This window comes from Flavobacterium sp., assembly GCF_031423415.1.
Taxonomy (GTDB): Bacteria; Bacteroidota; Bacteroidia; order Flavobacteriales; family Flavobacteriaceae; genus Flavobacterium.
Genome location: NZ_JANPFL010000140.1, coordinates 1 through 40,610, shown reverse-complemented (window position 1 = coordinate 40,610; position 40,610 = coordinate 1). Strand labels below are relative to the sequence as shown.

Genomic DNA, 40,610 nt, shown 5'->3' with positions numbered 1-40,610 from the left:
TAAGGATCGTATTTTTCAATGCCACTTTGATACCATTTTGAGATTACATTTAGCTGATATAAAGTATAAGCGGCGGTATCCTCAATACTCAATCCAAGCAAACCTGCCAAAAGGAATTCTTCTAAAACTTTAATAGTAACGATTCGCTCAGGAATTCCAGTCGAAATTTCGCCATTCATTTCCTCATAATCCATCCTTCCAGAATTAAACCCAGAAATGTAAGCTACACTGGTTTTTTCGCTATCCATAACCAAAAACGGATTTCGACCATTTGCAAATCCCTCTAGATAATCTTGTCGATATGACGGACTAAATATTTTTTTAGAATGCACTTAAAACTATTTTAAAAATTCATTTTACAAATTTATAAACTATGTCTAAAATAAAATATAAAAATCGTTAAAAGGAAAAAATACTCTTCAAATAACAAGTCGTGTGTAGTTTATCGATAAAAAAGAGGTGCAAAAAAAACATATACTATAATTTTGAAAAATATCTAGCCTTAATTCTCTTTATGTCTTTGATTGAGTTTTGCGCCCAAACCAAGCGTTTTTCTAAAATTTCTTCCTCGAATAAATGCCAATTAATATTTGATTCTCGCAACCGATTTGTCAAGTTTTGAATGATAATCGCTGCCGAAACCGAAATATTCAAACTTTCGGTAAAACCAACCATCGGAATTTTAATAAAACCATCGGCTTTTTCCAAAACTTCCTCTGACAATCCGTCTCTTTCCGTTCCAAAAAACAAAGCGCTAGGTTTCGAAATGTCGAAATCATCCAACAAACACTCCTTCTCATGTGGCGTTGTAGCAATAATTTGATAACCTTGATTTTTCAAAGTTTCTATACAATTGGAAACATTATCAAACGTTTTAATATCAACCCACTTTTGTGCACCCATCGCAATTTCCTTATCAATACTTTTACCATAACGCTCTTCAATCACATTCAATTCCTGAATACCAAAAACCTCGCAACTGCGCATCACTGCACTAGCATTGTGCATTTGAAAAATATCTTCGACAACAATTGTAAAATGTTTGGTTCTGTTTTCTAATACTTTCAAAAACTTAGCTTTTCTATTTTCAGTAAGAATGTTTTCTAGGAAATTGAGGTAATCAAGGTCAATCATAATGCGGAATTATTTTTGGTAAAAATACTAAAAAAGAGTAGTTTTATTTCCAATAAAAGATTGTATAAAAACAAAAATAAAACCGCAAATTCGCAAATTAATTATCTTAAATTTAATTTTATCGTTTGTGAATTTGCGGTAAAATCATTTAAAATCTATGAAAAAGAAACTAGTCGTCTTAACCGGAGCGGGGATTTCCGCCGAAAGCGGAATTAAAACTTTTCGCGATGCCGATGGACTTTGGGAAGGTCATAATGTGATGGATGTAGCAACGCCCGAAGGTTGGCAAAGAAATCCCGAATTAGTACTCGCTTTTTACAATCAAAGACGTAAGCAATTGCACGAGGTATTACCCAATCTTGGACATCAACTATTGGCAGAATTAGAAAAGGAATTCGAAGTTGATATCATTACTCAAAACGTAGATAATTTACATGAAAAAGCCGGAAGTTCGAATGTGCTTCATCTTCACGGGGAATTGTTGAAAGTAAGAAGTACAGTAAACAGAAACTACATTTTGGACTGGGAAAACGACTTAAATTCTAGCGATGTTGATGATAAAGGAAACCCATTACGACCGCATATCGTTTGGTTTGGAGAAGAAGTTCCCGCTTTGGAAGAAGCGGTATTCCTTGTCGAAAAAGCCGATATTTTAATTATTATTGGAACCTCGCTTCAGGTTTATCCGGCAGCAGGATTGATGAATTTTGCCAAACCAACCATTCCTGTTTATTACATTGACCCAAAACCAGCACAAATTTACGACTTACCAAATGACATCAAAATTATTGCTGCAACAGGCTCGGAAGGGATGAAAATCGTACGAAAAGAACTAAAAAAATTACAATAGCAATTTCAATGGCAATGGCAATTTCAAAAATCAATTTAATCCAAAAAACTGAATACTAAAGACTGAATACTGAACACTATTGCTTATTTTTGCGCTTTATAAAAAGCCAACAACAATGACTACATTAAACGAATTAAACGCCGTATCGCCAATAGACGGAAGATACAGAAGCAAAACAAGTTCACTTTCTAAATTTTTCTCCGAAGAAGCTTTAATCAAATACCGCGTATTGGTAGAAATTGAATACTTTATTGCGCTTTGCGAAATTCCTTTACCTCAACTTGCAGCCGTAAACCCGCATGTGTTCGAAAGTTTACGCAACATTTATAAAAACTTTTCTACTGAAGATGCCCTTTGGATCAAAGAAACCGAAAAAGTGACCAACCACGATGTAAAAGCAGTGGAATATTTTATCAAGGACTCTTTCGAAAAATTAGGATTGTCACAATACAAAGAGTTTATTCACTTTGGATTAACTTCTCAAGACATCAACAATACTGCGATTCCGCTTTCGACAAAAGACGCTTTCGAAAAAGTCTATATGCCGTCATTAATCTCTTTGACATCAAAATTGAAAAATTTAAGCATGGAATGGGCGGCTGTTCCAATGCTAGCAAGAACTCACGGACAACCGGCTTCACCAACCCGTTTGGGCAAAGAAATTGGTGTTTTTGTAGAACGTCTAGAGGAACAAATGCGTTTGTTGTTCAACATTCCTTTTGCAGCAAAATTTGGTGGTGCAACCGGCAATTACAACGCCCATCATGTTGCCTATCCACAAATTGATTGGAGAAAATTTGGTGGTACTTTCGTGGAAGAAAATCTAGGTTTGCATCACTCCTTCCCTACTACGCAAATTGAACATTACGATCATTTTGCGGCTTTTTTTGATGCGTTGAAAAGAATAAATTCCATCATTATTGATTTGGACAGAGATATTTGGACCTATGTTTCGATGGAATATTTCAAGCAAAAAATCAAGGCAGGAGAAATTGGTTCTTCGGCGATGCCACACAAAGTAAACCCGATTGATTTTGAAAATTCAGAAGGAAATTTGGGTATTGCGAATGCTATTTTCGAACATCTTTCGGCAAAATTACCAGTTTCAAGATTGCAACGCGATTTGACCGATAGTACTGTATTGAGAAATATTGGCGTGCCAATAGGTCACACATTAATCGCTTTTGAAGCTACTTTGAAAGGCTTGAACAAACTCCTTTTGAATGAACCAAAATTCCACGAAGATTTAGATAAAAACTGGGCTGTTGTTGCCGAAGCAATTCAAACCATCTTGCGTCGTGAAGCCTATCCAAATCCTTATGAAGCCTTGAAAGGGTTGACTAGAACCAATGAAGCCATTACAAAAGATTCGATTCACGAATTTATCGAGACACTTGATGTTTCATCAGAAATTAAAGCTGAATTAATGCAAATTACACCTAGTAATTTCTTGGGGATTTAATAAAAAGACACTCTTAAAAAAAGTACAAAGCAATTATGAAGAATTCTATTCTAAAAACAATGTTGCTTTGTACTTTTTTTATTTTATTCTCTTGCGAAAAAGACAAACCTGTAGTCAAATCGTATCGAGCTGGAGTGATTTTGTCATTTGACGATGCCTATGTAAATGAATGGTTTGCTACAAATCAAAAATTAAAAAAATATGCCTGGAAAGGCACTTTTTGCGTTTCCAAAATCAATACTTTACGCCATTACCAAATTCTAAAGCTTCAAGAATTACAAAAAGAAGGCCACGAAATTGCGGGTCATACGCTCAACCATATCAATGCTGTTGATTTTCTCCGAGTGAACACTATCGATGAATACATCAATCAGGAAATTAATCCGATGTTGATTTTAATGAACTTTTACGGTCTAAAAGTGACGTCTTTTGCCTATCCGTATGGTGGCAGAACCCGAAAATTAGACGCCGCTTTATTAGAAAAATTTAAGATCATCAGAGGAAGAGCTTTTTGCGAAGAAAAAGCGGCAAAACAAGGCTGCTACTTCAACGAATCTAATCTAGTTTTTAGCTTTAGCATTGATGATACACACAATCACTTTACTATTCCGCATCTTCTGGAATTATTAGATTATGCCAAGAAACACGACAAAATTCTGATTCTCAATAGCCACAAAACGGTTGAAAATGTAAATGGAGATTATCAAACAAAAAACGCAACTTTAGAATTAATTTGCAAATACATCAAACGCAATAATATGAAGTTTTACACCTTATCCGATTTGAATGCGTTGGAATACTAGTTTCGCTGCTTGTATTTTATTCTGACAAAGCCAGTTTGAATATTTTTTTCTTTTTGCAAAAAGGTTTTTTGTATATTACCACAATATTTGAAACGGAAAACCTAAAGTAAACGTCTATGAATACTTCAGAAAAAGTAGCCGAAGTTTCCCTTCATTTGGAGCCCTTAATCAGCGACTTAGGGCTGATTCTTATGACTGCGGGCATTGCTGTTTTGATATTCCGAAAATTAAAGCAACCATTAGTTTTAGGCTATTTGATTGCAGGATTTTTGGCAGGAAACCATTTCGATTTTTTCCCTTCGGTTAAAGAAATGAAAAGCGTAGAAGTTTGGGCAGAGATTGGAGTCATCTTCTTATTGTTCAGCCTTGGTCTAGAATTTAGTTTCAAAAAACTGATGAAAGTTGGCGGAACCGCCTCTATCACAGCGGGTATACAAATTGTTACGATGTGTGTTTTGGGTTATTCGGTAGGTCAATGGATGGATTGGTCTAAAATGGATAGTGTCTTTCTCGGCGTTATTCTTTCAATTTCATCAACCACCATTATTTTAAAATCCTTTGATGAACTAGGAGTCAAAACACAAAAATTTGCCGGAATTGTAATTGGTTCGCTAATCGTTCAAGATATCTTAGCCATTTTGATGATGGTTCTATTATCAACCATTGCGGTAAGCAATCAGTTTTCGGGAATGGACTTGTTATTATCAGTTTTGAAATTGGTGTTTTTTCTGGTGATTTGGTTTTTGGGCGGCATTTTTATCATTCCCACTGTGCTCAAAAAAACAAAACATTTATTGACCGATGAAATGCTGCTGATCATTTCATTAGCCTTATGCCTTACGATGGTTGGGCTTGCAGCCAATGTTGGATTTTCGCCCGCTTTGGGTGCTTTTATAATGGGTTCTATCATTGCTGAAACGACCCAAGCAGAACATATTGAACATTTGGTAAAACCCGTAAAAGATTTATTTGGCGCTGTATTTTTTGTTTCGGTAGGGATGCTAATTGACCCAGCTGCTTTGTATGAACACGCTCTTCCAGTGCTTATTCTTTCGTTTGTGACCATATTTGGGCAATCGATAAGTTCCACTTTGGGAGCATTATTATCGGGACAACCTTTGAAAGATGCCATCAGAACGGGAATGAGTTTATCACAAATTGGGGAATTTTCGTTTATCATTGCAACTTTAGGAGTAACACTCAAATCAACAAGTTCTTTTTTGTATCCAATTGTAGTAGCAGTTTCGGCTGTTACGGTATTTACAACGCCGTTTATGATTAAGTATTCACTGCCATTTTCGGAATATTTAGCCCAAAATTTACCACGGAAATTAACCAAACGAATCGAACGCTATTCGGCCAGTACGCAAGCGATAAAAACAGTCAGTTTATGGCAAACTGTCATCAATGCGTTTTTAATTCAAGTGGTTGTACTGGTTGTAATAATTCTGGCCATCATCTTGCTTTCCTCAAGATACATCGAACCCTTAGTTGACGATTATCCTTTTGGAAATGTTCTCGGCGCTCTGATAACATTGAGCATTATAGCACCTTTCTTGTGGGCACTTGCCTTTAGAAGAGTTGCTATTTCCGAAGTTGAACAATTGATGCACGACCGAAAATCTCGTGGCCCACTAACTATGTTGTTCTTTATTAGGATTCTACTATCCATTTTCTTAATAGTATTATTGCTGAAAGTATTCTTCTCGCCTAGAATTGCTCTAATTGCATTGGTAATTGCTATCGTAATTTATTTGATTTTCCAAAAGAGACTCCACATTCGGTATCATAAAATTGAAAATCATTTTCTGGCCAATTTAAACGGACGAGAAATTGCAAAAGCCAAAAGAAGCCGAAGCGATTTAACCCCTTGGGACGGACACATGGCTGTTTTTGATATTGCAATCGAATCGAATATCGCTGGAAAATCTTTAAAAAACTTAAAACTTAGGGAAGAATTGGGCATCAATATCGTATCCATAAAAAGAGGCGAAATCACAATTCATATTCCGAACGCCAATGAACGAATTTTTCCTGGTGATGAAGTATGCGTTATTGGAACAGACACACAAGTTCAAGAATTTAAAAAATATTTAGACCAACACGAAACCGATATTTCCCCAGAAATGAAGGAACCTGATATTGTTTTACGCCAAATTGAATTGAAAAATCACACCTTTATAGGTAAAAGCATCAAGGAATCTAAACTGCGTGAAAAAACAAAAGGAATGATTGTAGGTATTGAAAAAAGAGGCAATCGAATCTTAAATCCAGAATCCTATGTTATTCTTGAAAAAGACGATGTCCTGTGGATTGTGGGAGATAAAAAATTATTAGCTGATTTGGTTCACGATTAAGTAAAAAAGATGCAAGAAACGAATCTTGCACCTTTTTATATTTCACAGTGTAAAAAATTATCTCGAATAATTCGGAGCTTCTTTTGTAATCGTCACATTATGAGGATGACTTTCGGTAATTCCGCTAGAAGTGATGCGAACAAAACGCCCTGTGTCTTGTAAAGTTGGAACATCTTTGGCACCGCAATACCCCATTCCTGCACGAAGTCCACCAATGAATTGCTGCATACTTTCTTCTAGTTCACCTTTGTAAGGCACGCGACCCACAATTCCTTCTGGAACTAATTTCTTGACATCGTCTTCCACATCTTGGAAATAACGGTCTTTCGATCCGCCTTCCATTGCTTCTACAGAACCCATTCCGCGATAGGATTTGAATTTTCTACCTTCGAAAATAATAGTTTCTCCGGGAGATTCCATAGTTCCGGCCAAAAGTGACCCTAACATCACACAATGAGCACCTGCTGCAAGAGCTTTAGGAATGTCTCCTGTATATCGAATTCCACCATCGGCAATGACAGCAACTCCGGTTCCTTTTAAAGCTTCGGCAACTTCGAGAACGGCAGAAAACTGAGGAAAACCAACTCCTGCAATAACACGAGTGGTACAAATAGAACCCGGACCAATACCCACTTTTACACCATCGGCACCGTTTTCTACTAGAAATAATGCCGCTTCTGGAGTGGCTATATTACCTACTACAACATCAATTTTTGGAAATTTAGATTTTATTGCTGCCAACACATTAACTACACCTTGGGTATGACCGTGAGCGGTATCAATTACAATCGCATCGACACCGGCATTTATAAGTGCAGTAGCTCTTTCGAGTGCATCGGCTGTAACGCCAATGGCTGCCGCAACACACAAACGACCGTAAATATCTTTATTAGCGTTAGGTTTTTGCGTCAATTTGGTAATATCTCTAAAAGTAATTAATCCCACTAGTTTATAATCGGAATTCACCACAGGAAGTTTCTCGATTTTATAGCCTTGCAACACCACTTCTGCTTGTTCAAGAGAAGTTCCTTCGGCAACAGTAACCAAGTTTTCGCTAGTCATTACTTCTATGATAGGTCGCGCATTATTTTTTTCGAAACGCAAATCCCGATTGGTAACAATTCCTTTTAGCACTCTGTTTTCATCTACAATTGGAATACCGCCAATTCCGTATTCTTTCATTGCTTTTTTGGCATCGGCAACGATAGAATTTAAGGGTAAAGTCACAGGATCGATAATCATTCCAGATTCGGCCCGTTTTACTTTTCGAACCTTGGCAGCTTGTTGCTCGATAGACATATTCTTATGCAAAACACCAATTCCACCTTCTTGAGCCATAGCAATTGCCATTGCACTTTCGGTAACGGTATCCATAGCAGCGGATACAATGGGAACATTAAGCATTATGTTTCTAGAAAATTTTGATTTGATACTCACTTCACGAGGAAGTACATTCGAAAAATTAGGTACTAACAATACATCATCGTAAGTTAATCCTTCGCCGATAATTTTGGAGTTGTGTGCTATCATTGCAATTTGTAGTTTATGCTGAACTTGGTTCAGTATTGTAGTTAAATTGCGTGCAAATATAGTTAATCTTAAGCAAAACAACATCATACTTAGATTATAAATGATTAAATTGCCATACACATAACCTCTGGTTTTTATAAACCTTGTTTGTTCATCTTTAAGGAATGAAAAAACAATAAAAATTTTCCAATGGAAAAATCAACTCCAACATTGCAAGGACTTTCTAACCAAGAAGTGATTGAGTCAAGAAAAAAAAACGGTTCCAATTCGCTAGAACATCAGTACAAAAACCATTTCCTAGCTTCCCTAATTGAGATGATTAAAGAACCTATGTTTTTGCTACTATTATTGGCTACCAGCATTTATTTCATTACAGGAGAATACAGCAATGGTGTTTTTATGTTGGCGGCAATTGTTTTAGTTGCTACCATTTCATTGTATCAAGAATCGAAAAGTAGAAATGCTATTGAAGAACTAAAAAAATTATCACAACCCAAAAGTAAGGTCATCCGTAACGGTGAAATCATAGAAATTCCAAGTGAAGAAATTGTTTTGGGCGATTTCATTCAAACCGAGGAAGGTACTTTTATTCCAGCCGATGGTGTGATTATTCAATCGAATGATTTTTCGGTAAATGAATCTGTTTTGACGGGGGAATCATTTTCGGTTTTCAAAAATGAAAAATCCAAAAACAACCAAGTTTTTCAGGGAACGATTGCCGCTAGTGGTTTGGCGATTTGCGAAGTTACTGCCATTGGCAACCAAACCCAACTGGGGAAAATTGGGAAAAGTATAGAATCAATCGAGGAAGAAAAAACACCTTTACAACTTCAAATCGGGAATTTTGTAAAAAAATTATCCCTCGTAGGTTTGATTATTTTCATTCTTGTTTGGGCGGTGAATTATTATAATTCAAGACTAATATTAAACAGTTTACTCAAAGCGCTAACCTTGGCAATGAGCATAATCCCTGAAGAAATTCCAGTGGCATTTACCACATTTATGGCATTGGGCGCTTGGCGATTGATGAAAATGGGGATTATCGTAAAACAAACTAAAACCGTCGAAACTCTAGGTAGTGCGACCGTAATTTGCACCGACAAAACAGGAACTATTACCCAAAACAAAATGAGTTTGGCCAAATGGTATACACTTTCAGATGATACAATCAGTGGCAATGATAAAAGAAATGATAATGGCAATGGCAATAGCAATGATAATGGTAGTAATAAGCAAAAATTGAATGAACAAGAACAGGAATTACTAAGTCTATCGATGTGGGCTAGCGAACCGATACCGTTTGATGGAATGGAAATTGCACTTCACGAAGCGTATTCAAAACTGAAAATTACGGACGAAAGACCCAATTTCAAATTGATTCACGAATATCCATTGGGAGGAAAACCACCCATGATGACTCATATTTTTGAAAACCAAAAAGGAACTAGAATTATTGCTGCCAAAGGCGCGCCAGAGGCTATCATATCGTGCTCAAAACTTTCTGCAGCAGAGGTTGAAAAAATCAATACTGCTATTGAATCGATGTCGAAAGAAGGTTTTCGGGTTTTGGGAGTGGGTGTTTCCGAATTTTCAGGAAATAATTTTCCAAAAGGACAGCAGGAATTTACTTTTGTATTTAAAGGAATTGTCGCTTTTTATGATCCACCAAAAGAGAATATCAAAAAAGTTCTTGATGCTTTTTATAATGCCGGAATTCAAGTAAAAATTGTTACAGGTGACAATGCTGCAACGACCTCAACTATTGCCAAACAAATTGGATTTCAAAACCCTGAAAACACATTAAATGGCGATGAATTGATGTCTATGGATGACGCCATATTAAAAGAAAAAGTGATGGAAACGACCCTATTTACTAGAATGTTTCCTGAAGCCAAACTCAAAATTATTGAAGCTTTAAAAGCCAATAATCAAATTGTTGCTATGACAGGCGATGGAGTAAATGATGGACCAGCATTAAAATCGGCTCATATTGGAATTGCCATGGGCAAAAAAGGAACTGAAATAGCGAAACAAGCTGCCAATCTTATTCTGATTGATGATGATCTATCGAAAATGACTGACGCCATCGCAATGGGAAGAAAAATCTACATTAACCTAAAAAAAGCCATACAATACATTATTTCTATTCACATTCCAATCGTTCTGATTGTCTTTATTCCATTGGTTTTGGGATGGATTTATCCGAATATATTTTCGCCCGTACATATTATTTTTCTCGAGATCATTATGGGTCCAACTTGTTCCATCATTTATGAAAATGAACCCATGGAATCGAATTTGATGCTGCAAAAACCACGGCCCCTTACTACTACTTTTTTTAATCTAAAAGAAATAACAATTAGTATTATTCAAGGATTAGTAATAACACTTGGGCTTTTATTTGTGTATCAATATTGCATCAAAGAAAATTGCACGGAAAGCGTTACCCGGACCATAGTTTTTCTGACTTTAATTGCTTCGAATGTTTTCTTGACCTTGGCCAATCGTTCGTTCTACTATTCGATATTTACCACCATTCGATACAAAAACAACTTGGTATTGATCATCATTGGAACCACAGTTCTTTTAACTAGTTTGCTGCTTTTGGTTCCTGTATTTTCTAAATTCTTTATGTTTGAATCCATTTCGCTGGCACAAATTGGTTTGAGTATTTTGGTTGGATTTGTTTCGGTGTTTTGGATAGAAATTTACAAAGTGTTGAAGCGAAAAAAAGGTTAATGAAATGCTCTGAATAATTTTGAACTTTCATTATAAGCACTTTCAAAACTCATCGCGCTGATTGTAGTGTTTTCTTTTTTAGAAGTAAAATAGGAAACTAATTTCTCGGTAGGCATATTACCCGTTAAGACATCCTTGGCTATTGGACATCCTCCAAAACCCTGAATAGCACCATCAAAACGTCGACAACCTGAATTGTAAGCGGCGTCAATTTTTTCAAACCATTTGTCTGGTATGGTATGCAAATGAGCCCCAAATTCAATCTTTGGATATTTTGGAATCAAGTGCGAAAACAAATACTGAATCACATCTGGTGTTGAACTACCTACTGTATCCGAAAGCGAAAGGATTTTTACTCCCATATTTGATAGCTTTTCTGTCCAATCACCCACAATTTCAACATTCCAAGGATCTCCATAAGGATTTCCAAATCCCATCGAAAGATATGCAACGACCTCTTTATTGCTTTTAGCTGCTATTTCTAATATTTCTTGTAAAGTTACCAAGGATTCATTAATCGTTTTGTGCGTATTACGCATCTGGAAATTCTCGGAAATCGAAAAGGGAAATCCTAAATATTGAATGGGTTGATGCTGACTAGCCGTTATAGCGCCTTGAGTGTTGGCAATTATGGCAAGTAATTTACTTCTGGTTTGCGAAAGGTCAAGTTGTGCCAACACTTCGGCTGTGTCTTGCATTTGCGGAATGGCTTTGGGCGAAACAAAACTTCCAAAATCGATAGTGTCAAAACCCACACGAAGCAAAGACTGAATGTACGCCACTTTTCTTGCCGTAGGAATAAAAGCTTTTATTCCTTGCATCGCATCTCGAGGACATTCTATAATTTTTATTGCTTCCATAGAAATTCAAAAGTAATCAAAAATAGATTTGTATGAAATACAACTAATCAAACTAAAAATAAAAACTAGTATTTTGTCATTAGCGTTTGTCTAAATCAATTGAAAATAGTGAAACTTAAAAAAATTATTAATTTTTTTCGATTATATTTTTTTTATATTCAAAAATTATTAATTTAGCATAACAGTACAGTACAGTACATAATATGAATAAAAAGAATTTTGCATTTACCATTAACCCTGAAAGTGATGTTCCGAAGTATCAGCAATTAGTAAATTCAATTACTAATGCCATTGCTGAAAACCTCCTGTGCAAGGGCAATTTATTGCCATCGGTCAATAGTATTTGCAAAGAAAACAACCTTTCTAAAGACACTGTTTTCAAAGCTTATTCGATTTTAAAAGGACAAAGAGTTATTGAGTCGGTTCCTAACAAAGGGTATTATGTAGCGGGTGAAACTCGAAAAGTACTTTTGTTTTTAGACACGTTTAAGGCTTATAAAGAAGTTTTATATCATTCATTTATCAATAATTTGCCTGATAATTTTATAGTCGACGTACAATTTCATCATTACAATATTGACAATTTCAAGACCATAATAAATAGTAGCGTTGGCAAGTATTATAAATATGTAGTAATGAATTTTGATCATAATGAATTGGCTTCTGCGTTGACCAATATTTCAAACGATAAACTTTTGTTGATTGATTGGAATATTCATTCCAAGCCAAAGAATAATTATGTTTTTCAAGATTTTGGAAAGTCTTTTTATGAATCGTTGCTTGGTGCCGTTGAATCCTTTAAAAAATATGAGGAAATACATTTTGTTTATCCCAATTTCACCCATCATCCGATTGAAACTGTTACTTTTTTCGAAAAATTTTGTATCGATTTTAATTTCAAATATAAAATTATTACCAATCCAAAAGAGTTCAATATTAAAAAAAACATAGCTTATATAAGTGTTAGTGATCGAATTTTGGGGCAATTTTTAGAACAATGTCAAGAAAAAAATCTGGAACCTGGCAAAGATGTTGGATTTTTATCCTACAATGAAACGCCGATGAAAAAATTTATTTACAAAGGAATATCGGTGGTTTCAACTGACTTTAAAGCATTAGGATTAAAAGCCGCCGAATTTATTACAAAAGGCGAACCGATACAGTTTTACGTATCAACACAATTAACTTTAAGAGACTCATTGTAAAATAGTCCTTTTGTTCCTTAATTTTATGCACATTAAAAAATGAAAATAAAGATAGCAACCTTAGCTTACACCATTAAATTACTATTTATTTTTAGCTTACTCATTGACCCTAATAGTGCAATGGCACAAGCAGAACACAATTTAAAGATGGCTTTTGTAGTTCAAAAATATGATTATGAACTTTTTAATAAAGTAACAAACAGAAGCATTGCCAATGATTTAAATACTATACAAACCAATACAGCAACTTGGGTAGTGAATAAAATTGAAAAAGAAATTGACTCCGAAACAACCGAATTCATTGTAACATTTCATTTAACAAAAGGATTTGAAAAATCTGCTGCAACACTGGTAGAATTTCAATTTGACGATTGGAACAAAGAAAATTATGTGTTATTACCCGCCTCGGCTTATAATGGAAATCGCTTTATTTCGAGACGTATCGCTTATTCGCCTAAACTAAATGAAATTAAAGATATTGGCAAAAATAAACCTATGGTCATTTCTGATGTGCCTCGTTTGAATATTGCAAATGGTGTTTCACATATTCAAGAACGTAGTGGAAGCATGGCATCACCCTCAATTGGTTTTCATTCTATAAATTCTAAAACAGGTTTTTTCCTGACCACTACACAAAAAAACAAATATGGAGATTTAGGTATAAATATTGAGGAATCGCGAAATCGAAAAAATGCCACGATTTCATTGTGTTCACCATTAGTGCGAGAGTTAACACAATACCGGCTTTGCGATAACCAAGCACCAACCCCCGATTTACCCGCAGATTTTAAAGAAGCCGACGAAGTAGAATATACCTTTAGGTTGCATCACTTTAAAGCCGAAAAAACCCAAGTTCTTTTTGATAAATATATTCAAATTCGGCAGGAACTTTTGCCAAAATCCAGTTTTGTTCCACAAATTCCATTCTCTTCTTGTTTTGATATACTTGAAAAAAAATTCAATGATTATAATTTTGTTCCAAAATGGGGCTATTATTCCGTTGGACCTAGAAATAACTATTTTCAAGACTGGCAAATTGGCTGGGTAGGCGGGATGATTTCTACGTATCCACTACTTTTTTCTAAAAATGAACAAACCCGTAAAAATGTAATCGCTAATTTCAATTGGCTTTTCCCAAATGGGATTTCACCGTCAGGCTTTTTTTGGGATAGCGGCGAAAAAGGAAATGTATGGATTGGTGGCGATACTCGAAAACCATTGTCAAAAAACTGGCACTTAATTCGGAAAAGTGCCGATGCGCTCTATTATATTATAAAGCAATTTGATCTTATGAAAATTCAAGGAACTACCGTAGAACCAGTTTGGGAAAATGGTACACGCACAGTAGCTGATTCATTTGTGAAACTATGGACAAAAAACGGACAATTCGGTCAGTTTGTAGACAGCACAACAGGAGAAATAGCCGTTGGAGGTTCATCTAGTGCCGCTATTGCACCTGCCGCTTTGGTATTTGCATCAAGATATTTTAATGATAAATCATATCTTAACATTGCCTGTCAATCCGCTCAATATATGTATGATAATTTTACGACTAATGGTATTAGTTGCGGCGGTCCAGGTGATGCTTTACAAAACCCAGATAGTGAATCCTGGTATGGAATGCTTGAATCGTATGCTGTTTTATATGAAGAAACCAAAGATAAAAAATGGTTAACTTATGCTTCAGAAACAGCTAATCAATATTCAACTTGGGTGATGTCCTATGATTATGTTTTTCCTGCAACAAGTCTTTGGGGCGCAATGGATATGAAATCAACTGGAGCCGTTTTTGCCAACACTCAAAACAAGCACGGTTCTCCGGGTATTTGCACACATTCTGGACTAGCTTTTTTGCGTTTGTATCGTGCCACAAACAATATCTTGTATTTGAATTTATTGAATGACATCACACAATCTATTCCCCAATATATGTCGCGACCCGACCGACCAATTAAAGGAATGCAGGAGGGTTGGATCAATGAAAGAGTCAGCACTACAGATTGGCTTGAAGGAATTGGTGAAATATTTTCAGGTTCTACTTGGGCAGAAACAAGTTTATTGCTAACTACAACTGAACTGCCAAGTATATATGTAGATGTAGAAAATAAAGTAGTTACCGCTTTTGATCAACTCGAAGTAGAATTGATGTCTTCAAATGAACATAGGGCAACTCTCAAGATAACCAACCGAACAAAACAGACTGCAGAAGCATCAGTAGTATTAGAGAACAAACAGCAAAAATCAAGTTTATGGCAAGAGAGTAAAATTTTTGGCAAAAGAAAATATTTAATTCAACCAAATCAAACAATCACGATACAAGTGAAAAACTAAAATAAAACATAAACCAAAACGACTATATCAAGAAAAAAAATTGAACCCTAGCAAAGATGTTGGATTTTTATCGTACAACGAAACGCCTATGACAAAATTTATTTACAAAGGTATTTCGGTGGTTTCAACTGACTTTAAAGCATTAGGTTTAAAAGCTGCAGAATTTATTACCAAGGGCGAAACAATGCAGCACTATGTACCAACAGAGTTAATACTAAGACAATCATTATAAATATGAAACTAAAACTAATAATAACTGCGCTACTTGTTTCATTGCTCTCTCAAGGACAGTCTTTTAAGAGCTATAATCAATTGTCGGACAGAGTCAATATCATTCTTGATGATGGAATATTATGCTTTCGACCATTAACAGAAAATGCCATTCGAGTGCAATTTACTAAAGAAATATTCCTTGAAATTCCAGAACTTATTTTAACATCCAAAACGCCAACTCCTGCATTTAAGGTAAGAGAAACTGCGGAAGCTTTAGAAATAAGCACCAAAAAAATGAAAGTGGTTTTAGATAAAGAAAGTGGCTCAATCTCTTACACTGATTCTAGTGGTAAAGTTTTTTTGAGCGAAAAACCGAAAACAAGATCCTTAATTTCAGGTTCGGTAATGGGTGAAGCTTGCGTTGCTGCACAACAAAGTTTTGAGTCGGCAGACGATGAATTAATTCTTGGTTTGGGTCAGTTTCAAGACGGACATTTTAATATTAAAGATGTTACTCGAGAGTTAATACAAGTGAACACTCAAATTGCCATTCCGTTTATATATTCCAACAAAGGCTATGGCTTGTTATGGCATCAATATGGTTTGACTGATTTTAATCCTGCCGATGATAAAATTACAATCGAAAAACAGCTGGTTAATAAAGGAAATACTCCAACTTTAGTCGATGCAACTACAGCTTCGGGCACCAGAAAAGTAGAACAGTCGCAAGATACTTACACCGGAACATTTACAACGACGGCGGATGGAATGTACTCCGTTATGCTCAATTTAGGCGGTATGGGGAATCGGCATTTTGTTGTAATAGACGATGTGGCTTGTATTGATCAAAGTAATTATTGGTTGCCTCCAACTGCGAGTGCAAAAGTGATGCTGAAAGCTGGCGAACACAAAATCAGAGTATTATGCAAATCGACTAATAAACCTCAAATTTCTTATAAGTTAATAGATGGTTTTGCCACATTTCGTTCTCCTCACTCAAAAATGTTGGATTATGTGGTTTTCTATGGTCCGAATGCCGACGAGATTATTTCCACCTATCGCAATCTTTCTGGAAATGTTCCAATGTTGCCTAAATGGTCATTCGGATTTTGGCAATGTCGCGAAAGATATTCCTCTAGCAACCATTTAATTGAAACTGTAAAAGAATTTCGCAAACGAAAACTGCCAATGGATGTTATCGTGCAAGACTGGCAATATTGGGGAAAATACGGTTGGTCGGCAATGAAATTTGACGAAAAAGATTATCCAGATCCCGCCGCACTTTTGAAAGAATTACACGATTTGAACGCCCGCTTGAGTATCTCGGTTTGGGAAAACGTGGACAAAAAATCGGCCGTAGGGAAAAGCTATACTGCCAATAATTACTTCATTCAAGGCAGTCCTTGGCTAGATGTTACCAATCCTGCGGCACGCCAAGCACATTGGGACGCAATGAATCAAGGTCTTTTTTCTGTTGGTGTCGATTCGTGGTGGTTAGACGCAACCGAACCTGAAAACGATGCCTTGCACAATAAAAAACTACATATTGGTGCTGGTGATTTTTATAGATTAACTTATCCATTATTTGTTTCACAGGCGGTTTACGAAGGACAAAGAAAAACCACGGAAGACAAGCGCGTTTGTATTTTAACACGTTCAGCTTTTGCTGGTCAACAACGCTATGGAACAATCAATTGGTCTGGAGATGTAAACGGAACTTGGGATGGTTTTACACGTCAAATTGTTGCCGGACTTAATTTTAGTATTACTGGAATGCCTTATTGGACAACAGACATTGGTGGGTTTTTCCGTCCCGGCGCTGGACAATATACCGACAAAAACTACAATGAGCTTTTAATGCGATGGTATCAATATGGTGTTTTTAATCCGATTTTCAGAATTCACGGTTATCAAACCGAAACCGAGGCTTGGAAAAACGGACCTGTTGTTGAAGCAAACATAAGGGAATTGCTCGATTTGAGATACCGTCTACTGCCATACATTTATTCTGAAGCTTGGCAGGTTTCCAAAAACGGCTCTACAATGATGCGACCTTTAGTAATGGATTTTAAAAACGATGCAACTGCAAGCCATCAAGCCTATCAATATATGTTTGGCTCCTCGTTTTTGATTGCTCCAGTTATAAAACCCGGAGTTACCAATTGGGAAGTCTATTTACCCAAAGGGGTTCAGTGGTATAATTTCAAAACAGGCAAACGTTTTGAAGGTGGTCAAACCATTACAACCGATGCGCCATTGAATAGTACTCCCGTTTATGTAAAAGCGGGTTCAATTATTCCGATGGGCAAATTAATGCAATACGCTAACGAAAAACCGGCAGATACACTTGAAATTCGGATTTATAAAGGCGCCAATGGCAAGTTTGAACTGTATGAAGACGAGGGAAATAATTACAACTACGAAATTGGAAAATATACTTTAATCCCATTTGAATATAACGAACAAAACCAAACCTTAACAATCAATAAAAGACAAGGAACTTACATTGGATTTTTAAAAGACATTGTTTTTAACATTGTAGTTGTAACTGAATCAAACGGCTTAGGAGCGAACGAAAGCGCAACATTCAAGAAAATAAAATATAAAGGAAAAACGATAAAAATTGATTTGAAGTAAAGAAAATCGACACCCTTATGAGAAGAGTTTAGCCGTAAGTTTAATGTAATTTTTTTAAAAATCAAAAAATTTATGAGAATCTGTGTAATCTGTGGCAAAAAAAATGAAGCAGGGCTTCAAATAAAATATATTTAAAAAATAGGATCAAAATGAAAAACAAAACAACAGTATTAAAATTTGCGGTTATTATTTTAACTGCCGTAAATGGATTTTCCCAAAACGTAAATTGGATTTCCAGCACAGAAAAGCAACCTTGGAAAACTAAAGAAGTTATTAAATTGAATGACTTCAATGCATCAACGCCTGTTGACATTGAAATACTAACCGACAAAAAACAACAAACCATTGATGGTTGGGGAGGTTGTTTCAATGAATTGGGTTGGCAGGCTTTGAATACTTTACCATTCAAAGAACGAGATAAAGTAATCAAGGAATTTTTCGATCCAAACGAAGGGCTAAAATACAATCTTTGTCGAATGCCAATCGGAGCGAATGATTATGCTGTAAATTGGTATTCTCTCAATGAAACCGATGGTGATTTTGAAATGAAAAACTTCAATATCGAAAGGGATAAAACCATTTTGATTCCTTACATCAAAGCGGCTTTAAAATTCAGACCCGATCTAAAAATTTGGGCATCGCCTTGGAGCCCGCCAACTTGGATGAAGACCAACAAACATTACGCTAACAAACCAAATACTTTCAATGATCTTACAGAAGAAAATGCCGTAAAAACGGGTGACCAATTTATACAAAAGAAAGAATACCTCACGGCTTACGCACTTTACCTTTCAAAATTCATACAGGCTTACCAAAAAGAAGGTATTAACGTTTTTGCTGTGCATTTTCAAAACGAACCTTACACCTACAATCAATGGCCAAATTGCAGTTGGACAGCTCCTGCAATGCGCGATTTTGTTTCAGGATATTTAGGTCCAAAGTTTGCCAAAGATAAAAATCCTGCACAAATCTGGTTTAGCACCATCAACAGTAGAGACTTAGACGTTTTCGAAACGGTTTTGTCCAATCCTAATGTGAGAAAATATTTCTCGGGCGTTGGCGTGCAATATGAAGGTCTGGATGTAATCGATAAAATTGGTCAAAAATATCCTGAACTTAATTTAATGCAAACCGAAACCCCTTGTGGCGATGGAAATTTTAGCTGGAATGATGCCGAAAGCACTTTTGGAACTATAAAATCCTATTTAGATAAAGGCGTAAAGTCCTATATGTATTGGAATATGATTTTAGACAGCACGGGCGAAAGCTCTTGGGGTTGGAAACAAAATGCTCAAGTTGTCATCAATAAAATGACTAAAAAAGTAACCTACACACCCGAGTTTTACATTTTCAAACACCTAAGTTATTTTGTAACACCGGGTTCAACCAAACTAGAAATCAAAGGATTGACAGAAGACTCTCTTGCATTTGTAACTCCTGAAGGTAAAATCGTTTTGGTAACAGTAAACTCTTCGTACAGAGCAAAAACTTTAAAAGTAAAAATTGGCGCAAAGCAATTTGAGGTAAACTTATCTGCAAATTCTTTCAATACATTTACATTATAAGCTAAGGTCTTAATTCTAAAAAAAAATGTATTACATTGGTTTTGATATAGGTAGTTCTTCGGTCAAGGTTGCTATTGTCGAAATGGCAACCGGAAAAAGCATTGGCGTCGTGCAAGTGCCAGAAACTGAAATGAGTATGCTTGCGCTAAAAAATGGCTGGGCAGAGCAAAGTCCCGACGAGTGGTGGCAACATTGCTGTACTGCCGTTGCCAAAATAAAGCAGCAATTCAATATTTCAAGCGAACAAATAAAAGGAATAGGAATATCGTATCAAATGCACGGATTGGTTTTGGTCAATGCAGCAGGTCAACCGTTGAGAAAATCCATAATTTGGTGTGACAGTAGGGCTGTTGAAATTGGCAATGAAGCTTTTGCAACTATTGGCACAGAAAAATGCAATGAACACTTACTGAATTCTCCCGGAAATTTCACCGCTTCAAAGTTGAAATGGGTCAAAGAAAACGAGCCAGAAATTTACAACCAGATTCATAAATTGATGCTGCCAGGTGATTACATTGCTTATAAATTATCCAATGTAATCAATACCACCATTTCAGGATTATCCGAAGGAATTATGTGGGATTTCAAGAAGGACAGTTTTGCCAATTTCTTATTCGAACATTATGGCATTTCAAATGAATTGGTTCCAGACCTAGTTGATACTTTTTGCATTCAATCTAAAGTGGACAAAAAAGGAGCCGAAGAAAGCGGTCTTGCCGAAAGTACACCAATATTTTACAGAGCTGGTGACCAACCCAACAATGCGCTTTCGCTGAATGTTTTCAATCCCGGCGAAGTGGCTGCAACTGGTGGAACATCAGGCGTGGTTTATGCAATGACCAACAGTTTGTCGGTAAAAGAAAGTTCGAGAGTGAATAATTTTGCTCACGTGAATTACAAAAAAGGCAATGAACCAAGAATTGGAAAATTGCTATGTATCAACGGAGCCGGAATTCAATACCGTTGGTTGCTCAACAATCTTTCAGTTTCTTCTTATGAAGAGATGAATAATTTTGCCTCGGCTATTCCAGTTGGTTCAGATGGAGTTTGTTTAATTCCTTTTGGAAACGGCGCCGAGCGAATGTTGAATAATAAAGACATTGGCACCCGATTGGTCAACATCAATTTGAACAATCACGGCAAAGCTCATATTTGTCGCGCAGCCTTGGAGGGAATTGCCTTTTCATTTGTCTATGGAATGGAAATTATGAAATCTGATGGTATCGAAGTAAAAGTAATGCGTGCCGGAAACGACAATTTATTCCGTTCCGAGATATTTTCGAATACTGTGGCAACACTTATTGGTCACGACATAGAAATTTACAATACTACTGGAGCCATTGGCGCAGCAAGAGCAGCAGGACTTCGCGAAGGTGACTTTGAAAACTTTGGGAAATATAGTATCGACAATGATTACGTAATGGCGTATAAGCCTTTTAAAGACAAACAACCGTATTTAGGAGCGTATCAACTATGGAAAAACGAATTAGAATTAATAATCAATAAATAATTATAATATGGCAACTTTAGGCAATAAAGAATACTTTAAAGGTATTGGCGAAATTAAATTTGAAGGAGCGGCATCAGACAATCCATTAGCATTCAAATATTACAATCCAGACCAAGTGGTGGCCGGAAAAACGATGCGTGAGCATTTTAAATTTGCCATCGCATATTGGCATACTTTCTGTGGGCAAGGTTCTGATCCATTTGGACCTGGAACACAAAATTTTGCTTGGGATCAATCCTCAGATGCGGTGCAAGCTGCTAAAGACAAAGCAGACGCCGCTTTCGAATTTATTACCAAAATAGGATTTGGATACTACTGTTTCCACGATTTCGATTTAATTAGAGAAGGAGCCAGTTTTGGAGAATCTGAACAAAGAATCCTAACTATCACTGATTATTTGAAAGAAAAACAAGCAACTTCTGGCGTAAAATTACTGTGGGGAACCGCAAATGCTTTTTCGAATCCACGTTATATGAACGGTGCAGCTACCAATCCTGATTTTAATGTAGTGGCAAGAGCTGGTGGACAAGTAAAATTAGCTTTAGACGCAACTATTGCTTTAGGTGGTGAAAATTATGTTTTCTGGGGCGGACGTGAAGGTTATATGTCTTTGCTGAACACTGATATGGGAAGAGAATTAGATCATTTGGGTACGTTTTTGGCGAAAGCTAGAGATTATGCAAGAGCGCAAGGTTTCAAAGGCAATTTCTTCATCGAACCAAAACCAATGGAACCAATGAAACATCAATATGATTTTGATTGTGCTACCGCCATTGGATTTTTACGACAATATGGATTAGAGAAAGATTTCAAAATGAATATCGAAGTCAACCACGCTACATTAGCGCAACACACTTTTCAACACGAAATGGAAGTGGCTTCTAAAGCTGGAATGTTAGGAAGTTTAGACGCCAACCGTGGCGATTATCAAAACGGATGGGATACCGATCAATTTCCAAATAACATTCAAGAAACGACCGAAGCTATGTTGGTATTCTTAAAAGCAGGTGGATTACAAGGTGGAGGCGTTAATTTTGATGCCAAAATTAGAAGAAATTCTACCGATATGGAAGATGTTTCCCACGCTCACATTGGCGGAGCGGATACTTTTGCAAGAGCCTTGTTGACTGCGGATAAAATCATCACTTCATCAGCTTACAACAAATTACGAACAGAAAGATACATTTCATTCGATGCTGGAAAAGGAAAAGAATTCGAAGAAGGGAAATTAGATTTGAAAGCTTTGTACGAAATTGCCAAAGAAAATGGGGAATTGACTTTACAAAGTGGCAAACAAGAATTGTTTGAGAATATAATTAACCAATATATTTAGAATTTTTGAAAATTCAAAAGTACTATTTAGTATTCTGACGAAAGGCAAATCGCAATTTGGTATTCAACTTGTTTGAGACTGCCCTTTCGTCAAAATAATAGCTTACTATTTGATACGTTTCTCTACAATTTTCTTGTTGATTGCTTTAACTAATGCTGGCCCTTCATAAATAAAACCAGTATACAATTGGATTAAACTGGCTCCAGCTTCCAATTTTTCGATAGCATCTTCGGCTGAATGAATTCCTCCTACTCCAATAATCGGGAAGGCTTTGTTACTTTTTTGAGACAAAAATCGGATGACTTCAGTTGATCTTTTGGCTAATGGTTTTCCGGACATTCCACCCATTTCTTGTTTATTCTCGGATTGTAATCCTTCACGAGATAACGTAGTATTGGTGGCAATAACTCCAGCGATTTTAGTTTCTTTGACAATATCTATAATATCTAATAATTGGGAATCTGTTAAATCTGGAGCAATTTTTAAAAGTATTGGTTTTGGTTTTGGCTTAGCCAAATTTTCGTTTTGCAACGTTTGCAACAACTTAGTCAGCGGCTCTTTTTCTTGAAGTTCACGAAGGTTTGGCGTGTTTGGGGAACTCACGTTTACAACAAAATAATTGACATAGTCGTATAAAGCATTAAAACAAATCAGGTAATCATCGACCGCATTTTCGTTTGGTGTCAATTTATTTTTGCCAATGTTTCCTCCAATTAATACGTCTTTGTTTTTCTTAAGTTTTTCTATAGCCAACTGAACTCCTCCGTTATTAAATCCCATTCGGTTGATGATGGCACTGTCTTCAACTAAACGAAAAGCTCTCTTTTTCGGATTTCCTTCTTGTGCTTTTGGCGTAAGTGTTCCTATTTCTATAAATCCAAAACCAAAACTGGACAACTCGTTATATAAAGACGCGTCTTTATCGAAACCAGCTCCTAATCCAACAGGGTTTTTGAACTTCAATCCGAAAACTTCAGTCTCTAACCTCCTGTCATTAACATCATAAATCAATCTAAAAAGAGCTGGAATTCCCGGGATTTTAGATACTAATCGAATGAGTGAAAACGTGAAATAATGCACTTTCTCGGGGTCAAAGCAAAAAAGTATTGGTCGAATAATTTGTTTGTACATAATGGAGTGTGTTGTGATGCAAAAGTAAAATTATCCATCTGATTTTGTAAATTTTTGCGATATAAATTTATATAATCGTCTAATTGGCCAAGAAACCGTTTTAGCTTGATTATCATTATCAAGCTAAAATTAAGCTTTTCCTAACAATAAGCCATTATCAAAATTTGAGGTAAACGAGGTCTACTTTACAAATACTGCAACAATAACATTGTTTATATCAAGGTCTTTAACAAAAACACACAGATATCTTTCAAAAAAAAGGATAGTTACCGTATGGCGAATATTTTAAATAATTTCATAATTTATTAAATATATATCAAAAATGCATGTGCAATTTTAAAAAATCACTAAAATATGATAATTATCATTTTAACTCTTGACATATCGACATAATTTTGTCATAGAAAAAAGTTACATTTTATTAAGCCGAATTTGAGGAACAAAAAAGTAGCCCTAAAAATTTAAGCATCAATAATAATTAAATACAAACAAAATGACTACATCAAAATTTTCAAGATCTTTTATGATCCTTCTAATAAGTATCATAGTATCGACTCCTAGTATCCTAAAAGCACAAAGTTGTCCAATTATACCGCTCATTGCTTCAATTAATGTACACGGAACATCAAATGTACACGATTGGGATATGAAAGCAACCAATATTACTGGAGAATTAGGATTAAACGGTTACAAACAAATTAATGCCATACTTATAAAAATCGAAGTTAAATCGTTAAAAAGCGGAAACGGGATTATGGATGGAAAAACTTATGATGCCTTTGATTTCAAAAAAAATCCGTACATAGTTTTTCAGTTGACAGAAATATCACAATCAAAATTATCAGATAACGATTCTGAAATCACATTAACCGGTAATCTATCCTTTGCTGGAGCAATAAGAAAAATCAGCATTAAAACTGTTGGAAAAATTACAAAATCAGGAGATTACCAACTTAAAGGAAGTGTTCCATTAAAAATGACTGACTTCAAAATGAAACCACCGACAGCTATGTTAGGCACAATGAAAACAGGTGATGCAGTTACGATTAAATTCGACGTGACTTTCAAAGGATAATACCAATAATTAATCAATAAACTACATATTATAAACAACTAATTTTAATCAAAATGAAAAAAACAATTCTTTTACTAGTAGCTGCTATAGGTTTAGGCAGCGTTGCAAATGCTCAAACTTCTTTTGGGCATATACAAAACCAGATACCGCGTGATCAAAGAGGTATCAACCAATTTGATATCAAAAAAGACAGTGCGGAATTTAAAGGTCTTAGCATTGACTTAGGGGCTGCATTCAATATGAATTACCAAGCAATAAATTCGTTTAACGACCAACCTTCAACTTTTGCTCTACCTTCAAAAATTGTTGGATATCAATTAATGAATAATGAAAATAATTTCACCCTTCCTTCAGCTGATATGACCATAGGAGCCCAATTGTTTGAAGGTGTAAGAGTAAATCTTGATATTTATCTAGCTTCAAGACACCACAATGAAACGTATGCAAGAGGCGGATATTTACAAATTGACAAGTTAGACTTCATCAAGAAAGACTTCCTTGCAGACATTATGAAATACGCTACAATCAAAATTGGACAAATGGAGAATAACTTTGGTGATGCTCACTTTAGAGCCTCTGACAATGGTAGCACTATGAGAAATGCATTTGTTGGAAACAACATTATGAATGCATTCATTACTGATTTAGGTATGGAAGTGTATTACAACAGAAGCGGATTAGTTAGTATGATAGGTGTTACTAATGGAAATCTGAATCAAGGTATCAAAGAAGTTGTTTATCCTACTGTTTCTCCTGCTACTCCAAATCCAAATACAGTAGTTAGTCCTACAATCTTGGCTAAATTAGGTTACGACAAACAAATCGACCAAGATTTGAGAGTAAGACTTACAGGTTCTTACTACCACAGTGCAAACTTAGGGAACTCAAACTTATACTCTTCTAATAGATCAGGATTTGGTTTTTGGGGTGTATTGAACAATAATGCTTACACTAATAACGGTGTTGCAGTTGCTGGTAATTACAATTCAACTTCTACACCAGAAGCAACATTCAACCCTGGTTTCAAAAATTGGGCTACTTCACTTATGTTCAACCCATTTGTAAAATACAAAGGTTTTGAATTCTTTGGAACTGTCGAATTAACCTCAGGTGGAGATAAAGTAGGTGTTGATGATAAACGTACTGCTAACCAATATGCTGGAGACGTTGTTTACCGATTTGGAAAAAATGAACAATTCTATATAGCAGGAAAATACAATACGGTATCTGGAAAACTATCTAATGCAGATGCGAAAGAAGTTACCGTAAATAGAGTTGAATCAAGCTTGGGTTGGTTTATGACTAAAAATATTTTAGCAAAATTAGATTATGTTAGTCAAAACTATAAAAATTACACACAATTTGCAGGAAACGTGCCTACTGGAAATGCAAACAACTTTTATGGTGGTAATTTTAAAGGTTTAGTGTTTGAAGCTACTATTAGTTTCTAGATTATTTTTGTTAGAAACTGGCAAGACTAGTGCTTGCCAGTTTTAATTTAAAAATGTTATAATTTTTTGTATTATGAAAAAGCTAATTAGTTTACTGGCATTAAGTTTCATAATTTCTCTATCTGTAAAAGCACAAAGTTTAGTTTCTGCAGAAATACAAAAAAACAGTTCATTGACTATCAAAGGATCAACAAATATTTTGTCTTTCAAGATATATCAAAATGGAGATCAACTTTCTGGAAGCAAGTTGTCGGTGGTAACGACGCAAAAACAAAACAAAATATATGTAAGCCAAAACCAACTTTCGGTCGTGGTCAAAAACTTTGCTTCTAACAATGCTATGGCTTTAAAAGACTTTTTAAAGTTATTAAAATCGGATACCTACCCTATTTTGCAAGTCGAACTTAACTATTTAGACTTAGAACCACTCTCCGATAAAGGAAAAACATATAGCGGAGTAGCATTGATTAACATCACAATTACTGGTAAAACAAGATTTTATTCCATTCCAATTACGTTTGTTAGCAATGGAGATATATATGCCATAAATGGCAGCAAAACATTGAGCATAAAAGATTTTGGACTTATTCCTGAAACCAAAATGATGGGAATGATAAAAGTAAGCGACTGGATAGACATCGATTTTCATATCATTTGCAAAATAGCCAACTACGGTGAATTAGTAGAACTATAAATCGGCTATTCATTAAAATTAAATTTTTTCGGTTTTTTAGTTGAAAAATAGGGTTGATCGAATTCAATCCTATTTTTTTGTTTTACACTAATCGATAAAAAGAGAAATACTACCTTTGCAAAAAACAACTTTTATGTCAAATATATATTTAGGCTATCATTTCACAGTGGAACCCAAAGAACTAGGTTCTGAAATTTTGATTGCCGAACTGGGTGAACTGCCTTTCGAAAGCTTCATCGACAGTGACTTGGGCATCGTTGCTTACATTCAAAAAGACCTTTGGAATGAGTATATCCTTGACGATTTGTTCATTCTAAAATCGCCTGAATTTACCATATCCTACAAAGTAGAAGAAATCGACCAAGTCAACTGGAATGAAGAATGGGAAAAGAATTTCGAACCTATCGATGTCGATAGAAAATGCCACGTTCGTGCTCCTTTTCACCCAAAAACGAATGCCGAATTTGATATTGTAATAGAACCTAAAATGAGTTTCGGAACCGGTCATCACGAAACCACACATATGATGATTCAGCATTTATTAGAAATGGATGTTACCGGAATGAAAACCTTGGATATGGGTTGCGGCACAGCGATTTTGGCGATTTTGGCAGAAATGAAAGGCGCTCAACCTATTGATGCCATTGACATTGACAACTGGTGCTATTTGAATTCTATAGAAAATGCTGAACGCAATAATTGCAAACAAATAACAGTTTACGAAGGCGATGCGGCTTTGTTGAATGGTAAAAAATATGATTTGGTTATAGCCAATATCAACCGAAATATTTTGTTGAACGATATGCAATCGTATGTAGATTGCTTAAATCCGAAAGGAACGCTATTATTAAGCGGTTTTTATACTGAAGACATTCCGTTTATTGATGCTTCTTGCACTGAAAAAGGATTAACTTATGTTAAAAAGTTCGAAAGAAACAATTGGGTATCCTTAAAATATGTAAATTAGTATTCGAAAAACTGATAGATGGAAACCGACAGAAAAAATCATTGGGAAACAGTTTACCAAACCAAACAGCCCAACGAAGTTAGTTGGACACAGAAAAATCCAAAAACTTCGATTGATTTTATTCGTGAAACTCATTTAGATAAAACAGCAAAAATCATAGACATTGGTGGTGGCGACAGCAAACTTGTTGATTTTTTACTAGAAGAAGGCTATGAAAACATAAGCGTTTTGGATATTGCTGAAAAAGCATTAAAAAGAGCGAAAAAAAGATTGGGTGATGATTCAGAAAAAGTGAACTGGATTGTTTCTGATATAACTGAATTCAAACCAGAAACTAGGTACGATATTTGGCACGACCGCGCTACATTTCATTTTTTGACAAGACCTGAACAAATAAAAACTTATGTTGAACTTGCTGAAAAATGGGTTACTAATTTTCTAATAATAGGCACTTTTTCAGAAAATGGCCCAAAAAAATGCAGCGGATTAGACATCAAGCAATACAGTGAAATGGAGTTGGAAAAACAATTTTCAAACAGCTTCAAGAAATTAAAATGCATTACTGAAGATCACACAACACCTTTTGAAACTGCACAAAATTTCACATTTTGTATTTTTGAAAAAATTAAATAATTTTAGAACTATTTTTATTTACAACCTACAAATTATCTAAAAATGAGTACCAAAGAAAAGGTAAGAGAACGAGTTAGCCTGAAAGAAGCAACTAGAATAAACAACGAAATCATTGTGTATAATGACGATGTGAACACTTTTGACCATGTCATCGAAACCTTGATTCGAGTTTGTAACCATACTCCAGAACAGGCGGAGCAATGTTCTTTGATAGTACATTATAACGGAAAATGCACCGTAAAAACAGGAATCTTAGAAAAATTAAAACCACAATGCAGTCAATTATTAGAAGCTGGACTGAGCGCTGAAATAGTATAGAATTTTTCAAGGTATCGAATAAAAAAAGCAGGATTTTCTAAAAAGAAAATCCTGCTTTTTTTATTTAAATTATACTATTATTTTAATCCGAATCTTGCTCCCTCTCCTTTGGAGAGGGTTGGGGTGAGGATTTAATGCGGCAATTTATCCCTCAACAATCCGTATAAAAAAGTTCCGAAAAGTGCTCCGAACAGCACCAAAACCATAGGTAAAAATCCAGCACCAAGCAATATAAATATCGGTCCAGGACAAGAACCAACCAAAGCCCAACCCAACCCAAAGAAAATTCCACCAACCCAAAACCGAGTAGAACCAGGTTCTTTTTCAATAATTTCTATAGGCAAACCTTTAATGTCTTTGATGTTTTTCCTTTTTATAATTTGGATTCCAATAACTCCAGTGACAATAGCAACCATTATGATTCCGTACATGTGAAACGACTGAAATAGAAACATTTCATAAATTCGATACCAAGAAACCGCTTCGGATTTTGTTAATACAATCCCGAAAACAAAACCAACTAGTATATATTTTAATGCTTTCATATCTAAAAAATTAAGGGTAAAATGAAATGCGCCATAATCAATCCTCCAATAAAAAATCCAATTACGGCTTTTAGAGAAGGGATTTGCAAACTACTCAAACCATAAATAGCGTGTCCAGAAGTGCATCCGCTGGCATATCGTGTTCCAAAACCAATCAAAATACCGCCAATTAGCAATATCAAAATCTTTTTGGGAGACTGAAAAATGTCGTTCGCAAATAACGCATCGGGTAATAATTTTCCGTTGGGAGCATCGATGCCTAATTGTGCCAGTTGTTCGATTGTTTTAGGATTGATAGCCGCATTTGATGCATCACTCATGAAATGAACTGCAACAAAACCACCCAACATTGCTCCTAAAACTACCAATAAATTCCAACGCTGCGCTTTCCAATCAAAATCGAAAAAGCTAACTTTTTTGCCCAACCCTGTCATCGAACACAAAGTGCTCAAATTAGAAGACATTCCGAAAGTCTTTCCAAAATAAATCAGGCTAAGCATCACTATTCCTATCAAAAAACCCGAAACATACCAAGGCCAAGTTTGAAATAATATTTCCATAATAGTACTTTTAACTGCGAAAATAACAATTCTAATTTTATAAGGGGAATAATTAAGGCATAATTGTTGTTTATGCTGGCAATACCGATTAAATTTGTTGATAAATTAGATTGCGATTGTATCGCTATTTAATCCTTAAAATCATATTATAAAAATCATGAAAAAAATAATTTCTTTTATAGCACTATTTATTAGCATTACATCCTGTACCAGTACAAAATCGACCATAAAAAACATTGATAATAATGCCCCAAATCTTCAACTAGTTAACAACAATACCTTTTATATTTCGGAATTCAGTAACGATAGAAAATACGGTTATGACAAAGATTATCCTATTAATATATTTTTTGAAAACACTCGCAATGTAACTATGAATCAGCAACGCTTTTTGAATGCTTTGGCTGGACCAAAAGGTGAAAAAATAACCTATACCAAACTAGAAAGCTGCTGTCCGTTTCCAACAAAAAGAAGCGAAATGGGAGTCGGATTATTAGATGCCTACGAATTAAAATGGGAAGGTCAAAAATCGCCTGTAATTTTATATTTAAACATTTTCGAAAAGGGTGTTTTAATGGTTCCGTTTGGATTAAGATTGAAAAATAATTAATCCAATGCAACAAATCCTAACTATCTTTGCCACGAAAAATCATCCTATGAACATACACAATATTTCGCAAATAAAACATACCGATAGCGGTAACTTCTTTCTTTTAGCCGGTCCTTGCGCCATTGAAGGAGAAGAAATGGCGATGCGAATTGCCGAAAAATTAATTGGAATTACTGATAAATTAGAAATTCCTTTCGTTTTCAAAGGCTCTTTCAAAAAAGCCAATCGGTCAAGAATTGACAGTTTTTCTGGAATTGGAGATGTAAAAGCCTTGCAAATTCTTCGGAAAGTTTCCGAAACTTTTGGAGTTCCTACCGTGACCGATATTCACACCAATGAAGATGCAGTTATGGCTGCCGAATATGTTGATGTTTTGCAAATTCCCGCTTTCTTAGTTCGTCAAACTGATTTGGTCGTGGCTGCTGCCAATACCGGAAAAGTAGTGAACCTCAAAAAGGGACAATTTATGAGTCCCGAAAGTATGAAACATGCCGTTCAAAAAGTTTTGGATTGCAGCAATCAAAACGTGATGGTGACCGATAGGGGAACCATGTTTGGTTACCAAGATATGATTGTCGATTTTCGAGGAATTCCCACAATGCAGCACTATGCAACTACCGTTCTTGACGTGACACATTCCTTGCAACAACCCAACCAAACTGCTGGCGTTACTGGAGGAAGACCAGATATGATTGAAACCATTGCCAAAGCTGGAATCGCTGTGGGTGTGGACGGAATTTTCATTGAAACTCATTTCGACCCAGCTAATGCCAAAAGCGATGGTGCCAATATGTTGCACTTAGATTATTTTGAAGCCTTAATGACCAAATTAGTCGCCATCAGAAAAACCATAAACCAATTTTAAGCTAAAGACTAACACTTTGAAAAAAGCTACTTTATACCTAGCGTTTTTCTTTTTGTGTTTTTCGTTCATGACTTTTGCACAGAATGACACCATCAAAAAAGAAAGATATACCGCCCACAACAAAGCTAAGTTCACCCTTGCTTGGGGAGGAAACAGAGCGGTTTTTTCCCATTCAGACATTCATTTTGTGGGAGCTGATTACAACTTCGTTGTTCAAAATGCTGTCGCTCACGATAAACCAAAAGGATGGGATATTGATTACATTTTACCTCGGAGAATGACAACTCCTCAAACTAATTTTAAATTGGGCTATTTCATAACCGATAAATACTCCATATCCATTGGTGAAGACCACATGAAATATGTAATGACCCAAAATCAAACTGCAAATGTAACGGGCGTTATTGATGGAAATCCACCATTTAATGGAGTTTACGTGAATACACCTACTGTAATGACCGAAGAATTCTTAATGTTCGAGCATACCGATGGTTTGAATTATATATATACCGAATTTGCAAGACAAGATGATATTTCGAGTTGGTTTGGCATAAAAAATACTGATAAATTTCAAGTAAATATCAACGAAGGCTTTGGGATTGGATTATTATACCCAAAAACTGATGCTTCATTGATGGGAAAAGAAAGACACGATGATTTTCATATTTCAGGATATGGAACTTCGCTTAAAGCAGGGATCAACTTTACCATTTTTAAATATTTCACCATAGAAGGCGATGTGAAAGGTGGCTACATCAATATGTCCGATATTCGTACCACAAAAAGTGCCTCAGATCACGCATCGCAATATTTTTTCTTCGCTGAAACCATTGTTTCTTTTGGAGGAATTTTTAGGATTTAATTCTACATACCGCTTTATAAAGAATCTCCTGAAGGAGATTCTTTTATTGATACAAACCTTAAGGGATCTGCACTTGCAATACCAAAAAAAATAATTTAAATCTAATCAGGAAACACAAATTCATTCATAGTAAAATCCAAAACATCCGATTTTACAGAGGTGCGAATGATTTCGTCAATACCTTTCTCGAGCAATAATGGTGTAGTGTATTTTCGGCTTGTTGCGATTACCGTTTTGTCGAGCATCATTTTGAAAAAGTACTTTCCGTTGGCAGCCCGAGCTTTCACGTAAATGTACTTTTCGATGTTGGCCTGAATTGCCGAAATAATATCTTCACATTCCATTCTGAGTTCATAGGAAGTACTGGTGAAAATAGTTTTTCCTTTTCGGGAGGTAAATACAAATTTATAACGATCATCAAATCGTTTGCTGATAACGAAGGTGCCCATAATGCAGTGTGGATTGTATACGGAGTTAAAAAAATAAAGGAGCTAGTCGACTTTTGGTAATTGGACTGTATGCGGTCACAATTTCGCTTTTAAATTGTCTTTCACCTCATCGAACCATTCGTTGCGAAGAATACTCAAAATAATACTGTCTCGTCGTACCTCGCTGCCAAAGGTTGGCATATGATTTCGCAAAACACCTTCGACTTTGCAACCGATACTTTTCATTGCTGCAATACTGCGCTGGTTGTTGTTGTCAGCGCGAAATTCCAAACGTTCCATTCCAAGGGTTTCAAAGGCAAATTGCAAGAGTAGAAATTTACAATGTTTGTTTAATCCCGTTCCCCGAAAATCTTTTCCGTACCAAGTGTAGCCCAATTGCAGCGTTTTAAAAGGTAAATTAATGTCATAAAAACGAGTACTTCCGGCATATTTCCCTGACTTCTTGTCAAACACGATGAAAGGAAATTCTGTTTTGTTCGCTTTTGCTTTTAAAGCCAATTGAATATAATGAGTAAGATTTTCTTTTCCGTTGGCTCGAACTAACGAATATTCCCAAGTTTCAGGTTCGTTGATGGCCATTTCCAATAAATTTTCTACATCAGATTCCAGTAAAGGACGAAGTAAAACCAAGTCGTCTTCGAGGATTGTATTTTGTGGAAATTCGAAAATTGCTGCCATTGTAATGGGTTAGGTAAATTGTAAATAAGCTTCGGAAAAAAAGAAACGAAGATAAACGAATTATTTGATTTGGAAAGTTTAAAAAATCACTCATTCCTTTAGAAATAACGCATCGCAAATTTTGGCATCCAGAGCGAAAAATTAAATTCCTCCTGAGTATCGGCAAGCTAATTCATTGTTTTACATTCAGATCCCTACCAGCCGATACTACTGCTTTACTTTTCCAAATGTTAGAGGACAATTTCGATTGCTAATTTAATTTTTAAAAATAATTAAAAAATAGTGCTCAATTGAAATAATATCATTTACTTTGCACTTCAAAGTACTTTAAAGATGGAAAACGAAAAATACCTTAACGACATTTCTGAAATTAAAAATTTAATGAATAGATCGTCTCGATTCATTTCTTTGAGCGGACTTTCGGGAATTTTGGCAGGATTGTATTGCCTCATTGGCGCTGGACTCGCCTATAAAATAATTTATTTTGACACCGCAACATTAAATAATTATAGCGATTTGATTGTCACCCAAACGATGCTAATAAAGCTTTTTACAATTGCGGCGAGCGTTATCGTATTATCGCTGGGAACAGGTATCGTTTTAAGTAGTAGAAAAGCTAAAAAAAGTAATGATAACGTTTGGAATTCAGCTTCTAAACGATTGGTAATTAATTTTCTGATTCCATTATTGACTGGTGGTACTTTTATTTTATTTTTAATTGAAAAAGAAATATTGGGATTAGTAGCTCCGCTTACACTCCTTTTTTACGGGTTGGCCTGCGTAAATGCTAGCAAATATACCCTTGGTGATGTTCGATATTTAGGAATTACAATGATACTTCTGGGCTTGCTTTCCACTTGGTTTTTAGGCTATGGATTGTTCTTTTGGGCATTGGGTTTCGGTGTTTGTCATATTCTTTACGGTTCGATAATGTATTATAAATACGATAGAAACTAATTTTGAAAAACATCATCCAAAATATAAACAAAGCGTTCGATCATCGAATACGACTGGGAATTATGTCGGTTTTGATGGTCAATGAATCTGCCGATTTCAGCACGCTGAAAGAGCTTTTGGGCGTAACCGATGGAAATCTCGCGAGCCACACCAAGGCCTTGGAGCTAGAAAATTATATCGCAATTGAAAAACAATTCATAGGCAAAAAACCAAACACCAGTTACAGAGCCACCAAGGAAGGCAGAAGCGCCTTTCAAGATCATATTACAGCTCTTGAAAAATTAATACAAAAAAGATAAAACTATTTTTTTATTTATTTACTTTGAAATACAAAGTACTTTATGATTATTAAATATTAATAACAATTTCAATTTCAACAACAACTATTTATCTCAATCTTCTAAAATTCAAAACAAATGGAAACACCCGAAAAACAACCCGCAACAAGTTTCTTTCAATCCAACACTGCCAAAATGATTATGGTAGGTTTGCTCACACTATTTTTACTGATTCCACTCGAATTTGTAAAAAATTTAATCGCCGAAAGGTCGCAACGACAAGAAGAAGTCATCACCGAAATCAACGATAAATGGGGCGAAAGTGTCTTCCTTTATGGTCCAATTTTGAAAGTACCGTACACTGTCTATGAAGAAACCGTTTCGATTAACGAAAAAACAAAAGAAACAGTAAAGCAAAGAACGGCCTACACCAACTTTGCCTACTTTTTCCCTGAAGAACTCAAAGCCAAGTCGAATGTAACCACCAAAGTTTTGAACAGAAACAATTATGAATCGGTGGTTTTTAGTTCGAAAATGGCATTTGAAGGCAATTACATCCATCCCGATTTTAGTAGCAAAGAAATTGCAAACGAAAACATTCAATGGAATAAAGCCACCATTATAATCAAGACGACCAATCTAAAAAGCATCAAAGACGAGGTGAAAATCAATTTTGGAAAGGCAAATTTTACCTTTGAACCCGTTTACGATTCAACTTCAAAAGACAGCACCGAAGCTTTGGAAACAAGCTACATTGATTTAAACAAAATCCTAACCGAAGGAAAAACTGCCTTCCGTTTCGAAATCACGTACAACGGAAGCCAACAAATAAAAATGGTTCCCATCGGGAAAACTACTCAAATACATATGGAATCCAATTGGGCTTCGCCGAGTTTTACCGGCAATTTCCTTCCAGACGACAAAACAAAACAAATCTCGGCTACTGGATTTGTGGCCAATTGGAAAATTCTTCACATCAACAGAGCATTTTCGCAACAAACCTTCGATAATTTGCCTGATTTAAGACAGTATGCTTTTGGCGTTGATTTTGTCATTCCGGTAAACCAATACCAGCAAAACGAACGTGCCTCAAAGTATGGTTTTCTGGTGATTGGTTTGACGTTTTTGATTTTCTTTTTGATACAATCTATAAGCAAAATCAAGATTCATATTTTTCAATATTCGATGATTGGACTAGCGTTGATTATGTTTTACACCTTACTGATTTCGATTACCGAACATAGTAGTTTTATGAAAGCATACATCATTGCAGGAATTGCTGTTATTGCGTTAATAACGTTGTACTCGGTTGCGATTTTAAAAAATCGAAAATTCCCGCTCTTTATTGCCGCTTCCCTTAGCTCATTATACACTTTTCTGTATGTCATAATCCAATTAGAAAACTACGCTCTACTGGTGGGAAGCATAGGATTGTTTGCCATTCTTGCTGCCGTTATGTATTTTTCCAGAACCATTGATTGGAACAGCAGCAATTCTTGATATTATTTGAATGGTACAATTTTAAAAAGAACTCTTCGCCTTCTGGTTTAGAGTTCTTTTTTTTTATTTCTATTTGTAATTATTTATGCTTAAGTTTATTAAGTCTAAAATTTAAACGTCGTAAAGGCAAAAGAAGTTTCTCGTCAAGAATTCAATTAATTTTAATATTCATAACTTCAAGACAATCATAACTAACAAACATAGCAACTATGATAAAGAAATCCATTTTAATAGAGAATAAAACTTCGATTACGGCAAAAAACTTACAACTTGTAATCAAATCTGAAATCCGAGAAAGCACTATTCCCATTGAAGATATTGGGTTTTTAGTTCTAGATAATCAAGAAATTTATCTTAGTATACCTGCAATGAATTTGTTGGTAGAAAACAATACTTCGGTAATTATTTGTGGCAAAAATCATTTGCCTAACGGGATGTTTCTCAACCTCAACAGCCACCATATTCAACAAGAGGTTTTCAAAAACCAAATTGAAGCCTCTATACCGCTAAAAAAACAATTGTGGCAACAAACTATCGTCGAGAAAATAACCAATCAAGGAATTCTTTTGGCAAAAATTACACAAAACAAAAACAGCTTTGATTTTTTGGCGAGCAAAGTTTTGAGCGGCGATACCGCTAATATGGAAGGTGTGGCAGCTGCTCAATATTGGAAAACCTTTTTTGATACTTATGACATCCATTTCAAACGAGAACGTTTTGGCGATTACCCCAATAATTTTCTCAATTATGGCTATGCTATTCTTAGAGCCGCAACCGCGAGAGCTTTATCAGGAAGCGGATTGTTGAACACTTTAGGCATTCATCACAAAAGCAAATACAATGCTTTTGCCCTTGCCGATGATATTATGGAACCCTTTCGACCCTTGATTGATGAAAAAGTTTTTGAAATTATGAAAAATTATGAAGAACAAGAACTGAACACCAAAATAAAATCGGAACTTTTGCAAGTATTAACAAGAACAGTATATTTCAAAGACGAAAAAAGTCCGTTGATGGTAGCCTTGCAAAAAACAGCTAGTTCCTTGCAACAATGCTTTATGGGAAGTAGAAAGAAAATCAAATACCCCCAATTATGGAACTTAACGCCTACCGAATAATGTGGTTGTTTGTGTTTTTTGATTTGCCTACAGAAACCAAAAAGGATCGACGGAATGCTTCGCAGTTTCGGGGAAATCTCCTCAAAGATGGTTTCTCGATGATGCAATATTCGGTTTATATTCGTCATTGTGCTAGTGGCGAAAGTGCTGATGTACACGAAAAACGAATTAACAAACTCGTTCCTCCTTTAGGAAAAGTAAGTGTTTTACGGATTACCGATAAGCAATTTGGGATGATTATTAATTATTTGGGCAAAGCCAAGCAAGATGCTGTGGATGCACCAACACAATTGGAGTTGTTTTAAAAAAGTGGTTCTTGGCGATTATCCCAAAAATAAGACAACTGAATAGTTTCTTGATTTATTTCATAAAATAAGGAACATTGCTTGCTAATAGTAGCTTTTCTAACTTTATTATTAAAATTAGAACTTTTATAAATATAAGGTTGAGTAGAAATAGAATGAATTACCGAATCTACTTTTGCAATAAACTTTTTAGCAGAAATAACACCAAATTTTGCTTCAATATAAAGTACAATTACATCAAAAGTGGTTTCAGCGTTTTCTGACCAAACCACTTTCATAAGTTGTATTTGGTTTTATATTTAGACATAACTTCCTCATGTGTAGAAAATTTTCCTTGCTTGAATTGTTCCTGACTCTCTAGAATACCGGCTTTTACGTGCTCCGGAAGTTCTTCCCAAAAATCAACCTCTTTATCTTCAAAAGTAATTTTTGCTTTTATGGCTGTCGCGATTTCCTGCAACATACTTTTATATTCGTCTTTAGTATCAATAACTACTCTCATATTCATTGTTTTTACAAATGTAATGATTTTTAAAATCTAATTTTATTTTCGGGAAAATCTTTAGAAACAAAAAAATGCTCCAATCTAGCCTATCACGTGCTAAAAAGGAGCATTTTATTTTACGATATTCTTCTTTATTCTCTTGATTATTAGAAGGTCACAAGCCAACTAATATCGTGTTTTCTAATCTTTAATCAAACCACAACCCTTATGAAGTTCAATTACACACACACCGAAATATCGTGTTTTCTAATCTTTAATCAAACCACAACCTTTGCCACTTCGTTTATTAAAATTACTTTAATATCGTGTTTTCTAATCTTTAATCAAACCACAACGGTTCTGGTAAATCGTACGATGCCTTTGAAAATATCGTGTTTTCTAATCTTTAATCAAACCACAACTATGAAGAAATGATTGCTAAAAGCACATTTAATATCGTGTTTTCTAATCTTTAATCAAACCACAACGATATGGTTCGGGGAATGTTTCTGCGAATGAATATCGTGTTTTCTAATCTTTAATCAAACCACAACGTAGCCATTAAACAATACTATTTTTTGATTAATATCGTGTTTTCTAATCTTTAATCAAACCACAACGGCTGCTTCCTTTGGTACAAATTTAAAAGAATATCGTGTTTTCTAATCTTTAATCAAACCACAACTTAGTCCATATCGTGTGTGCTGCCTGTTACAATATCGTGTTTTCTAATCTTTAATCAAACCACAACTGTACGTGTTTATGCAATTTTGGCACTTTTAATATCGTGTTTTCTAATCTTTAATCAAACCACAACTTGGCATAGTCAATGATTTCATCCCACTCGAATATCGTGTTTTCTAATCTTTAATCAAACCACAACTGGCTGCATCGACTGCTTTTACTCTGGCGTAATATCGTGTTTTCTAATCTTTAATCAAACCACAACTTGAAAAGCCAATAATTGTATCGTCCGTATAATATCGTGTTTTCTAATCTTTAATCAAACCACAACAAGACAGTATTACATCATAAGTACCTTTATAATATCGTGTTTTCTAATCTTTAATCAAACCACAACAGTTCGTACATGTGCTTGTTTAAAATTGATAATATCGTGTTTTCTAATCTTTAATCAAACCACAACAAGTTCCTATCGGTTTCATTGCCAATAGTTAATATCGTGTTTTCTAATCTTTAATCAAACCACAACGAGGTCGTTGTAGTTGTATTTTGTTACCTGAATATCGTGTTTTCTAATCTTTAATCAAACCACAACGGGGAAGCAAACATATAGTATTAAATTTTAAATATCGTGTTTTCTAATCTTTAATCAAACCACAACTCATACCATCCGAGTTCTTCAAACTCTTTGAATATCGTGTTTTCTAATCTTTAATCAAACCACAACTGCATTAAACCACATTTGGTCTAATCCACTAATATCGTGTTTTCTAATCTTTAATCAAACCACAACAGTTTATTGGGTTAATATTTGTTTTTGTAAAATATCGTGTTTTCTAATCTTTAATCAAACCACAACGCGTTGGTGTCATTGTAAATTTGAATTATTAATATCGTGTTTTCTAATCTTTAATCAAACCACAACTGAAAGCTACTGCATCCCTGCTGGGCGGATGCCATACCTTTCAGTTGTGGTTTGAGATGTTTAAGAGGTCGAAAAACCGTATGTCAAAGAACATTGTATTCAGAAATCATTTTCGAAAATACAAAAAAAATCCCAATCTTAACATTGGGATTTCGTTGTTTTACTCTTTTGGTTTCTTGCTTGGTCTTTTGCGTTCACTTTTTCTTACACCACCCGCCATTTCATATTCCGAACTATCATCAGTATACTTAAAAGCAACACCTTTAAGCACACGTGTGCTCCAACCTTTAAGTACTTTTTCCTGAGCCAGAAAATCATTATACAAATCATCAACTTTACTCAACGCAGTGTTATAAACCTCTACTTTGGCCTCTGTTAATGCAATTTGTTCTTCATAAGCTGCGGCAGTAATGCCGTTGCCCAAATCAATTCCTGCTTGAATACTTTTTATCGACGCTAAGCGTGTTTTTGCCATGTCAATAGAACCAACCTTTTCTAATTTTTTTCTAGCCATTTTTCGATGATTTAATTGTTACTATTTTAAAACTTCTATAAAAATAAATAACAAATTTTATTGGCAAATTTATTTTGCAAATCTTTAACATTTTGGCACAAAAATATACTACTTTCAACTACTTTGTCCAATCGTAAACAATTGATTAGAAGTCCAAAAATAGTTGTAAACATTGCAATTTAAAGGAAATACTCTCGATAATCATCTACAGCAATTGCGTTATTATAGGTTCTTGTTGCCCACAATCTAGAACTACTTATTAAGTAACTAGAACTACTTATTGAGTAACTAGAACTACTTATTCAATAACTAGAACTACTTATTGAATAACTAGAACTACTTAGTCATTCCTTAAAAATGAATTAACAATTTGATTGTTAATAACTTGTGATTAAATTCAGTTGAAAACAGTACTTTTAAATCGCCAAAAAGTGTATATTTCGGTATAAAAAAGTGGCAATATGTTAGGCAAAATAAA

At 35.2% G+C, this 40,610-nt stretch carries 38 protein-coding genes and 1 CRISPR repeat array; of the genes, 26 read left to right on the top strand and 12 right to left on the bottom strand.

Going from position 1 to position 40,610, the window contains the following annotated elements; all coding sequences use genetic code 11:
* Both RMO83_RS12770 and RMO83_RS12765 read right to left on the bottom strand, forming a co-directional pair.
* A partial coding sequence (locus RMO83_RS12770) for a hypothetical protein (RefSeq protein WP_310560085.1) occupies positions 1–332 on the bottom strand: 332 nt, incomplete at its 3' end.
* Positions 333–477: 145 nt separating this feature from the next.
* Positions 478–1,134 carry an RNA methyltransferase gene (locus RMO83_RS12765; RefSeq protein WP_310560084.1) on the bottom strand — a complete coding sequence of 219 codons (657 nt, stop codon included), beginning with the start codon at positions 1,132–1,134 and terminating at the stop codon, positions 478–480.
* A 157-nt stretch (positions 1,135–1,291) separates the two neighbouring features.
* On the opposite strand from RMO83_RS12765, the gene RMO83_RS12760 reads away from it, so the two are divergent.
* The 4 genes from RMO83_RS12760 (at position 1,292) to RMO83_RS12745 (ending at position 6,606) form a co-directional block, all read left to right on the top strand.
* Positions 1,292–1,984: an NAD-dependent deacylase gene (locus RMO83_RS12760; RefSeq protein WP_310560083.1), complete on the top strand. Its 693-nt coding sequence runs from the start codon at positions 1,292–1,294 to the stop codon at positions 1,982–1,984.
* A 115-nt stretch (positions 1,985–2,099) separates the two neighbouring features.
* Positions 2,100–3,446, top strand: a complete 1,347-nt coding sequence (gene purB, locus RMO83_RS12755) for an adenylosuccinate lyase (RefSeq protein ID WP_310560082.1) — start codon at positions 2,100–2,102, stop codon at positions 3,444–3,446.
* A 35-nt stretch (positions 3,447–3,481) separates the two neighbouring features.
* The gene (locus tag RMO83_RS12750; protein WP_310560081.1) at positions 3,482–4,249 is read left to right on the top strand and encodes a polysaccharide deacetylase family protein; all 768 of its coding nucleotides are present in this window, start codon (positions 3,482–3,484) and stop codon (positions 4,247–4,249) included.
* Between the two features lie 116 nt (positions 4,250–4,365).
* On the top strand, positions 4,366–6,606 hold the full coding sequence (locus tag RMO83_RS12745) for a cation:proton antiporter (protein ID WP_310560080.1): 2,241 nt from the start codon (positions 4,366–4,368) through the stop codon (positions 6,604–6,606).
* Between the two features lie 57 nt (positions 6,607–6,663).
* Here the strand turns inward: RMO83_RS12745 and guaB are convergent, their stop codons facing one another.
* On the bottom strand, positions 6,664–8,136 hold the full coding sequence (gene guaB, locus RMO83_RS12740; protein WP_310560079.1) for an IMP dehydrogenase: 1,473 nt from the start codon (positions 8,134–8,136) through the stop codon (positions 6,664–6,666).
* Positions 8,137–8,325: 189 nt separating this feature from the next.
* Between guaB and RMO83_RS12735 the strand changes: the two genes are divergently transcribed.
* Entirely contained in the window at positions 8,326–10,875 is a 2,550-nt protein-coding gene (locus tag RMO83_RS12735) for a cation-translocating P-type ATPase (RefSeq protein WP_310560078.1), read from the top strand.
* Here the strand turns inward: RMO83_RS12735 and RMO83_RS12730 are convergent.
* Positions 10,872–11,735: a hydroxymethylglutaryl-CoA lyase gene (locus RMO83_RS12730; RefSeq protein ID WP_310560077.1), complete on the bottom strand. Its 864-nt coding sequence runs from the start codon at positions 11,733–11,735 to the stop codon at positions 10,872–10,874. The genes RMO83_RS12735 and RMO83_RS12730 overlap by 4 nt on opposite strands.
* Before the next feature lie 203 nt (positions 11,736–11,938).
* On the opposite strand from RMO83_RS12730, the gene RMO83_RS12725 reads away from it, so the two are divergent.
* The 7 genes from RMO83_RS12725 to xylA all read left to right on the top strand — a co-directional run bounded on the left by RMO83_RS12725 (position 11,939) and on the right by xylA (position 22,529).
* Positions 11,939–12,940: a GntR family transcriptional regulator gene (locus RMO83_RS12725; protein ID WP_310560076.1), complete on the top strand. Its 1,002-nt coding sequence runs from the start codon at positions 11,939–11,941 to the stop codon at positions 12,938–12,940.
* 39 nt (positions 12,941–12,979) lie between these two features.
* On the top strand, positions 12,980–15,271 hold the full coding sequence (locus RMO83_RS12720) for a hypothetical protein (protein ID WP_310560075.1): 2,292 nt from the start codon (positions 12,980–12,982) through the stop codon (positions 15,269–15,271).
* 40 nt (positions 15,272–15,311) lie between these two features.
* Entirely contained in the window at positions 15,312–15,503 is a 192-nt protein-coding gene (locus RMO83_RS12715; RefSeq protein WP_310560074.1) for a hypothetical protein, read from the top strand.
* Positions 15,504–15,505: 2 nt separating this feature from the next.
* Entirely contained in the window at positions 15,506–18,121 is a 2,616-nt protein-coding gene (locus RMO83_RS12710; RefSeq protein WP_310560073.1) for a glycoside hydrolase family 31 protein, read from the top strand.
* A gap of 149 nt (positions 18,122–18,270) precedes the next feature.
* The gene (locus tag RMO83_RS12705) at positions 18,271–19,686 is read left to right on the top strand and encodes a glycoside hydrolase family 30 protein (protein ID WP_310560072.1); all 1,416 of its coding nucleotides are present in this window, start codon (positions 18,271–18,273) and stop codon (positions 19,684–19,686) included.
* 25 nt (positions 19,687–19,711) lie between these two features.
* Positions 19,712–21,196: an FGGY family carbohydrate kinase gene (locus tag RMO83_RS12700; RefSeq protein WP_310560071.1), complete on the top strand. Its 1,485-nt coding sequence runs from the start codon at positions 19,712–19,714 to the stop codon at positions 21,194–21,196.
* Positions 21,197–21,203: 7 nt separating this feature from the next.
* Positions 21,204–22,529, top strand: a complete 1,326-nt coding sequence (gene xylA / locus RMO83_RS12695) for a xylose isomerase (protein ID WP_310560070.1) — start codon at positions 21,204–21,206, stop codon at positions 22,527–22,529.
* A 105-nt stretch (positions 22,530–22,634) separates the two neighbouring features.
* Here the strand turns inward: xylA and RMO83_RS12690 are convergent, their stop codons facing one another.
* Complete coding sequence (locus RMO83_RS12690) at positions 22,635–23,660, bottom strand: quinone-dependent dihydroorotate dehydrogenase (RefSeq protein WP_310560069.1); 1,026 nt, start codon at positions 23,658–23,660, stop codon at positions 22,635–22,637.
* A gap of 523 nt (positions 23,661–24,183) precedes the next feature.
* Here RMO83_RS12690 and RMO83_RS12685 point away from each other — a divergent pair.
* From RMO83_RS12685 to RMO83_RS12660, 6 genes are all read left to right on the top strand, one after another.
* Positions 24,184–24,735: a YceI family protein gene (locus RMO83_RS12685; RefSeq protein WP_310560068.1), complete on the top strand. Its 552-nt coding sequence runs from the start codon at positions 24,184–24,186 to the stop codon at positions 24,733–24,735.
* Between the two features lie 53 nt (positions 24,736–24,788).
* The gene (locus RMO83_RS12680; RefSeq protein ID WP_310560067.1) at positions 24,789–26,186 is read left to right on the top strand and encodes a hypothetical protein; all 1,398 of its coding nucleotides are present in this window, start codon (positions 24,789–24,791) and stop codon (positions 26,184–26,186) included.
* Between the two features lie 73 nt (positions 26,187–26,259).
* On the top strand, positions 26,260–26,880 hold the full coding sequence (locus RMO83_RS12675) for a YceI family protein (protein WP_310560066.1): 621 nt from the start codon (positions 26,260–26,262) through the stop codon (positions 26,878–26,880).
* A 133-nt stretch (positions 26,881–27,013) separates the two neighbouring features.
* Positions 27,014–27,847: a 50S ribosomal protein L11 methyltransferase gene (gene prmA / locus RMO83_RS12670; RefSeq protein ID WP_310560065.1), complete on the top strand. Its 834-nt coding sequence runs from the start codon at positions 27,014–27,016 to the stop codon at positions 27,845–27,847.
* 18 nt (positions 27,848–27,865) lie between these two features.
* Positions 27,866–28,480: a class I SAM-dependent methyltransferase gene (locus RMO83_RS12665; protein ID WP_310560064.1), complete on the top strand. Its 615-nt coding sequence runs from the start codon at positions 27,866–27,868 to the stop codon at positions 28,478–28,480.
* Positions 28,481–28,522: 42 nt separating this feature from the next.
* Positions 28,523–28,798 carry an ATP-dependent Clp protease adaptor ClpS gene (locus RMO83_RS12660; RefSeq protein WP_310560063.1) on the top strand — a complete coding sequence of 92 codons (276 nt, stop codon included), beginning with the start codon at positions 28,523–28,525 and terminating at the stop codon, positions 28,796–28,798.
* A gap of 131 nt (positions 28,799–28,929) precedes the next feature.
* On the opposite strand, the gene RMO83_RS12655 is transcribed toward RMO83_RS12660, so the two are convergent.
* The gene (locus RMO83_RS12655; RefSeq protein ID WP_310560062.1) at positions 28,930–29,343 is read right to left on the bottom strand and encodes a DUF6691 family protein; all 414 of its coding nucleotides are present in this window, start codon (positions 29,341–29,343) and stop codon (positions 28,930–28,932) included.
* A gap of 2 nt (positions 29,344–29,345) precedes the next feature.
* Complete coding sequence (locus RMO83_RS12650) at positions 29,346–29,903, bottom strand: YeeE/YedE thiosulfate transporter family protein (protein ID WP_310560061.1); 558 nt, start codon at positions 29,901–29,903, stop codon at positions 29,346–29,348.
* Between the two features lie 157 nt (positions 29,904–30,060).
* On the opposite strand from RMO83_RS12650, the gene RMO83_RS12645 reads away from it, so the two are divergent.
* From RMO83_RS12645 to RMO83_RS12635, 3 genes are all read left to right on the top strand, one after another.
* The gene (locus tag RMO83_RS12645) at positions 30,061–30,513 is read left to right on the top strand and encodes a 2-dehydro-3-deoxyphosphooctonate aldolase (RefSeq protein WP_310560060.1); all 453 of its coding nucleotides are present in this window, start codon (positions 30,061–30,063) and stop codon (positions 30,511–30,513) included.
* 46 nt (positions 30,514–30,559) lie between these two features.
* Positions 30,560–31,378, top strand: coding sequence for a 3-deoxy-8-phosphooctulonate synthase (gene kdsA, locus RMO83_RS12640; protein ID WP_310560059.1), 819 nt, complete (start codon positions 30,560–30,562; stop codon positions 31,376–31,378).
* 67 nt (positions 31,379–31,445) lie between these two features.
* On the top strand, positions 31,446–32,240 hold the full coding sequence (locus RMO83_RS12635) for a hypothetical protein (protein ID WP_310560086.1): 795 nt from the start codon (positions 31,446–31,448) through the stop codon (positions 32,238–32,240).
* Between the two features lie 101 nt (positions 32,241–32,341).
* Here the strand turns inward: RMO83_RS12635 and RMO83_RS12630 are convergent, their stop codons facing one another.
* Complete coding sequence (locus RMO83_RS12630; protein WP_310560058.1) at positions 32,342–32,689, bottom strand: DUF1508 domain-containing protein; 348 nt, start codon at positions 32,687–32,689, stop codon at positions 32,342–32,344.
* A 75-nt stretch (positions 32,690–32,764) separates the two neighbouring features.
* Positions 32,765–33,367: a GNAT family protein gene (locus RMO83_RS12625; protein ID WP_310560057.1), complete on the bottom strand. Its 603-nt coding sequence runs from the start codon at positions 33,365–33,367 to the stop codon at positions 32,765–32,767.
* Positions 33,368–33,700: 333 nt separating this feature from the next.
* Here RMO83_RS12625 and RMO83_RS12620 point away from each other — a divergent pair, with 333 nt between their 5' ends.
* From RMO83_RS12620 to cas2, 5 genes are all read left to right on the top strand, one after another.
* Positions 33,701–34,324 (top strand): hypothetical protein, encoded by a 624-nt coding sequence (locus tag RMO83_RS12620; protein WP_310560056.1) that lies wholly within the window; start codon positions 33,701–33,703, stop codon positions 34,322–34,324.
* A 2-nt stretch (positions 34,325–34,326) separates the two neighbouring features.
* Positions 34,327–34,623, top strand: a complete 297-nt coding sequence (locus RMO83_RS12615) for a transcriptional regulator (RefSeq protein ID WP_310560055.1) — start codon at positions 34,327–34,329, stop codon at positions 34,621–34,623.
* Positions 34,624–34,740: 117 nt separating this feature from the next.
* A complete protein-coding gene (gene creD / locus RMO83_RS12610; RefSeq protein WP_310560054.1) occupies positions 34,741–36,102 on the top strand; it encodes a cell envelope integrity protein CreD in 1,362 nt (453 codons plus the stop codon).
* A 209-nt stretch (positions 36,103–36,311) separates the two neighbouring features.
* Positions 36,312–37,220, top strand: a complete 909-nt coding sequence (gene cas1, locus RMO83_RS12605) for a type II CRISPR-associated endonuclease Cas1 (RefSeq protein WP_310560053.1) — start codon at positions 36,312–36,314, stop codon at positions 37,218–37,220.
* Positions 37,196–37,525 carry a CRISPR-associated endonuclease Cas2 gene (gene cas2 / locus RMO83_RS12600; RefSeq protein WP_310560052.1) on the top strand — a complete coding sequence of 110 codons (330 nt, stop codon included), beginning with the start codon at positions 37,196–37,198 and terminating at the stop codon, positions 37,523–37,525. The genes cas1 and cas2 overlap by 25 nt, the downstream gene beginning before the upstream one ends.
* On the opposite strand, the gene RMO83_RS12595 is transcribed toward cas2, so the two are convergent.
* From RMO83_RS12595 to RMO83_RS12585, 3 genes are all read right to left on the bottom strand, one after another.
* Positions 37,522–37,803: a type II toxin-antitoxin system RelE/ParE family toxin gene (locus tag RMO83_RS12595; RefSeq protein ID WP_310560051.1), complete on the bottom strand. Its 282-nt coding sequence runs from the start codon at positions 37,801–37,803 to the stop codon at positions 37,522–37,524. The genes cas2 and RMO83_RS12595 overlap by 4 nt on opposite strands.
* On the bottom strand, positions 37,800–38,027 hold the full coding sequence (locus RMO83_RS12590; RefSeq protein WP_310560050.1) for a hypothetical protein: 228 nt from the start codon (positions 38,025–38,027) through the stop codon (positions 37,800–37,802). Before RMO83_RS12590 ends, RMO83_RS12595 begins: the two co-directional genes overlap by 4 nt.
* 170 nt (positions 38,028–38,197) lie before the next feature.
* A CRISPR array of direct repeats spans positions 38,198–39,618; the repeat unit is 36 nt; unit sequence AATATCGTGTTTTCTAATCTTTAATCAAACCACAAC.
* Between the two features lie 160 nt (positions 39,619–39,778).
* Positions 39,779–40,132, bottom strand: a complete 354-nt coding sequence (locus tag RMO83_RS12585) for a hypothetical protein (RefSeq protein WP_310560049.1) — start codon at positions 40,130–40,132, stop codon at positions 39,779–39,781.
* Positions 40,133–40,610: the final 478 nt, after the last annotated feature.

What these genes read in the sequence shown, in the direction of transcription:
- RMO83_RS12765 (WP_310560084.1), bottom strand. Translation starts at nt 1,134, where the DNA reads ATGATTGACCTTGATTACCTCAATTTCCTAGAAAACATTCTTACTGAA.
- RMO83_RS12760 (WP_310560083.1), top strand. Translation starts at nt 1,292, where the DNA reads ATGAAAAAGAAACTAGTCGTCTTAACCGGAGCGGGGATTTCCGCCGAA.
- purB (WP_310560082.1), top strand. Translation starts at nt 2,100, where the DNA reads ATGACTACATTAAACGAATTAAACGCCGTATCGCCAATAGACGGAAGA.
- RMO83_RS12750 (WP_310560081.1), top strand. Translation starts at nt 3,482, where the DNA reads ATGAAGAATTCTATTCTAAAAACAATGTTGCTTTGTACTTTTTTTATT.
- RMO83_RS12745 (WP_310560080.1), top strand. Translation starts at nt 4,366, where the DNA reads ATGAATACTTCAGAAAAAGTAGCCGAAGTTTCCCTTCATTTGGAGCCC.
- guaB (WP_310560079.1), bottom strand. Translation starts at nt 8,136, where the DNA reads ATGATAGCACACAACTCCAAAATTATCGGCGAAGGATTAACTTACGAT.
- RMO83_RS12735 (WP_310560078.1), top strand. Translation starts at nt 8,326, where the DNA reads ATGGAAAAATCAACTCCAACATTGCAAGGACTTTCTAACCAAGAAGTG.
- RMO83_RS12730 (WP_310560077.1), bottom strand. Translation starts at nt 11,735, where the DNA reads ATGGAAGCAATAAAAATTATAGAATGTCCTCGAGATGCGATGCAAGGA.
- RMO83_RS12725 (WP_310560076.1), top strand. Translation starts at nt 11,939, where the DNA reads ATGAATAAAAAGAATTTTGCATTTACCATTAACCCTGAAAGTGATGTT.
- RMO83_RS12720 (WP_310560075.1), top strand. Translation starts at nt 12,980, where the DNA reads ATGAAAATAAAGATAGCAACCTTAGCTTACACCATTAAATTACTATTT.
- RMO83_RS12710 (WP_310560073.1), top strand. Translation starts at nt 15,506, where the DNA reads ATGAAACTAAAACTAATAATAACTGCGCTACTTGTTTCATTGCTCTCT.
- RMO83_RS12705 (WP_310560072.1), top strand. Translation starts at nt 18,271, where the DNA reads ATGAAAAACAAAACAACAGTATTAAAATTTGCGGTTATTATTTTAACT.
- RMO83_RS12700 (WP_310560071.1), top strand. Translation starts at nt 19,712, where the DNA reads ATGTATTACATTGGTTTTGATATAGGTAGTTCTTCGGTCAAGGTTGCT.
- xylA (WP_310560070.1), top strand. Translation starts at nt 21,204, where the DNA reads ATGGCAACTTTAGGCAATAAAGAATACTTTAAAGGTATTGGCGAAATT.
- RMO83_RS12690 (WP_310560069.1), bottom strand. Translation starts at nt 23,660, where the DNA reads ATGTACAAACAAATTATTCGACCAATACTTTTTTGCTTTGACCCCGAG.
- RMO83_RS12685 (WP_310560068.1), top strand. Translation starts at nt 24,184, where the DNA reads ATGATCCTTCTAATAAGTATCATAGTATCGACTCCTAGTATCCTAAAA.
- RMO83_RS12680 (WP_310560067.1), top strand. Translation starts at nt 24,789, where the DNA reads ATGAAAAAAACAATTCTTTTACTAGTAGCTGCTATAGGTTTAGGCAGC.
- RMO83_RS12675 (WP_310560066.1), top strand. Translation starts at nt 26,260, where the DNA reads ATGAAAAAGCTAATTAGTTTACTGGCATTAAGTTTCATAATTTCTCTA.
- prmA (WP_310560065.1), top strand. Translation starts at nt 27,014, where the DNA reads ATGTCAAATATATATTTAGGCTATCATTTCACAGTGGAACCCAAAGAA.
- RMO83_RS12665 (WP_310560064.1), top strand. Translation starts at nt 27,866, where the DNA reads ATGGAAACCGACAGAAAAAATCATTGGGAAACAGTTTACCAAACCAAA.
- RMO83_RS12660 (WP_310560063.1), top strand. Translation starts at nt 28,523, where the DNA reads ATGAGTACCAAAGAAAAGGTAAGAGAACGAGTTAGCCTGAAAGAAGCA.
- RMO83_RS12655 (WP_310560062.1), bottom strand. Translation starts at nt 29,343, where the DNA reads ATGAAAGCATTAAAATATATACTAGTTGGTTTTGTTTTCGGGATTGTA.
- RMO83_RS12650 (WP_310560061.1), bottom strand. Translation starts at nt 29,903, where the DNA reads ATGGAAATATTATTTCAAACTTGGCCTTGGTATGTTTCGGGTTTTTTG.
- RMO83_RS12645 (WP_310560060.1), top strand. Translation starts at nt 30,061, where the DNA reads ATGAAAAAAATAATTTCTTTTATAGCACTATTTATTAGCATTACATCC.
- kdsA (WP_310560059.1), top strand. Translation starts at nt 30,560, where the DNA reads ATGAACATACACAATATTTCGCAAATAAAACATACCGATAGCGGTAAC.
- RMO83_RS12635 (WP_310560086.1), top strand. Translation starts at nt 31,446, where the DNA reads ATGACTTTTGCACAGAATGACACCATCAAAAAAGAAAGATATACCGCC.
- RMO83_RS12630 (WP_310560058.1), bottom strand. Translation starts at nt 32,689, where the DNA reads ATGGGCACCTTCGTTATCAGCAAACGATTTGATGATCGTTATAAATTT.
- RMO83_RS12625 (WP_310560057.1), bottom strand. Translation starts at nt 33,367, where the DNA reads ATGGCAGCAATTTTCGAATTTCCACAAAATACAATCCTCGAAGACGAC.
- RMO83_RS12620 (WP_310560056.1), top strand. Translation starts at nt 33,701, where the DNA reads ATGGAAAACGAAAAATACCTTAACGACATTTCTGAAATTAAAAATTTA.
- creD (WP_310560054.1), top strand. Translation starts at nt 34,741, where the DNA reads ATGGAAACACCCGAAAAACAACCCGCAACAAGTTTCTTTCAATCCAAC.
- cas1 (WP_310560053.1), top strand. Translation starts at nt 36,312, where the DNA reads ATGATAAAGAAATCCATTTTAATAGAGAATAAAACTTCGATTACGGCA.
- cas2 (WP_310560052.1), top strand. Translation starts at nt 37,196, where the DNA reads ATGGAACTTAACGCCTACCGAATAATGTGGTTGTTTGTGTTTTTTGAT.
- RMO83_RS12595 (WP_310560051.1), bottom strand. Translation starts at nt 37,803, where the DNA reads ATGAAAGTGGTTTGGTCAGAAAACGCTGAAACCACTTTTGATGTAATT.
- RMO83_RS12590 (WP_310560050.1), bottom strand. Translation starts at nt 38,027, where the DNA reads ATGAGAGTAGTTATTGATACTAAAGACGAATATAAAAGTATGTTGCAG.
- RMO83_RS12585 (WP_310560049.1), bottom strand. Translation starts at nt 40,132, where the DNA reads ATGGCTAGAAAAAAATTAGAAAAGGTTGGTTCTATTGACATGGCAAAA.